Annotated in this window: 41 protein-coding genes and 1 pseudogene; 12 read left to right on the forward strand and 30 right to left on the reverse strand. The window is 63.2% G+C overall.

Translation table 11 applies throughout. From position 1 onward, the window contains the following. Nucleotides 1-332: 332 nt before the first annotated feature. On the reverse strand, nt 333-1361 hold the full coding sequence (locus U1763_RS20140; RefSeq protein ID WP_332756712.1) for a hypothetical protein: 1029 nt from the start codon (nt 1359-1361) through the stop codon (nt 333-335). Nucleotides 1362-1428: 67 nt separating this feature from the next. Here U1763_RS20140 and U1763_RS21165 point away from each other — a divergent pair, with 67 nt between their 5' ends. Continuing rightward, nucleotides 1429-1641: a CHC2 zinc finger domain-containing protein gene (locus U1763_RS21165; RefSeq protein WP_443026951.1), complete on the forward strand. Its 213-nt coding sequence runs from the start codon at nt 1429-1431 to the stop codon at nt 1639-1641. A gap of 734 nt (nt 1642-2375) precedes the next feature. Here U1763_RS21165 and U1763_RS20145 read toward each other — a convergent pair. From U1763_RS20145 to U1763_RS20190, 10 genes are all read right to left on the reverse strand, one after another. Continuing rightward, nucleotides 2376-4640: a glycosyltransferase family 4 protein gene (locus U1763_RS20145; RefSeq protein ID WP_332756713.1), complete on the reverse strand. Its 2265-nt coding sequence runs from the start codon at nt 4638-4640 to the stop codon at nt 2376-2378. Beyond that, nucleotides 4637-5737: a zinc-dependent alcohol dehydrogenase gene (locus tag U1763_RS20150; protein ID WP_332756714.1), complete on the reverse strand. Its 1101-nt coding sequence runs from the start codon at nt 5735-5737 to the stop codon at nt 4637-4639. Before U1763_RS20150 ends, U1763_RS20145 begins: the two co-directional genes overlap by 4 nt. Beyond that, nucleotides 5730-7802, reverse strand: a complete 2073-nt coding sequence (locus U1763_RS20155; protein WP_332756715.1) for a glycosyltransferase — start codon at nt 7800-7802, stop codon at nt 5730-5732. Before U1763_RS20155 ends, U1763_RS20150 begins: the two co-directional genes overlap by 8 nt. Beyond that, nucleotides 7799-9997, reverse strand: a complete 2199-nt coding sequence (gene glf / locus U1763_RS20160) for a UDP-galactopyranose mutase (protein ID WP_443026952.1) — start codon at nt 9995-9997, stop codon at nt 7799-7801. Before glf ends, U1763_RS20155 begins: the two co-directional genes overlap by 4 nt. 177 nt (nt 9998-10174) lie before the next feature. Next, on the reverse strand, nt 10175-11356 hold the full coding sequence (locus U1763_RS20165) for a glycosyltransferase family 4 protein (RefSeq protein ID WP_332756717.1): 1182 nt from the start codon (nt 11354-11356) through the stop codon (nt 10175-10177). A gap of 88 nt (nt 11357-11444) precedes the next feature. Beyond that, on the reverse strand, nt 11445-12230 hold the full coding sequence (locus tag U1763_RS20170; RefSeq protein WP_332756718.1) for an SDR family NAD(P)-dependent oxidoreductase: 786 nt from the start codon (nt 12228-12230) through the stop codon (nt 11445-11447). A gap of 14 nt (nt 12231-12244) precedes the next feature. Further along, nucleotides 12245-13423, reverse strand: coding sequence for a zinc-dependent alcohol dehydrogenase (locus U1763_RS20175; RefSeq protein WP_332756719.1), 1179 nt, complete (start codon nt 13421-13423; stop codon nt 12245-12247). After that, complete coding sequence (locus tag U1763_RS20180; protein ID WP_332756720.1) at nt 13423-14001, reverse strand: SRPBCC family protein; 579 nt, start codon at nt 13999-14001, stop codon at nt 13423-13425. Before U1763_RS20180 ends, U1763_RS20175 begins: the two co-directional genes overlap by 1 nt. 88 nt (nt 14002-14089) lie before the next feature. Then, nucleotides 14090-14572 carry a DUF4142 domain-containing protein gene (locus U1763_RS20185; protein ID WP_332756721.1) on the reverse strand — a complete coding sequence of 161 codons (483 nt, stop codon included), beginning with the start codon at nt 14570-14572 and terminating at the stop codon, nt 14090-14092. Nucleotides 14573-14875: 303 nt separating this feature from the next. Continuing rightward, nucleotides 14876-15763, reverse strand: coding sequence for an oxygenase MpaB family protein (locus U1763_RS20190; protein WP_332756722.1), 888 nt, complete (start codon nt 15761-15763; stop codon nt 14876-14878). Nucleotides 15764-16209: 446 nt separating this feature from the next. Here U1763_RS20190 and U1763_RS20195 point away from each other — a divergent pair, with 446 nt between their 5' ends. After that, nucleotides 16210-17397 (forward strand): glycosyltransferase, encoded by a 1188-nt coding sequence (locus U1763_RS20195; RefSeq protein ID WP_332756723.1) that lies wholly within the window; start codon nt 16210-16212, stop codon nt 17395-17397. Here the strand turns inward: U1763_RS20195 and U1763_RS20200 are convergent. After that, complete coding sequence (locus tag U1763_RS20200; protein ID WP_332756724.1) at nt 17345-18202, reverse strand: phosphatase PAP2 family protein; 858 nt, start codon at nt 18200-18202, stop codon at nt 17345-17347. The genes U1763_RS20195 and U1763_RS20200 overlap by 53 nt on opposite strands. A 309-nt stretch (nt 18203-18511) precedes the next feature. On the opposite strand from U1763_RS20200, the gene U1763_RS20205 reads away from it, so the two are divergent. The 3 genes from U1763_RS20205 to U1763_RS20215 are packed head-to-tail and all read left to right on the forward strand — an operon-like array spanning nt 18512 to nt 20576. Next, nucleotides 18512-19039 carry a sterol desaturase family protein gene (locus tag U1763_RS20205; protein ID WP_187504142.1) on the forward strand — a complete coding sequence of 176 codons (528 nt, stop codon included), beginning with the start codon at nt 18512-18514 and terminating at the stop codon, nt 19037-19039. Beyond that, a complete protein-coding gene (locus U1763_RS20210) occupies nt 19036-19818 on the forward strand; it encodes a fatty acid desaturase (protein WP_332756725.1) in 783 nt (260 codons plus the stop codon). The genes U1763_RS20205 and U1763_RS20210 overlap by 4 nt, the downstream gene beginning before the upstream one ends. Continuing rightward, the gene (locus U1763_RS20215; RefSeq protein WP_332756726.1) at nt 19815-20576 is read left to right on the forward strand and encodes a sterol desaturase family protein; all 762 of its coding nucleotides are present in this window, start codon (nt 19815-19817) and stop codon (nt 20574-20576) included. The genes U1763_RS20210 and U1763_RS20215 overlap by 4 nt, the downstream gene beginning before the upstream one ends. A gap of 39 nt (nt 20577-20615) precedes the next feature. On the opposite strand, the gene U1763_RS20220 is transcribed toward U1763_RS20215, so the two are convergent. From U1763_RS20220 to U1763_RS20245, 6 genes are all read right to left on the reverse strand, one after another. Next, nucleotides 20616-21491 carry an SDR family oxidoreductase gene (locus tag U1763_RS20220; RefSeq protein ID WP_332756727.1) on the reverse strand — a complete coding sequence of 292 codons (876 nt, stop codon included), beginning with the start codon at nt 21489-21491 and terminating at the stop codon, nt 20616-20618. 109 nt (nt 21492-21600) lie between these two features. After that, on the reverse strand, nt 21601-21738 hold the full coding sequence (locus U1763_RS20225; protein ID WP_277982691.1) for a hypothetical protein: 138 nt from the start codon (nt 21736-21738) through the stop codon (nt 21601-21603). Between the two features lie 159 nt (nt 21739-21897). Then, a complete protein-coding gene (locus tag U1763_RS20230) occupies nt 21898-25119 on the reverse strand; it encodes an efflux RND transporter permease subunit (RefSeq protein ID WP_332756728.1) in 3222 nt (1073 codons plus the stop codon). A gap of 3 nt (nt 25120-25122) precedes the next feature. Further along, the gene (locus tag U1763_RS20235) at nt 25123-26286 is read right to left on the reverse strand and encodes an efflux RND transporter periplasmic adaptor subunit (RefSeq protein WP_332756729.1); all 1164 of its coding nucleotides are present in this window, start codon (nt 26284-26286) and stop codon (nt 25123-25125) included. Next, the gene (locus U1763_RS20240) at nt 26283-27545 is read right to left on the reverse strand and encodes a TolC family protein (RefSeq protein ID WP_332756730.1); all 1263 of its coding nucleotides are present in this window, start codon (nt 27543-27545) and stop codon (nt 26283-26285) included. Before U1763_RS20240 ends, U1763_RS20235 begins: the two co-directional genes overlap by 4 nt. Nucleotides 27546-27600: 55 nt before the next feature. Then, nucleotides 27601-27900: a hypothetical protein gene (locus U1763_RS20245; protein ID WP_332756731.1), complete on the reverse strand. Its 300-nt coding sequence runs from the start codon at nt 27898-27900 to the stop codon at nt 27601-27603. 379 nt (nt 27901-28279) lie between these two features. On the opposite strand from U1763_RS20245, the gene U1763_RS20250 reads away from it, so the two are divergent. Together U1763_RS20250 and U1763_RS20255 are read left to right on the forward strand one after the other, a co-directional pair. Beyond that, nucleotides 28280-28501, forward strand: a complete 222-nt coding sequence (locus U1763_RS20250; protein ID WP_332756732.1) for a hypothetical protein — start codon at nt 28280-28282, stop codon at nt 28499-28501. A gap of 67 nt (nt 28502-28568) precedes the next feature. Next, nucleotides 28569-28790, forward strand: coding sequence for a hypothetical protein (locus U1763_RS20255; protein ID WP_332756733.1), 222 nt, complete (start codon nt 28569-28571; stop codon nt 28788-28790). 772 nt (nt 28791-29562) lie between these two features. Here the strand turns inward: U1763_RS20255 and U1763_RS20260 are convergent. Together U1763_RS20260 and U1763_RS20265 are read right to left on the reverse strand one after the other, a co-directional pair. Continuing rightward, a pseudogene (locus U1763_RS20260) lies at nt 29563-30450 on the reverse strand (IS110 family RNA-guided transposase). Between the two features lie 118 nt (nt 30451-30568). Beyond that, complete coding sequence (locus tag U1763_RS20265) at nt 30569-31177, reverse strand: TetR/AcrR family transcriptional regulator (RefSeq protein WP_332756734.1); 609 nt, start codon at nt 31175-31177, stop codon at nt 30569-30571. Between the two features lie 105 nt (nt 31178-31282). Here U1763_RS20265 and U1763_RS20270 point away from each other — a divergent pair, with 105 nt between their 5' ends. Beyond that, the gene (locus U1763_RS20270; RefSeq protein WP_332756735.1) at nt 31283-32443 is read left to right on the forward strand and encodes an FAD-dependent monooxygenase; all 1161 of its coding nucleotides are present in this window, start codon (nt 31283-31285) and stop codon (nt 32441-32443) included. Between the two features lie 83 nt (nt 32444-32526). Here the strand turns inward: U1763_RS20270 and U1763_RS20275 are convergent, their stop codons facing one another. The 6 genes from U1763_RS20275 to U1763_RS20300 all read right to left on the reverse strand — a co-directional run bounded on the left by U1763_RS20275 (nt 32527) and on the right by U1763_RS20300 (nt 39168). Further along, on the reverse strand, nt 32527-32985 hold the full coding sequence (locus U1763_RS20275) for an ATP-binding cassette domain-containing protein (protein WP_332756748.1): 459 nt from the start codon (nt 32983-32985) through the stop codon (nt 32527-32529). Nucleotides 32986-33334: 349 nt separating this feature from the next. Further along, nucleotides 33335-33652, reverse strand: coding sequence for a M13-type metalloendopeptidase (locus tag U1763_RS20280; protein ID WP_332756736.1), 318 nt, complete (start codon nt 33650-33652; stop codon nt 33335-33337). Between the two features lie 139 nt (nt 33653-33791). Continuing rightward, entirely contained in the window at nt 33792-34061 is a 270-nt protein-coding gene (locus U1763_RS20285) for a hypothetical protein (protein WP_332756737.1), read from the reverse strand. A gap of 182 nt (nt 34062-34243) precedes the next feature. Further along, on the reverse strand, nt 34244-35800 hold the full coding sequence (locus U1763_RS20290; protein WP_332756738.1) for a L,D-transpeptidase family protein: 1557 nt from the start codon (nt 35798-35800) through the stop codon (nt 34244-34246). Between the two features lie 483 nt (nt 35801-36283). Continuing rightward, complete coding sequence (locus U1763_RS20295) at nt 36284-36562, reverse strand: hypothetical protein (RefSeq protein ID WP_332756739.1); 279 nt, start codon at nt 36560-36562, stop codon at nt 36284-36286. Between the two features lie 185 nt (nt 36563-36747). Further along, on the reverse strand, nt 36748-39168 hold the full coding sequence (locus U1763_RS20300) for a TonB-dependent receptor (protein WP_332756740.1): 2421 nt from the start codon (nt 39166-39168) through the stop codon (nt 36748-36750). Between the two features lie 82 nt (nt 39169-39250). On the opposite strand from U1763_RS20300, the gene U1763_RS20305 reads away from it, so the two are divergent. Beyond that, complete coding sequence (locus U1763_RS20305) at nt 39251-39787, forward strand: homogentisate 1,2-dioxygenase (protein WP_332756741.1); 537 nt, start codon at nt 39251-39253, stop codon at nt 39785-39787. 579 nt (nt 39788-40366) lie between these two features. Here the strand turns inward: U1763_RS20305 and U1763_RS20310 are convergent. The 4 genes from U1763_RS20310 to U1763_RS20325 form a co-directional block, all read right to left on the reverse strand. Further along, entirely contained in the window at nt 40367-40729 is a 363-nt protein-coding gene (locus U1763_RS20310) for a winged helix-turn-helix domain-containing protein (protein WP_332756742.1), read from the reverse strand. A gap of 57 nt (nt 40730-40786) precedes the next feature. Beyond that, on the reverse strand, nt 40787-40993 hold the full coding sequence (locus U1763_RS20315; RefSeq protein WP_332756743.1) for a TOBE domain-containing protein: 207 nt from the start codon (nt 40991-40993) through the stop codon (nt 40787-40789). A 472-nt stretch (nt 40994-41465) separates the two neighbouring features. After that, nucleotides 41466-41945, reverse strand: coding sequence for a cupin domain-containing protein (locus tag U1763_RS20320; RefSeq protein ID WP_332756744.1), 480 nt, complete (start codon nt 41943-41945; stop codon nt 41466-41468). Nucleotides 41946-41974: 29 nt separating this feature from the next. Then, the gene (locus U1763_RS20325; RefSeq protein WP_332756745.1) at nt 41975-42895 is read right to left on the reverse strand and encodes an alpha/beta fold hydrolase; all 921 of its coding nucleotides are present in this window, start codon (nt 42893-42895) and stop codon (nt 41975-41977) included. Between the two features lie 558 nt (nt 42896-43453). On the opposite strand from U1763_RS20325, the gene U1763_RS20330 reads away from it, so the two are divergent. From U1763_RS20330 to U1763_RS20340, 3 genes are all read left to right on the forward strand, one after another. Then, the gene (locus U1763_RS20330; protein ID WP_332756746.1) at nt 43454-43876 is read left to right on the forward strand and encodes a hypothetical protein; all 423 of its coding nucleotides are present in this window, start codon (nt 43454-43456) and stop codon (nt 43874-43876) included. Nucleotides 43877-44010: 134 nt separating this feature from the next. Next, complete coding sequence (locus U1763_RS20335; RefSeq protein WP_132898538.1) at nt 44011-44430, forward strand: hypothetical protein; 420 nt, start codon at nt 44011-44013, stop codon at nt 44428-44430. A 159-nt stretch (nt 44431-44589) separates the two neighbouring features. Beyond that, nucleotides 44590-44895, forward strand: a complete 306-nt coding sequence (locus tag U1763_RS20340) for an NUDIX hydrolase (RefSeq protein ID WP_332756747.1) — start codon at nt 44590-44592, stop codon at nt 44893-44895. Nucleotides 44896-45201 lie beyond the last annotated feature (306 nt).

A 45201-nucleotide genomic window follows, 5' to 3' on the forward strand; every position in this document is an offset into this window, starting at 1 on the left:
CGAAAACCATACGTACCGCGCGTTCGCGAACTTCCGGCGCAAACTTGTTCGTTGTCTTGCTCATACAGGCTCCACCTTCTCAGGAGTTGGAGCCTCCGACAAACCCGGTGCGGTTCATTTAGCATCAACCATGTAAAATGACCTCGAGCAGATCGAAGGGCGCTCAGCCGATTCGAGCCCGCAGAATCAGCCTAAGTGCTCTCGCTGGTCAGGCGGTCGAGCGTTCCGCTATTTGGTTGATTTCAACGCCGTTCGGGCTCGCTTAATTTCATCTATCATCGGCTGATGCGCTATATCTGAGAGTCGACGATCTACGCGTCGGCGGTCTAGGGTCAGAACCCCGAGCTGCAGTCCTGGCAGACCACGTTCGATATCTGATCGGCGACCGTCAGGTGATAGGTCATCTGAAGCCCGTTCTTGTGAATGGTCGTCCCACAGCTGTAACAGTGCGTCTGCATCGTTCCTGCACCGCATTCCGAGCACTTAAAATACCATTTCCGGTTACCCGCTTCGGTCTTCGCAGGGTTCACGTCGGACGATTCGTGAACGTGGCCGCAGCTGACGCAGAAACTGGCAGTGGACGTGCAGACCTCTACCGGCCCGGACGGAAGATTCACCTCTTCGGCCAGCGGCTCCGGAAACACGTCCTGAAGCTCAAGCGCGATCAGCCGTCGCAGGTTGGTCAGCGAGGCGCCGTTCGCCAGCGGATCCGCCGCGAGCTGGATGCTGCCACGGGCATGCTTCACCGGGGATGCCTGGCCATAGTCGCAGTCTCTTCCCCAAGCGAGCGGGGAGGTGATGTGATCGATGGCCTCTCTGGCCGGCTGCAGGATGAAGACCCGATCGCCGTCCTGTCCGTACTTCTTCGTCTCGACCAGCAGCCTGAGCATATCGGCATGCTCGTCCTTCTTCCACCGCGTGCGGAACTTGGCATCCATGACCAGCCCAGCGTGTCGTCGTGTTATATCCTTAAAGATCGACCGGGAGCGTTCCCAAATTGGTGTTCGTTCGGAACTAGGCGCAGGTGTAGCGTCGTCGACGGAGAAGCGTAGGCGGAAGTCGGGCCGGCGGCCATTTGCCAGCACAGGCTCGACGTCTAGGATCGCCGACATGTTCGGCTGACGCCGCCTGAAGCGGAGCGAAAACCCGCTGACGTCCGGCCTGCCGGACCGACATGCCGACGCCACCACATGCTCAACCCAGTCGGGTTGGGCGACGAAGTTAAAATCTTGCATCAGCACGGCGATGATCTTGATCAGGCACCAGCGTTCGTAGAGGGCGCTGGCATGGAGCGTGTTGATGACACCCAGCCGGTCGAGCGCGTCGGCGATCTGGACGAGGCAGGCGAATATGGAGAACAATACGTTCTCATCGCGCGACGGATCAACGCGCGATGCGGTGGTCGGGCTGATTAGCCAGACCGTTTAGCTGCAACCATTCGTCGATGGAGATGACCGGCTCCGTGGCGCCTGTCCGTGGCATCCCGATGCAACCCGCAGCCTCCACGCGACTGACACGGCATGGCAATGCTTTGCCTGCCGCGCTGGTGGTGATGCCGTCGATTGGAACATGAGGCGGGACGCGGTGGACAAGAGACAAGCGGAGGAAAGATTTCAGGAATTTCGCCGTTCAAAGCAATGAAGTCGGTCGTGGCGGCGCATCGTCCAAGAGCATCAACGCGCACGGGGCCTTGTCTGATCGATCGGGCGTGCGGATATCAATTGTGTGGCGGATCGCCGTGACGAAACACGACCGTCCGCATTCAAAACTGGTGGAAAGCGGACCGGCTGCTTACGGAAGGCGATGATCGTAAGCAAACGTTCGTTCAGGCTTTGGGGCATGGTCCCAACAGGCTGCTGTTAGTAGAAAGCCCCGTCCGCTGTTAGACTTTAAGCGTTCAAAGACAAATAGGCGTTTGTTTACGCGTCGTTTGGTGCCTTGAACGCTCGTCCCACTGGGTTGCGAATCGGTCGCTTTGGAGTGGGGTAAGTGAGAGAAGGCTTCCGCTTGCAAGGCAGCCGAAGCCGCTCGAGTAATACCTATTACGAAAAAGGAATTGAAACCCGATTCGAAAGGTGGCGTGCTACTGGAATTACGATCTGCCGTCCTCAGAACATCGCAGGTGTCGATGCGACCCATCTCGACGTTCGAGTTCAAAATCCAGCTTAAGTGAAATTTCGCAAAATATAGGAATTACCTCTTGATCTGAAGCATGAGCAGTTGTGCTGAGCTATCCCAGCGTCGACTTAGATAATATTGTATATTTGAAATACTTTTAAGAGAGCTGCCGGCAGTCTGCTGCACAAGACTCGAATTTTTGCTGAAAAACCTAAACATGCTGAAGGTCTGCCTTGAAGATACGAGCGTACTTTAGTTCAGGCACTCTCTGGATCTACTAAAAGTGGCCGAGTCCGAATGACGTCTGCGAGTGCGGCATGTGGGATACGGTTGCTTACGATCGGCGAGCAGGCGAGGAGGCCGTTGGGACAGTAGCGGTCGTCGTCCCAGCCGGGGTGGTCGAGGATCGGGTAGAGGCATGTTCCCTCGACCGGCACGCCGAGTGATTGGGCGATCCTCACCTCGCGCAGGATCATGCGAAGCCACGCGGGGCGGGCGCTGCCCTCGATCCCGGTTTCGGCAATGAAGATCGGGCGGCCGTAGCGGGCATAGGCGTCGGCGAGGATCGCGTGGAGGGGGCGGCTGAGTGGGTGGTCGTAGGCGAGTGGGGGGCCGCCGTGGATCCACTGGTTGTTGTGGTAGAAATTAACGCCGACGATATCGAGCAATGCCGGGCGGCCGCCGATCTGCGGCCACGCCTTTCCGGCGATCATGTCCCAGGCCTGGTATTGCGCGAGGCGGTGGCCTTCGGCGGCGGGGGCATCGTTCGGGCGGGCAGGGTCGGTAATGACGTTGATGACTGGGTCGGCGTGGACGAACCTCGCGGCGGGGTCGACCGCGAGGATCGCCTCCATCGCGGCGATCGATGCGCGGGCGAGTTGCACCTTGAGTTCGTAGCCGCGGCCTCGGGCGAACGGGTTGAGATAGGCTGCGTCGCCGCCGCCCCACGCGAAGAACGAGATCTCGTTGACGGGGGCGTAGAAGCGGGTTTCGCCGGGGGCGGCTGGGCCGATGTGGCGCGCGGCTGCGGCGGCGAAGGCGGCGAAGCGGGTGACGAAGGCGGGCGTCCAGATGTCGATGTCGTCGGGCCAGCCGTAATGGAGCAGGTCCCAGATGACTTCGGTGCCGATTGCCTTGGCGGCTTCCAGCTGGCGGTCGAGGCTGGACCAGTCGTAGCGGCCGGGTTCGCCTTCGATCAGATGCCAGCGCAGGCCGTCGCGGACCGTCAGGATGCCGAGCTTGGCGAGTTCATTGTAATCATGCGCGGCGAGGGTGTCGTGATGGCTGGCGGCGATGACGTCGACGCGCTTGCGGTCGTGCGCGCGGCGGTGCGTGGAGGATTCGAAGCCGCCTTGCAGGAAGCTGCGGAAGAGGCCGGTCGGGCGAGGTAGGGGCGGTCGGTCGGACAGGACTTCGGCGAACAGGGCTTCCCAGCGGGGACCGACGGCGGAGACGGCGTACTCGCCGTCGACCTTGGCGCGGAGCGCGGTGCCGAGGCGGGTTCGGAGTGCCGGGTCTTCGAGGAGTTTCGTGATCGCAGCAGCGACTGCGGGGGGATCCTCGTGGGGCACGAACAGGCCGCTCACTCCATCGACGATCTGTTGTTCGGAGCCGTTGTCTTGCGTTGCTATGACGGGGAGGCGGGCGGCGCCGGCTTCGGCAATGACGTGCGGCATGCCTTCGCCGCGCGAGAGCCAGACGAAGATGTCGAGCGCGGCGAGCAGGTCGGGCACGTCGTCGCGGTCGCCGAGGAAGGTCAGGGCGGTATCCAAGCCGAGCGCGTGCGCGCGGTTGCGGAGGGCGACGGCGTATTCGGGGATGAAGGCGTCCGGTCCGCCGATCACGACGAAGCGCGCGCGGGGGTGGCGGGCATGGACGAGCGCGGCGGCTTCGATGAAATCCTCGACGCGTTTTTTCGGGTCGAGCCGGCCTAGCCAGCCGATCAGTGGTACGTCTTCGGCGATGCCGAGTGCCGCCCGCACGGGGGTGCGACGCGCAGGAGCGAAGGCGCGCGTGTCGACCATCGACGGGATCTCGATCGCGTGGTGGTCGCGGCCGGGCATGCGGCCGGCGGCGGCGTCGCGGATCGAGGCGCAGACGCCGACATAGCGCGCGGTGAAATGCTTGGGACCGGCAAGCGCTTCGGAGACGAGGCCGCCATGCTCGATCAACGGCGGGCGGAGGTGCATCCGTTCGAGCGCGGGATAGATGTCCGCGACGTTCTGGCACGAGACGACGACGTCGTACGCGGGCAGCTTGCTCGCGAGGTAGGCGACGGTCTCGTCGAAGCCGAGCGCGTAGGGCGTGCGATCGACGGGCACGCCGATCGCTTCCAACTGCGCGTGTGTCTGCTCGGGCATGCCGTCTTTTCGGAAGCAGGCGACGACTTCGATTCGGTAGCGGGTCGGGTCGAGCGCCTGGGCGAGCAGGCGCACTTCCGTCTCCTCGCCGCCGACGACGAGCCACGCGAAGACGAACAGGATGCGGATCGGGCGGGCGTCGGCAGTGAGTGCGGTACTCAATCGCCGACCTTGAAGACGATCTGGAGGAATTCGGGCCGCTCGCCGACCAGCCGCGCTATGAAGGCGGGGGCGTCGTCATAGGGCACGACGTGCGTGATGAGTTGCGCGCGGATCTCGGGGCCGCGGGCGAGCAACAGCTTCACCGTTTCGTTCGCGAGGCGGCGGCGGTCCCATTGGAAGCCTAGCCCGCGCGGGACGCGGTTGATCTGCGCGCAACGGAGGTTGAGGCCGTTGTGGTGGAACTCCTCGCCGAGCCGGAGCCGGTCCGCGCCGCCCTGGTAGAAAGCGAGGTCGATAATCGTGCCTTGTGGTCTCAGCGCGCGCATCGCGGCGTGGAGGCTGGCGGCGTCGGCGCGGGTCTGGAACACGACGTCCGCGCCGCGATCGTCGCCGCCGTGGAGCCAGCGTGCCTTGGCATAGGCCCAGGCCTGGTCCTCGGTCATCGCGGTGATGCCGAGGCATTCGGCGCGCAGGCGGCGGAAGGGGGACGGGTCGGCGATCACGACTTCGCTCGCGCCGGCGGCTTGGGCGAACAGGGCCGTCAGCATGCCGACGATGCCTGCGCCGATCACCAAAGCGGGGCGGCCGCGGATGCCGTCGCCGAGGTTGACGACATTGGGGCCTAGTAGTTCGGCGTCCGCGTGGAGAATGCCGTTGGCGGCGATCGGACCCATCTGGCCGATATAGATGCCGAGGATCGGATCGAGCTCGGGCGGGAGCTTGGTCAGCAGGTCGTTGAACGGGTCTGCGGTGTGGCCGGTCTTGTGCCCGAACACGGTGCCGACGACGTCGCCGTTCGCGAAATCGTCGACCCGGCTGTCGCTGACGCGCGCGCATTCCATGTAGCCGAGGAACGGCACCGGATAGTGCGCACTCGGTTCGCCGGGGACGAACACGCCGCGGCCTGCGTCCCAGCGCGAGTGGAGATACGGGTTGCTGTTCTTGACGAAGGTGAGTTCGGTGCCGGCGGAGAACCCGGTGTAGAGCAGGTCGAGGCGGACCTGGCCGTCACCCGGAGGCGCTTCGTCATAGCCGAAGAAATAAGCCTGGCCGGGGCGTTCGACGCCGAGCGAGCGGACGTGGCGCCACTCAGACATGGATCACCTCCCGCTCGCGGACGTCGATCGCGCGGCCTTCGACGGCGGAGCGTTCGATCGCCAGCGCGAGGCGGAGCGTTTCGAGCGCGGCGGGATAGGGGCAGCGGATGCGGTTCTCGCCACCGCGGACCGCGTCGATGAAGTCGCGATCCTCGAGCACGACCGGATCGCTGCCGGTGCCGCGGACCGGGCGGCCGCGGCCGATGTCGATCATCACGTCGCGGTCGGTGAGTTCGATCGCGAGGCCTTCGCCGAACAGGTGCAGGCCGACGCGGTGGTTCCAGTTGAGCAGGCACGTGGACGCGAAATTGGCGATCGCGCCGCTGGCGAAGGTGAGCATCGCGGTGCTGGTCGTCGCGACGTCGAGGCCGGGGAAGGCGGCGCGGTCGATGTGGCCCGACTGGCCGTAGACGCGGACGACGTCGCCGACGAGATAACGCGCAAGATCGACGAGATGCGTCGTCTGTTCGAGCATCTGGCCGCCGGATGCGTCCTTCTTCCACCACCAACGCGGCGGCGGCGTGGAGTCCAGCCAATAGCCGGAGAGGAGGCGGGCGGGGGTCGCCGACAGCAGCGCCTTCACCTCGTCCACGGTATCGAGATAGCGCCAGTGATAGCCGACCGCGGTGACGAGCCCGAGCCGGTCGACCGCGGCTGCCACGTCCTCCGCGGTGCCGAGATCGAGCGCGACGGGCTTCTCGACGAAGAACGGCAGTTTGTGCTCGATCGCCAGGCGTTCGGGTTCGCCGTGCGCGAAGGGGGGCACGCAGATGTAGAGCGCGTCGAGCTCGACCGCGGCCAGCATCGCCGCGGCATCGTCGAATGCGCGAGCGCCGAAGCGGGCGGCGGCTTCGGTCGCGCGGGCCATGTCGACATCGGCGACCGCGACGATCGCGACGTCGTCGAACTGCTCCAGCACGCCGAAATGGCGGTTGGCGATGCCGCCCGCGCCGATGAACCCGATCCGTGTCCGCTCCACGCCGTCTCCCTTATGTTTGGTGTCTGTCTGGTCGTGCACGGCGACGTAGACCGCGCGCGTGTCGGCGATCATGCGATCGGCCGAGAAGAGGTCTTGTTGGCGTTCGATCGCGGCACCGGCCATTGTCTTGAGGCGGTCGCGGTCGGCTAGCAACGTGACGATCGCATCGGCGAAGCTGGCCGGGTCCGCGGCGGCGAGGCGACCGGTGACGCCGTCCTCTATCGCTTCGGCATTGCCGGGTGCGACGGTGGCGACGACGGGGAGACCCGCGGACATCGCTTCAAGCGCGACCAGCGGCAGGCCTTCGAATGCGGACGGCAGGACGAGCAGGTCGGCGAGCGTCATCAGGTCGGCGACGTCGCTGCGGGTGCCGAGCATGCGGACGGTACCGGCCAGCCCCTTGGCGGCAACGGCGCGTGCGGTCTGCGTCAGGAGGGGGCCTTCGCCGGCGAGCAGCACGATCACGTCCGGGTGCGCAGCGCGAATTGCCGGCAGCGCGTCGAGCAGGAGCGCGTGGCCCTTTTGCTCGGCGAAGCGCGCGACCATCAGCAGGACAGGGGCATTGCCGACGCCCCATTCGCTGCGGAGGGCTTCTCGCGAGCGAGAGGGTTTGTGCGCGCCGACGCCGTTGTGGATCGTTGCGACGAGAGCCGGATCGACGCCGGCTGCGCGGTGGCTGTCGCCGACGGCGTCCGACACGCAGATCAGGCATGCGAGCGCGGCCGAGGTTTCGCGGTGTTCGTCGCACTGCGCGGTGTCGGTGAGGAGGTAGGGGAGGTGTTCGGTCCGGATCACCGGCACGCCGGCGGCATGCGCGGCGCGGACGGCGGCGTGGCCTTCCCAGCCGATACCGGCATGGACGTGGACGATATCGGGCGCCGCGCGGTCGAGCCAGCGTGCGAGGTTTGCATCATCGTCGAGCGCTTTCACCGCATAACCCTTGGCGGCGGCGTGTTCGAGCAGGCCCGTGCCGGGCCGCGCGGCGACGACGATCTCGTCTCCGTCCAGTCCTTCGGCGAGCGTCATCATGTGTGCGCCGACGCCGGACGGGGCGAGGCTGTCGGTCAGCAGGCAGATGCGGGTCATTCGGCGGCCATCACGGGGGTTTCGAGGACGGCGGACTTGGCGACCATGCGGCGATACGTCGCGAGCGCCTGCCCGACGACCTGATCCATATTGTAGTAGCGATACGTCGCGAGGCGGCCGACGAAGGTCACGCCTTCCTCCGCATCGGCGAGCGCCTCGTAGCGTTTAAACAGCGCCTGGTTCTCGGGGCGGGGGATCGGGTAATACGGGTCGCCCTCCGCGCTCGGGAATTCGTAGCTGATGCTGGTCTTCGCGTGGAGCTGGCCGGTCAAATGCTTGTATTCGGTGATGCGCGTCTGCGGCACGGTTTCGTCGGGATAGTTGACGACCGCGACCGGCTGGAACTGCGCGACGTCGTGCGTCTCGTGGCGGAACTGGAGGCTGCGATAGGGCAGCTTGCCGAAGCGGGAGTCGAAATACTCGTCGATCGGGCCGGTGAAGACGATGTGGTCGACGTCGATGCGGTCGATCACGTCGCGATATTCGACGCCGAGATCGAGCGTGATGCCGGGGTGGTCGAGCATCGCCTCGAACATCCGGGTGTAGCCGTTCGCCGGCATCGCCTGGAATGTATCGGTGAAATAGCGATCGTCCGTCGAGGTGCGCGTCGGCACGCGCGCGGTGACGGCGCGGTCGAGTTCGGACGGGTCAAGGCCCCATTGTTTCCGCGTGTAGCCGCGGAAGAACGTCTCGTAGAGATCGCGGCCGACCGCTGCGACGACGACGTCTTCCGATGTGCGGATGTCCGCGACCGATTCCGCGCGGCTGGCGAGGAAGGCGGCGGCTTCCGCGTCGTCCTTGAGCGACAGGCCGTAGAGTGCGTTGAGCGTGGTGCGGTTGATCGGCATCGGCACGAGCTTGTCGTCGACGCTGGCGAGGACGCGGTGTTCGTACGGGCGCCACTCGGTGAAGCGCGACAGATACTCGAACACGTCGGCGGAGTTGGTATGGAAGATGTGCGGGCCGTAGCGGTGGATCAGCACGCCGGCCGCGTCGTGTTCGTCATAGGCGTTGCCGCCGATGTGCGGGCGGCGGTCGACGACCAGCACGCGCTGGCCGCTGTCGCTGGCAAGCCGCTCGGCGAGGACCGCGCCGGCGAACCCTGCGCCGACGATCAGCGTGTCGTAGCGTTCGCGCTTCGGGGCGGGAGCGTATTTTTTCCCGTTTAAGACGCGGTCGATCTCGGTTGCCATGGCGGTTTGCGTGCGGTCCCAGGATTGCGTGGCGAGCAGGCGGTCGGCTTCGTCTCGCCATGCGCCTTCGCGGGGGAGGGCGAGGGCTGCCTCGCAGGCGGCGACGAACGCGGGCGCGTCGGCGGCGATCGAGACGGCCGCTGCGTCACCATAGTGGCGGATCACATCGACGATCGGCGTCGAGACGACGGGCAGGCCGCCGGCGAGATATTCGGGCGTCTTGGTCGGGCTGATAAAGCGCGTCGCGGCGTTGATCGCGAACGGCATCAGCGCAACGTCCCAGCCCGAGAGATAGGCAGGGAGTTCGTCGTAGCAGCGTCCGCCGAGCCAGTGGAGGTTGGCGCGGCGTGGCAGGTGCGCGGGGTCGATCTTCACCACCGGGCCGATCATCACGAACGACCAGTCGGGTCGCTGAACGGCGACCGCGTCGAGCAACGCTAAGTCGATGCGCTCGTCGATGACGCCGAAAAAGCCGAGCTTCGGGCCGGGGATGTGGCGCTGGTCCTCTGGTTCGACATTGCCGGTGCGGGCTTGTGCAAAATGCGCGACGTCGACGGCCGAGGGGAAAGCATGGACGTCGGGGTGGCGGCCGCGCTTGGCTTCGTAGAGGCTGTAGCCGCCGGTGAAGACGAGGTCGGCGCGCGCGAGCAACCGGGCTTCGCGGTCGAGCAGGGCGGGGTCGGCGAAGCGAAACGCTGACAGTTCGTCCATGCAGTCGTAGACGATCGCAGCGACTTCGAGATGCTCGGCGAACGGGAACATCATCGGCGTGTAGAACCAGAGGACAGGCTTGGCGCGAATGCTCGTCGCGACCAGCATGTCGAGGAGTTGCCGCAAGCCCGCCTCGACCTGCTCGGCATTCCACCAATGCGGCAGGCGCGGGCGTAGCGCGATCACGTTGTCGGCGGGGAACGGGTGGTGTTCCAAGAACGGCAGCGGATGGTCACAGGGGATGTGTTCTTCCCAGACGAACACGCTCTGGGCTTGCGCAAACCGCTTCATCAGATGCTGGGGGCGCTGCGTGACGAAATCCCAGCGCAGGTGCGAGAAGCAGATCAGCGGCGGCGGGGCGGCATCGTCGGACTTCGAGGGCATGAGAATAGGTCCGGTACCGTGCACGCTCTTCCAATCCACAAATCCGCGGTTATCCGCGTTGTCGATCGAACCTAAGCCCACGCCTCAGACCTGACTATGCAAATGTAATTGCTTTGCATCATGTATTTGCTGGATAATCGCACCCAAACGCACAACGCTATGCTGCCAAGTCCAACGTTCCAATACGGCCTGGCGGGGCCGATATTCTTCGTAGGTTTCGCGCATTGTAAGGATCGCATCGGCAAACCCGTTCGTCGAAGCCGTCATGCCGGTCTCGGGCAGGATGAACTGCAATCCGCAGCGTAATTCCGCATTGGCGAGTACGGGCAGGCCGGCGAGCATGTATTCGGTGAGGATCGCGGGCGCGCCGTCGTCGATGCCGCAGACGACGCCGAACTTGGCGCGGTTCATCAGGCGATTGACCTCTTCGATAGGCACGCCCGGCGGTCCGACGAACTCGATCGAAAGGTTCTGATCGCAGGCGCGTTGGCGGAGTGCGTCGGCATCCTCGCCATAGCCGAATACGCAGAGCGCGCGGACGTCGCGCGGAAGTTGCGCGAGGGCGTCGAACAGGATGTCGTGGCGCTTGTACGGCTGCGCTGCGGCGACGTAGATCAGGTCGAAATCCTTGGGCGTGCCGAGCGGACGGAACTGGTCAATCGCGGCGAACTCAGGCCCGACCGGCAGGATCGCGGTGCGCATGCCGGGGTGGCGCGCCTCGACTTCGTCCGACTGCCACTGTGCGCCGGTGATGACGAGATCGAAATGCTCGCTGACCTCGGGCGGTACGCGCAGCGATGGCGCGTCGATCGAGTTGTAGAGAATTATGCTGTTCGCGCAGAGTTCGAGCAGGTCGGGCGCAACGCCCAAACCGAACACGACGAGGACATGCGGCGCGCCGAACGCCTCGACGAACGCATGCATTTGCGACGAAGCAAAAGGGGCATGCTCGCCGTCGATCCGGAAAGCGCGGCGCGCCAGAACCGCGTTATCCCTGCGGAATGGAGGCTCGTCTTCGCCGCGCCAGTGATGCCAGACTTCGGCCTGTTCGACGATGCCGGCGGCGATCAACGCGAGCGGCAGCCGTTCCAGATATCCCCCCATCACCTCCGCGGGGGCAAGATCGTCGGTCCACGGCTGACTGACCGGGGCGGCTGCGTGTGCCGGCAGCAGGGAGGATGACGGCCGGTCGTGCTCGGGATGCGGGCCATCGACCCAGTCGCTGATGACGACGACCGATCGCCGAATCGTCAACGGTGCCGCCATCTGTAACTTCCCCCTCATCGACGTGGTGCCCAGTCCTATCGAGGCTGGGCACCACCGAGCATTGCAAGGCAGTCCGGCAACCCGCCGATCAGTCCTTGGCGCTGCCGGGTTCAGCCATCTTCCGGTGCTGTTCGGCGAGTACCGACCCCGGGATGACGTTGGCGAGTACGCCCTGGACCTTCGTCATGAAGCCCGAGAAGACCGACGCCTTCCCGCTCATCAGCGCATCCCAGCCGTCCTTGGCGACATCGGCCGGATCCCGCTTGTTCGGATCTGTGCCCACTGACGTGTCGTTCATGTCGGCACGGTCAAAGAATTCGGTATCGACCGGCCCCGGCATCAGCGTCGTCAGCGTGACGCCATCCGCGTCCTTGATCTCGTTGCGCAGTGCCTCGGTGAAGCTGTCGATGAACGCCTTCGAGCCATTGTAGACCGCCTGGAACGCGCCGGGGATGTAGCCTGCGACCGACCCGGTCACGAGCACCTTGCCGTCATTACGCGCGACCATCGCCGGCATCACCTTCTGAAGAAGGTACAGCGTGCCGGTGATGTTGGTATCGATCACGTTGCGCCAGTCGTCGACTGTCTGGTCAAGGAATCCGTGGCCGAGACCGTGTCCGGCATTGGCGCACAGCACGTCGACCTTCCGCCCGTTGGTCGCGGCCAGCAGCGCATCGACGCCCTCGATCGTCGACAGATCCGCCTCGACCGCCGTCACGTCGGTGCCGAACTGCTTGAAGTCGGCGGCAGCGGACTGGATCAGCGCTTCGTTGGCGACGACCAGGATGTCGTAGCCGTCCTTCGCCGCGAGCGTGGCGAGTTCGAAACCGATGCCCGTCGAGGCCCCGGTGATGATCGCGAATTTATCGGCCATGTCGTCAGATCCCCTCAGTTGAAGCCGGGCTTGAGCACGACCTTGGTCACTTCGTTCTGGTTGTTCTTGAACATGTCGTAGCCCTTGGGCGCGTCCTCCAGGTCCATCCGGTGCGAGATCAGGAAGGTCGTGTCGATCTTGCCCTCCATGATCGCGTTGAGCAGTGCGGGCATGTAGTGCTGGACGTGCGTCTGGCCGGTCTTGAGCGTCAGCCCCTTCTCCATCAGCGCACCGAGCGGGAACTTGTCGATGAACCCGCCATAGACCGCCGGCATCGACACGCGTCCGCCCTTGCGACACGCGATGATCGCCTGGCGGATCGAGTGCGCACGATCGGTACCGAGGAAGGTCGACGCCTTGATCTGGTCGATCACGTTGTCGACGAAGAAGCCGTGTGCCTCCAGCCCGACGCTGTCGATCACCGCATCGGGACCGATCCCGCCGGTCATCACCATCAATGCCTCGTAGACAGCGCTTTCCTCGTAATTGATCGTCTCTGCGCCGAACTTCTTCGCCAATTCAAGACGATGCGGGAAATGGTCGATGGCAATGACGCGCTCGGCGCCCATCAGGAACGCCGACTGCACCGCGAACAGCCCGACCGGACCGCAGCCCCAGACCGCAACCGTATCGCCCGGCTCGATCTGCGCATTCTCCGCCGCCATCCAGCCGGTCGGCAGGATGTCCGACAGGAACAGCACCTTCTCGTCCTCGACGCCGTCGGGAATGACGATCGGACCGACATCGCTGAACGGCACGCGGACATATTCCGCCTGGCCGCCCGCATAGCCGCCGGTCATGTGGCTGTAGCCGAACAAACCCGACATCGGCTGACCGTACAGCTCCTGTGCAATGTCCTGGTTGTCGGCGGGCAGGCCGTTGTCGCACGCCGAATATTGATGCTTGCCGCAATAATAGCAGCTGCCGCACGCGATCGTGAACGGCACGACGACCTTCTGCCCCTTCTTCAGCGTCGACTTGGCGCCGACCTCGACGACTTCGCCCATGAATTCGTGGCCGAGAATGTCGCCCGCCTGCATCGTCGGGATGTACCCGTCGTACAGATGCAAGTCGGAGCCGCAGATCGCGGTTGCGGTGACCTTGATGATGCAATCACGCGGATTGACGATTTCGGGATCGTCGACGGTATCGACGCGCACGTCGTGTTTACCGTGCCAGGCCAAAGCGCGCATCAGGCGAGTTCCTCTTCATGCTGCTTGCGGTTCATCGCGGCGGTCGCGATCTCGCCGGTTTCCATCAATTGCTTGAAACGGCGCAGGTCGCGGCGTGCCTGGATCGCCGGTTCGCGCTGAAACATCTTGGCGATCAGCTTGCCGACGATTCCGCCGGGCGGATCATAGGCAATGGTCGCGGTGACGACCGTACCCCGCGCGCCGGCATCACGAAACTCCACCCGGCCGCTGTTCGCGACATCGGCACCAGGCTCGGACGTCCAGGCGACCAATCTGTCCTGTGCCTCTTCGGTCACGACCGCGTCCCATTCGACTGTCTTGCCGGCGGGTGCCTTCACGACCCAGTGCGACCGCGTGTCGCTCAGAATGTCGATCCGTTCGACGTTCTCCATGAACGTCGGCAGATTGGCAAAATCGCGAAAATAGGCGAACACCTCGGCAACGGGCCGGTTGATAGTAACCGCACGCGCGACGATCGCATCGCCCTTGCGCGCTGAAATAGCAGCCGCCCCGAGAGAATCGCCGCGTTTCCAAGTGGTTGGCGGCGCGTCGTCGCTATGTGGGTTGGTATCGTTCATGTCTGATCTCCTGTCGATGCGCGCGGCGCCAGGTCCTGGTGCAGCGATGGCCGGCGCGCAGGTGCAATCGCCGGCCATCGCGCGTCGGTCACATCGTGGACAGCTCGGTTATGTGGGTCTGCACGACCGGCGCAATCGAGGCCGCGACCGTCTTGAGCGGCGCCGCCGTTCCGGATTGTGCATAGGTCTGGTGCAGTGTCAGCGCGCGCTGATGCGCAGACTTCTGCTGTTCGACATACAACCGGTCGCGCGCAGTCCCGGTGGCTGCGCGCAAGGCCGCGACGTTCTTCGTGCCCATAGCATCGAGCTTGGGCGGCGCAGGGTGCAGGCCAGCGCGCATTGCAGCCGCCTTCACATCCGCGGTCGACTTGGTGTGATCGGTGACCATCATCGATGCGAACGAACGCAGCTTGGCGTTCTTGGTCGAGGTGAGCAGCAAACGGCTGGACTGGATTTCATACTGATCGCCGGCACCCGCCTTCGTTACATAGGTCGAGGCGGCGGGGGCCTGCGCGACCGCCGCGACGGCAGGCAGTGCGATCATTGCTGCGAGCGTAAGAAGCTTTGTCATGACATTCTCCTGGGGCCTGCGGCGCGTTCAACCCACCGCTACAAACCGAACCGGCACGGATGGGCAATGTTCCAGCGATCCTGGCCATCTCAATCTGGATCAATGAGTTTGCTATCTCGGCTGACATACTGCACGAATATCGTTATCTGGTAGCTCGGTCAGGATTGGGAGGGGCAGGTCGGCCGCCGTAGGTCCGCCAGGCCATTGCAATACTTCGATGCGCGGCTCGCGATAATCCGGCTCGCCCAGACCTTGCCCTTCGCCCGCGGGCCAATGACCCCAACCGCACGACCACCATGCGCTTTAGAAGCGTCCACATCCGGGTATTCGGATTGAAGTCCCGTCGAAGGCCCAGCGCAACGTTTTCGCCATTTGTCGTGCACCGGACCGGACGACCGGTTTCATAAATATCGGCGAAGTCTTCAGACAATGCATCCGACGTGCCCAGTTCGGGAGAAGGTCCACCGCCGCCTGCGCGACGATCCGTTGCAGCGGTATCGCCAGAGGGTTGCTCGGTGTCTGACCAAGGACCAACTGCGCCACCTCGCGCGTGCGACCGTCTGCGACCAGCACCGGCTGCATGGTGCGAAGGGCCTGATGTGTGCTTGCACGGTTCCGCGGGAGAGCGTCGGCACCCAGTGCGGCGCCTATGGTGGCAAACTGGGCATAATAAAGATCCTCCTGCGCGGGTGTGAGGGGACGATCCCCATAGTGTTGCCAGGCAGCCAGGAAGGACCACGCCTCGGATATGTGGACCCACGCCAGTAAGTTTGGGTCGTCGGCCCGGTAGGACGTACCGTCAGGAAGCGTGCCGCCGATGTGCGCGTGCACCGCGCGGACTCGCGCTATCGCTGCCTCGGCCTCGGTCCGCTCACCATAGGTGGTCGCAGCGATGAACCGGGCAGTGCGCCGCAGCCGGCCGAGCATGTCGGTTCGGAAGTTCGAATGGTCCCAGACGCCTGCCAGAACTGCAGGATGCAGCATCTGAAGCAGCAGCGCGGTGACGCCGCCTACCATCATGCTGACAACATCGCCGTGCACGCGCCAGATCATCGACTCGGGCGGAAACAGCGCATCGTCGCTGCGCGTCACCGGCTCCTCGCCGCGTGCCCGATCATTAAACAGGGTCCGTACCTGCCTTACGATGCTACTCTTGGTCTGGTCTCGGATCGATAGCGGGTTGGCGTTCATGCGGTTACGAACGCCCGAGCCCGTATTTTAGCAACGGCCGATAGTTCATCGGTATGCTCGGGTGATTTACCGCGTATCGCTAACGGAAGCGAAGCTATATCGATCGTTTTGGTGCTTCGGACCGATCCTTAACTAGCTCCGGGCCCGTTACACGCTTGGAAGTCAAGGCGCCGGTCGGCTTCGCTCGCATCAAACCTCCCTTTTAGAATTCGCCGGTCGCGGTCATTGGTGAGGCGGTACTACCTCCGAATTATTGCGCTATCGCTCTTCCCTCGCATGCTGATAGTAACCGACCGAATACGACGGCGACGGAAAGCTCCACGGCATTGACGGTCAAAAGGCGGCATATTGCCATCATCGCGCCGCCAACGGCGGGCCACATCAATCCGCTAGCAGCATTGGGAACGTCGCTTGTTGAAGCGGGGCATAGAGTCACGATACTCCACTTGGCCGAGGTCGCGTCGCTGGTGCCCGCCTGCGGTGTTGGGTTTGCGGCGCTCGATCATCCCGCCGACGGCCAGGGCTTGCTGGCGGAGTATTACCGCAAGCTGGCGCAGCCATCGGGGCCTATCGGACTACCGCGGATGATCCGCGGCACCGCATCGATGACGGAGCTGCTTCTGAGGGCTCTCCCGACGGCGCTGTCGAGGCTGGGAGTCAATGCGATCGTCGCCGACTCGGTCGAGCCAGCCGGAGCACTGGTGGCACGACATCTCCGGCTGCCGTTCGTGACCGCCGTTACCGGATTGCCCTTGCTCAGGGAGCCGACGGTACCACCACCCTTTCTCGGGTGGGCGTATCGTCCCGATGCGGTGGGGCGGAATCGCAACAATGGGGGGTACGCAGTCAGCGACCTGTTGATGCGGCCGATCACAACGATGGTGGCGACCTATGCACGGCGTTGGGAGCTCGATCCCGACCCCCGATATCAATGGTCCGAACGATTGCAGATCGCGCAATGCCCGCAAGGACTGGACTTTCCGCGCTTGGCCTTGCCGGAGAGCTTTCGATACGGCGGGCCTTGGCGGCGAGACGAGCCCGAGGAAAACCTGCCGGACGACGACGGTCGACCGCTCATATTCTGTTCGCTGGGGTCGTTGCAGGGGGCGCGCCGATCGCTGTTCGCGGCGATGACGGCGGCCTGTTCCGCGATGGGTGCCCGTGCAGTGGTGGCGCACGGCGGCGGGCTGAGCGACCGCGAAGCCCACTCGCTACCGGGAAACCCGTTGGTGAAGGCATTCTGGTCGCAGACCCGCATCCTGCCCCTATGTTCTGCCGCGATCCTGCATGGCGGGTTCAATACGGTGCTGGACGCGCTGGCGGCCGGTGTTCCGATCGTTGCCGTGCCGCTGGCATTCGAACAACCGGCGACGGCGGCGCGTCTGAAGCGGATCGGAGCTGCCCGCGTCGTCTCCGCTGCCGACGCGGGCAAGGGAGGCCTCGAACCGGCGTTGCGGCTGGTGTTGCGCGATCCGGAATACCGTCGTGCGGCACGCAAGATGGCGACGGATATGGCGGCGGCAGGCGGCGCAGCCGAGGCGGCGGCGATGGTCGACGCGGCGCTCGGCCGTGAGACCGACGTCAGGCCGGCAGAGCTGAGTCCAGCCGATGGAACAACTGCCTTTGCCGCGTGAGGTGGCGGGCTGCAAGGAGGGCAGGCGGTGCGAGGACAAGCCCCATGATGACGTCCACCCCATAGTGACCGCCGAAGACCGGCGTCGCGACGATCGTCAGTATGGCCCATGTCCGGCCCGGCAGGGCAACCCGCGGCATCGCGCCGAATGCCCATATGAAGATGGCGGCGAGCGTCGCGTGGAAACTGGGAAAGCTGACGATCCCCATGAGCATGGAGAGGTCGAGCACGCGTCGGGATCCGTCGCGAAGCCCGGATATCAGCCCCTGTTCCAGCCAGGCTATCGATGGCCAGAGATGCACATAGCGGGAGGGATCGAACAGGTTGCCCATCGCCGGGGTAAGGCCTGAAATCAATATGGTGACGAAACCGGACAGGATCGCCGCGCAGACCATTATCCTCAGCGTGTCGAATTTCCCCATGCCGCTCAACGCGACGATGACGACGATCATCTGCAAGGTGAGGCTGTGATACGCTAATCCGAGTAGCCAGATCACGGGAGGGCATGTGTCCAGCAAGGCGAGCACAACCGGCCAGTCGAAGCCGATTGCACGGTCGGCGGCGGCCAGCCGCGCGTCCCACAATTGTCCGGCATTCGCCGCCAACGCATACGCCAGCACGACGCCGAGCAGCGTAAACAGCGTCATCTGAAGAAACGCGGTCGCGCCGGCCGCGAGCCGGGGTCGCGCGGTGTACCTGCCGATCGCCAGCGCGCTGGCGAGTGCCATCAATGATGCGATCGCGGGGGCCGCGCGGATCGGATCCACCGAGAAGCGGTGATGATATTGGGCCGCGAGAAAACTCATCAGCATGGCTGCGATCAACAGCCAGGAGGGAGTGTCCCGGTGGTCGGCGTGTAAGACTCGGGCGATCATGGCGGTCGAACGCGGCTCGTCACCCTCCGGTGCCAGGGTGATGGGATTTTACCGGCACGCCTCGTCGCGAAGGCCCATGACAGCGTTCTGCAAACGGCGACGACAAAAGGCCGGCCGCAGCCGTCACCGACCCGAGATTTTGTGGCGGCGCGCCCTCGCATCGAACGCCGGTAACCGTTATGTAGGCATCATGTTGAATTCGTTGCACCCGGCCATCGTCATTTCGTGCGATCGAGCACAGTGACCTGGTTCGAGAAACTCGCGATCGTCGTCTTCATGGTGTTGTTCATGGAGTGCTTCGCGTGGGCAGCGCATCGCTACGTCATGCACGGCTGGGGCTGGGGCTGGCACAAGTCGCATCACGAAGATCATGACGGCTGGTTCGAAAAGAACGACCTCTACGCAATCGTGTTCGCAATCGTGCCGATCGTATTGTTCGTCGTCGGGCTCTGGTGGGAACCGCTGTGGTGGGCAGCGCTCGGCATCACGGTGTACGGCGGCATCTATGCCTTCGTACACGACATGCTCGTGCATCAGCGCGGCGGCTTTCGCTGGGTACCCAAGCAGGGGTATTTCAAGCGTCTGCTGCAAGCGCACCGCCTGCACCACGCGGTCGAGGGCAAGGACGGTACCGTCAGCCACGGCTTCCTGTTCGCGCGCAAGCCGTCGGTGCTGAAGGCGCAGTTGCGCGCGAACGCCGATCCGCAGCGGCGTGCGGTACGTCCCGACAAAGCCGGAAACCTCGTCTCGGCAGACGCGAAGAAGTGAGCGGTACGGTTCGCCAAGCGGAGGCCCTGAGGCACCAGACGCGTGTCGGCGTGTCGTTGTCCGCCGCGATCGTCGTGGCGTGGCTGGCGATCCACGTAACCGGCATCTTCTTCTGGCGGTGGAGCGCGGATACAATTCCCTTGGCCATCGGGATGGTCATCGTACAGACTTGGCTGAGTACCGGACTGTTCATCGTCGCGCATGATTCGATGCACGGTGCGCTGGCACCCGATCGGCCGCGCCTGAACCGCGCGATCGGTGCTACCTGCCTGTCGCTCTATGCCTGCCTGTCCTATGCATCACTGTTGCCGCAGCATCATCTGCATCACAAGGAAACGGGGAGGGCGGGGGATCCCGATTTTCACGGTGGCGATGCAAGTCTCGGCGGCTGGTTCCTCCAGTTTTTCAAGACCTATTATTCGCACGGGCAGATCATCCGGATCACTGTGGTCGCGCTGATCTATACGCTGCTGCTCGGGGCACCGCTCGGCAACATCGTCATCTTCTGGGCTCTGCCGGCGCTGGGTGCGGTCGCACAGCTGTTCGTGTTCGGGACGTGGTTGCCGCACCGGGAGCGCGAGACTCCCTTTGCCGATTCGCACCGCGCGCACAGCATCGATGTGGGCCCGGTCCTGTCGCTGCTGACCTGCTTCCACTTCGGCGGGTATCATCACGAGCATCATCTCTCGCCGGGAACGCCGTGGTGGGGGCTTCCGTCGCGTCGTCGTGCGCTTGCCGTGCGAGCCGCCGATCGCAGAGTCGTCGAGGATCAAGCATGACGCTCGCCATCATCCTCTCCGCCGTCGCGATGACCGTCATCGTCGGCGTCCGCTATCTCCTCGTGTCGGGCGCGTTCGCGTGGATAACGGTCCGCAAGCATCCGGGGCTGTACCTCGGACTGGACCCGCAGGTCCGCCGCGAAATCATCTGGAGCCTGGCGTCCGCAGCGCTTTACGGAATCCCGGCTGGCGTGGTCGCGTGGGGATGGCAGCATCATGGCTGGACGCAGGTGTACGCCGACATCCACGCCTATCCGCTCTGGTACCTGCCGGTCTCGGTTTTCCTGTATCTGCTGCTGCACGATGCTTGGTTCTACTGGACGCACCGCTGGATGCATCGTCCCAAACCGTTCAAGCTGGCGCACGCGCTGCATCATGCCAGCCGCCCGCCGACGGCCTGGGCCGCGATGGCGTTTCACCCGATCGAGGCGTTGACCGGCGCGGTGGTCATTCCGTTGCTGGTGTTCTTGGTTCCGATCCATATCGCCGGTCTCGGTATCGTGCTTACGATCATGACGGTAATGGGGGTCACGAACCACATGGGATGGGAAATATTCCCGCGTTTCATGTGGTCGGGCCCGCTGGGAGGATGGCTGATCACGGCCAGCCATCATCAGCGGCACCACGAACTCTATGGCTGCAACTACGGCCTGTATTTCCGCCATTGGGACAGGCTGTGCAACACCGACCGCGGCGTCGGCGATTTCACGAAAGAGCATGCGCGGGCGGCGCGTCGCGTTGAAGTGGCGAACTCCTAGGCGGGCCGATGAACGAGCGCCGAAGTGCCCGTTCTTCCGTCAGTTGATCGGCACACCACCGGTGACCGCGATCACTGCACCGGTCATGTAGCTTCCCTCCGACGACGCGAGAAGGACATACGCCGGAGCAAGCTCGGCCGGCTGTCCTGCGCGACCGATCGGGGTATCCTGACCGAGTTTTTCCAGTTCCTCCGGCGACTTCGCGATCGGCTGGATCGGCGTCCAGATCGGGCCCGGCGCCACGGCGTTGACGCGAATGCCGTTCGCTACGAGCAGGTTCGAAAGCCCGACGGTGAGGCTGGAGATCGCGCCTTTGGTTGCGGCGTAGACGATCATACTCTTGGTCGCGACCTTGGCCTGTTCGCTCGTGGTGTTCACGATCGCCGACCCCGGCTTCATGTGCGGCGCCGCGGCCTTCGCCAGACGGATCATCGCGAACACATTGGCGGAGAACGCACCCTGCATCTCGTCGTCGTCGATGCTGTCCAGATCCTCGTTCATCGTCTGGGCGGCGGCGTTGTTGACCAGTATATCGATCCCGCCAAGGTCACTGACGGTGCGCTCCACCAGCGTGACGCAGTGATCGCGGTCGCGAATGTCGCCCGGCAGCAATACGCATCGCCGTCCTGCCTTTTCGACCCAGGCGCGTGTATCTTCGGCATCCTCTTGCTCGACGGCGAGGTACGAGATTGCGATGTCCGCGCCTTCACGCGCGTAAGCGATGGCGATGGCCTTGCCGATGCCGGAATCACCACCGGTGATCAGCGCGACCTTCCCTCGCAGCAAGCCCTTGCCGACATAGCTTTCTTCGCCGTGGTCGGGTTTGGTCGTCATGTTGGCGACAAGCCCGGGGCGCGGCTGCTGCGGTTCGCCGGGAAAGCTGGTCGGGTGGCTGGTGCGCGGATCATCGGTCATGGAAAGCGTCCTGCTATTCGGGTCGCTGGAGGAACGGTCATCCGATCGTTAAGTGCCGCCGCCATAAAAGTCCGTTGACGATGACGATCCATCGTCGAGGCCGATGCAATCAGCGGATCTCGGCACGGCGAGTGGGGGCGTGAAGATCCGCAGTCTTGTCGGCAATCCAGCGCAGGAAGCGACTGATATCCGGATGTGCTTTCAAGACATCGAAATCCGCAAACGTCGTCGCAAGGTCCTGATTCAAATCGGCATATCCCTAAACTCTTGGCTCTGAAAAAAATATGATGTGACTAGGGCTTGAAGAGCTGATTTCGGCTTTGCAGCAAAGATGAACAAATGGCCGAAGTTGGGGGAACGGAAAACGGGTTGTGAATGTCCGAGCATGGGTCGTCGTGGTCTTCGCTTAACTAGGTTGTCCCCGATCGCGCACGTCGCCGAAGATCATATTCTCCGAGCCCCTCCATCCGCCGAACCGAGCGTAGAGTGTCGGCAGGACGAAGAGCGTCAGCAGCGTCGCCGAGATCAGGCCGCCGATGACGACGGTCGCCAGCGGCTTCTGCACCTCGGCGCCGGCGCCGTGACCGAGCGCCATCGGCACGAAGCCTAGGCTGGCGACGAACGCGGTCATCGCGACGGGGCGCAATCGGGCGAGCGCGCCGTCGTGCGCGGCCCGGACCCGGTCCATGCCGCGGGCCATCAGGTCGTGGATCGACGACACCATGACCAGACCGTTGAGCACGGCGATCCCCGACAGCGCGATGAAGCCGACCGCGGCCGACACCGAGAACGGCATGCCGCGCAGCACGAGCGCGAGCACGCCGCCAACCAGCGCGAGCGGTACGCCTGTAAAGACAATCACCGCATCGCGGACCGAGCCGAGCGCGCCGTACAGCAGCAGCATGATGACCGCGAAGCAGACCGGCACGACGAGGAGCAGCCGATCGCGTGCGGACGCGAGGTTCTCGAACTGCCCGCCCCATTCGACATAGGTTCCCGGCGGCATCTTCACCTGCGCATCGATCGCGGTGCGCGCATCGGCGACGACGCTGGCGACGTCGCGGTCGCGCACGTTGGCCTGGACGACCACGCGGCGCTTGCCGTTCTCGCGGCTGATCTGGTTGGGGCCGTCGACGACCGCAATGTCGGCGACCGTCGATAGCGGCACGAAACCGCCGGCGGACGTCGGCACGGGCACCTGCGCCACTTGGGTCAGGTCGGAGCGCGACGCTTCGGACAGGCGGATCACGACGGGGAAGCGGCGGTCGCCCTCGAAGATCAGGCCAGCCTCGCGCCCGCCAATCGCGGCGGCCACCGTATCCTGCACATCGCCCGCGGTCACGCCGATCCGCGACATCGCCATCCGGTTCGGACGGATGTCGAGCATCGGCAGCCCCTCGGTCTGCTCGACGCGGACGTCGACGGCGCCCTCAGTCTTGCGCAGGATCTTGGCGATGCGGTCGGCGGCGGCGTTCATGCCGCCGAAGTCGTCGCCGAAGATCTTGACCGCGATGTCGCCGCGCACGCCGGCGATCAGCTCGTTGAAGCGCATCTGGATCGGCTGGGTGATCTCGTACGCATTGCCGGGCAGCGTCGAGAGCCGCTTTTCGATCCGTCCGACCAGCGCTTCCTTGGCTAGGCTCGGGTTGGGCCATTCGGCCCTGGGCTTCAGGATGACGAAGGTGTCGGTGGCGTTCGGCGGCATCGGATCGCTCGCGATCTCGGACGTGCCGGTGCGCGAGAAGGCGAACCGGACCTCGGGCTGGCGTGCGAGCATCTTCTCGACCTGGAACTGCATCGCCTGGCTCTGGTCGACCGAGGTACCGGGGATGCGCACCGCCTGGACGAGGATGTTGCCCTCGTCGAGCTGCGGCAGGAACTCCTGGCCGAGCGTGGTGAAGGCGACACCCGCGATCGCGAGCGCGCCGACCGCGATCCCGAGCGTCATGCTCGGTCGGCCCATCGCCTTGCCAAGCCCTGGCTCGTAGCGGCGACGCAGCCAGCCGATGATGCGGCTTTCCTTCTCGTCGACCGGCCTGCTCAATCCTATCGCGATGGCCGCGGGGACGAACGTCATCGACAGAACGAAGGCGAAGACGAGCGCGATGATGACGGTCAGCGCCATCGGTTCGAACATCTTGCCCTCGACGCCGGTGAAGGTCAGCAGCGGGGCGTAGACGAGGATGATGATCGCCTGGCCGTAGACCGATGGTCGGATCATCTCGCGCGCCGATGCGGCGACCAGTTCCAGCCTGTCCCGAAGCGGCAGCGGTCCGTCCCTGCCATGCTGCGCCTCGCCCAGACGACGCAGCGCGTTCTCGACGATGATGACGGCACCGTCGACGATCAGCCCGAAATCGAGCGCGCCGAGACTCATCAGGTTCGCGGACACGCCTGCCTTCAGCATGCCGATGCTGGTCAGCAGCATCGTGACAGGGATCACCAGTGCCGCGATAAGTGCGGCGCGGAAGTTGCCGAGCAGCACGAACAGCACGACAATGACCAGTACGGCTCCTTCAGCGAGGTTGCGGGCGACGGTCGCGATGGTCGAATTGACTAGTTCGGTGCGGTTGAGCACCGGCTTCACCACGACGTCGACGGGCAGGGCGCGGCCGATCTCCTCCAGCCGCCTGCCCACGCCCGTCGACACGGTGCGGCTGTTCTCGCCGATCCGCATGACCGCGGTGCCGACCACGACTTCGTGGCCGTTCTCCGAGGCCGACCCCATGCGCAGCGCCTGGCCGGTACGGACCGTGGCGATCTGGCTGAGCAGGATCGGCACGCTTTCGCGCGTCGCGACGACGGTGCGCGCGAGTTCGTCGGCGTTGCGAACGCGGCCATCGGCGCGAACCGCGAGACCTTCGCCGTTGCGATCGACGATGCCCGCGCCGGCGCTCGTGTTGTTGCGCTCGAGCGCAGTGGCGAGGTCGTTCAGCGTGATCTTCATCGCCGCCATCCGCTGGATGTCGGGGACGACGAGATATTGCTTGGTGTAGCCGCCGAGGCTGTCGACGCCGGCTAGACCCGCACTGCTCTTCAGCTGCGGCGTGACGATCCAGTCCTGTACGGTGCGCAGATAGGTCGCCTTGTCGGGTTCGCTGACGAGATGGTCGCCCTCGGGCGTGATGTAGCTGCCGTCCTTCTGCAGGCCGGGCTCGCCGTTCCGGTGGTTGACCTGATCGAGCTCGCGATATTCCACCGTCCACATGAAGATGTCGCCCAAGCCGGTGGCGATGGGACCCATCTCGGGTTTCACGCCTTCCGGCAGATCGCTTTCGGCGGTCCGCAATCGTTCCGCCACCTGCGATCGCGCGAAATAGATGTCGGTCTTCTCGTTGAAGACGGCGGTAACCTGCGCGAACCCGTTGCGGCTGAGCGAGCGGCTGTATTCGAGACCGGGGATGCCGGCGAGCGCAGTCTCGACCGTGAAGGCGACCTGCTTCTCGATCTGGTCGGGCGAGAGTGCGGGCGCGACGACGTTGATCTGGACCTGGTTGTTGGTGATATCGGGGACGGCGTCGATCGGGAGCCGCTGGATCGCGAAGACCCCGGCGAGTGCCGCCGCGAGCGTCAGCAGCAGGACGAGCCAGCGCTCCTCGACGGCAAAGGTTACGATGCGGGAAAGCATGGTCTAGTCCTCGTCCTTCGCGGCGCTTTTGCCGAGTTCGGCCTTGAGCGTGAACGAGTTGGTGGAGGCGATGCGCTCCTCGCCCGTGAGGCCCGCGGTCACGCTGACCGCACCGCCGTTGGTGCGGCCGAGCGTCACCGGCGTGGCGCGGAAGCCGGTCGCGGTGCGGACTAATACGTGCGGCTTGTCGTCGATCATCTGCACGGCGGCGGAGGGCACGGCGACGCTGCGGTCGCCACTGGCGGGCAGCAGGACCGAGACGCCGACGTTTTCGCCGACACGCCATGTGCCGGTCGCGTTGTCGATCGTGGCGATCACGGGGACCAGGCGCGTGGTCTCGTCGAGGATCGGCGATACGAAGGTGACGCGGCCGTCCTGACGGCGGCCGGCGGATGTCACCTCGACGCGCGCGCCGGGCTTCACGCGTCCGGCGTCAGCGGGGACGAGCGACATCGTGACCGATACCTTGGCGAGGTTGGCGACGCGGAAAAGCTCGACGTCGGCGGCGACCTGCTGGCCGAGCGTGGCGGAGCGGGCGATCACCTGCCCGGTTATGGGCGAGTGCACCGCGATGCGATTGAGCGCTCCACCGCCGCCGCCGCCGCCGCCGGTGGCCGACAGCTGCTGCCGCGCGAGACGCAACGCGATGCTGGCTTCGGTCGCGGCGGTTCGGGCGGCGACGAGATCCTGCTCGGGCGACACGCGCTCGGCGAACAGTCGCTGCTCCCGCCGGAGGTTCGACTGGGCAAGCGCGGACCGTGCACCCGCCGCCTCCACCTCGGCATTGAGCGACGCCGCCTCGCGGCTTTCGATGATCGCCAGCGTCTGGCCGTGGCCGATCGACTGACCGAGATTTCTGGTGAGCGAAACCAGCCTGCCGCCGATCGGGGCGGAGATGACCTGGACGCCCTGCGGATCGCCCTCGATCGTCGCCGGAAGCTCGATCGCGCCGGCTACGCCGCCCACCGTCGGACGGGTTACCTCGATGCCGGCGTCCGCGATCTGCTGGACCGACAGAGTGGCGACCGCAGGATCGCCCGCGCTATTGCCCGTTTCGTCACGCGCTTCGGCGCTGGCATTGGTCGCCTGTTCGGGCATTTGTCCGCAGCCGGCGATGGCCAAGGCGATGACGACGGGCGCGATCGCCCGTATGATGAGGCTGTTCATCGATCTGTATCCTTGGGCGTAGGCGCGGCGGTGGTGAGCCGCTCGAGACGGGCCTGAGCGTCGTGATAGGCGGCCAGCGCGTCGATCGCGGCCGTCCGGGTGTCGAGAAGCGTCCGCTCGGCGTCGAGCAGGTCGAGCTGGCCGAACTTGCCTTCGCGGTAGCCGATGCGTGCGATCCGCGCGGCCTCCTTTGCGGCGTCGAGCGCGGGGCCGGCCGCGTTGCGCGCCGTCGTGGCGGCGTTCGCTGCATCCGCCTGCGCGTCGGCGATGCCCTGTTCGGCGTCGAGCAGCGCCACGCGGCGCAATGCATCCGACTGGTCGCGTTGGGCGTCCGCCACGGCGACGGCGGAACGGCCGCCGTTGAACACGGTGAGTGGGATCGAGACGCCGAAGACCGCCGCGACATCGTTGGTCTGCTCGAGTCTGCGGGCACTGGCGCTAAGCGTCAGGTCCGGCACGCGCTGACTCTGCGCGAGGCGGACCTGGGCCGTGGTGGTGTCCAAATCGGCACGCGCGGCGGCCGCGGTCAACGTACTCGCGGTACCGGAAGCATCCGACTGGCGAATCGCATCCACGCGCTGGAACCAGGCCTCGTCGAGCATGCCAACGGGTATGCCGAGAAGCCGGGCGAGGTTCGTCGAGGCGACGGCGGCCGAACGCTCCGCGCGCTCCACCGCGCCATCGGCGGCCACGCGCGCGACGTCGGCGCGCTGCTCCTCGAGCGGCGACGCCCGACCAGCCCGCACCCGTACGCTGGCGGCACGCAGGACCTCGGTGGCGATGCCAAGCTGATCGCGGGCGACCCCGATGCGACGCTGCGCAGCGACCGCGACGATATAGGTCTGCGTGACACGCAGACGCAGGTCGGCGCGCGCAATGTCGGCCTGGAGACTGGCGCGACCGATCTGCGCTTCGGCGAGCGCGATCCGGGCGCCGCGCTTGCCCCCGCGTTCGAGCGGCAGGGCGACGCCGACGGTCGTCTCGGACGAGCGCAGCCCCCGATAGATACCGGTGCCGGCAACGTTCTCGGCCTCGGCGATGATCGACGGGTTCGGACGCAGCGCGGCAACGCGGCGCTGCGCTTCGGCAGCGCGGACTCCGGCGGATGCTGCATCCTGAAAGGGCGAGAATGCGCCGGCACGGGCCAGCGCCTCGGCGAGCGTGAGGACCGGTTCCGCCAAAACTGGCGGACTGGTCTGAGCCTGCAACGACGATGCGCAGGCCCCTGCGACCATGGCGGCCGCGATGATGCGATGCATTGGAATGCTCCTGACGACGAGGACGCGGGCGCGCACGGCGCACCCGATCGACGCGTCAGTCCTGCGGCGGTCTCAAAGCGGTGTCGGCATCGCTCCCGACGAGCGTAGCGTCGTTGAAGGACGCGAGCTTGCCTATGGCCGGGCCGCTCGTGCAGGAAAGCGTGTCGGCGTCAGGCGCGCTCATATGGTGGGCATGGCAGCTGCCATGATGGTGCGGGTACCCTTTGTCGGTATCGGCAGCGACCTGATCGCCGTCGCCATCGACGTGCGACGCGGCTTCGTACTGACTAGTCTCGATGCACCCGCCGATCTCTGCCGCATGCACCACCCCGACCCAGGCGGTCAGGACGAGCATCAGACAGGCAAGGAAGGGTAAGAGCCTACGCATAGAACCGTGCGGTAGCAGAGAAAGATATTGCTGTAACTGGGCAAGGGGACTCGATCCAATCACGTCGGGTTTGAGAATGAACGAGTGACTGGAGTTGGGGAGCAGAGAGGAGTCTCCCAGCGTCCGATTAGACCGGAACTGGGAGCCGAGAAAGTATCCGTGAGTGTCAGCTTCTGGGTTTGCCGGAAGCTGTAGGGCAGGGCGCCTTCGCCCAGTTGTTGCCGTTCCGAACCGTGAGGCGCTTGCTCGAATGCGGTCATTCGTTCAGCATTGCTCGATGACGGATCGAGAGCCCTTCTATGCCTTAATGACAGAGGTTTGCGTAGAACGCGGTTGGTGCGGATCGGTGGTCGATGACCGCCCGATGCTCGTCACCGATTTCTTGCCTGATAAAGGAATGGTTACGGTCGATCAGTTCGTCGGGTGGCTGTTCGAAGCCGATGGCGTCGATCCGAGCGAAGATCTCCCAAAATGGCAAAAGCACATCGACGGGCTTCGCGACGCGTTCATACGCCACATGGGCAGCAGTTCGGTCGATGTCGAACGTTTGGCGTGGTTCGACAACTAGCGCCCAATTGCGGACATTGGGAAATTGCTTGTAGGATGCCAAGTAGCGGCGAGGGAGCGACGACCGAATGAAAGCGTTAGCTAATCTTGCCGTCCATGGATTAGGCGAATTTGCCCGGTATTTTATTTACGTCGGGTATCCGCTTTATGCTTTCAGTGTATTGAAAAGTCTGGGAAAATCCGCAGCATTGGTTGATATTGTCATCTTGATTATTCTGACTGGAATAGGCTCGTTCTTTCTTGCCAATCAGCTTGGGCGTGCCGCCGCTGCGATAGAGAAGAAGCGCTAGATTACAGCCGTCGCTTGGTGTCCGCTTTCGCTCCCCTTCCGGCCGTTCCGCTCACGCCCAATTCCGGTCATTCCGCGCCTTTACGCGGATACCCAAAAGCAGACAAAGTTTAGTCAAGGCCAAGCCCTTGCCTTGGAGGCAATTGCTTGATTGCGTATACTCAGTGCTTCCCCGTCGTTATCAATAATTCGGCACCCTGCCTTTCGCGCTTGAGCGATCCACGCATCATAAGCGCGGTAGTCGTCCGGGGGAGACTCTCGGCATATCTCCGGCGACGACGGCACCGAGTCGGTGCTGCTACACGCGGATAGCAGAAGCAACGTCGCGAGCGCGAAAGATGGAGCGGCCTTCATTCATCGAAACTGCCCACGTTGGAGCAATATGGCAACTGTGTCCGCTTTTAACCCTGACCGCCGCAAAGCCGCCAGTCCGCTTTCCTCCCCAATCACGACATTCGCGAGTGGATAGCCGGGCTTCAAAATCGGTCATTCGCAAAGAAGAACCAGCGTCCATGTGTGGACGCCCCGCTGGATACAAGGGGGTTTTTGAGAGATTTGTTCGCGCAGGTTCAGGTGCTGCCGTGTGTCCGGCCTGTTGATGCAGCATCATCACCGCTGCTGGCCTGTATGGAGATCGCGGATCGGGTCCAGACCGAAGTTGCGCGCTCGAGGCGCTCGGACACATCCCTGGTTTTCCCAATCCCGTTTCTGACCGTTGCGCCATACCTCTCTACTGACCTTCCTTGCGTCCCTGACGCCTCAAGCCTTGGCGGTTACACCGCCGCGGCCGGAGCTCTGTAGGACCCTCCATGCGCCATCAGCGCCCAGACGGTCCTCGCCATCTTGTTGGCCAACGCCACCGTGATCAGCATGCGCGGCTTGCGGGCCAGCATGCCGGCCAGCCATGCGCCGGCTTTATCGGGGTCACGCGCCGCAACCTTCGTAACCGAACTTGCGCCGACAATAAGAAGCCTCCGCAAGCTACGCTCGCCCATCTTTGTTGTGCGCCCCAGCCGCTCCTTGCCGCCGCTAGAGTGCTGTCGGGGTACGAGGCCAAGCCAGGCTGCAAAATCACGCCCGCGTCGGAACGTGTTGGCAGCAGGCGCTAGCGCCACAAGCGCAGTCGCGATCACCGGCCCGACCCCCGGAATGGTCATCAGCCGCTTCGCCACACGGGGTCAGTCTTGGCCCGGTGCGCGATTTCGCGATCCAGAAGAGCGATCTGCGACTATTCGGTGAGGTGTCCTCGTAGGGCGTTGCTGCGTGCGCTGGCGCACGAGCAGATCGCGCGTACGGAAGATTACTCCGGAGGCCTGTGCTTCGGCGCTCTTACCCTGCACGAACCGCATCGTCGGGCGCTGCGCCGCCTCGCAAATCGCTTCGGCATCGGCCATGTCGTTCTTCTGCCGCTTCACGAACGGTTTTACGTAGGCCGGTGGAATGAGCCGCGTGTCGTGACCTACTGCGGCGATCTCGCGAGCCCAGTAATGGGCGCTCGCACAGGCCTCCATTGCCACTACGCATCGTGGCAAAGTCGAGAAGAACAGAACCTGATCACGCCGAAGCTTTTTGCGAAAGATGACAGCACCGGTCGGATCCGAGCCGTGAACCTGGAAAACCGACTTGGCCAGATCGATGCCAACTGTGCTAACCTCACCCATGGACGCCTCCTCCGTGGTGTTTTCAACACCTCCACTATGGCACATCAATGCCGTCAGGGGGCGTCCACCCCAACGAAGTCGGGAAGCGAAGGAAGGGGCGTGAGCGTCCGATTGTGGGTCAAGAACCTGCGGCGTAAGGTGTATCATACAGGGCAGCATGCGTACCGCGCACGCCTCGGTCGACCAAGGCCAGGAAAGTGCCCTTCGCTGCATCAAGGTCGCCCGTTTCGCTCATTTCGGCATGCGACTGTACGAATGCAGTGCTCCACGCCGATGTAATGAGCGCGGCAGCGAGGTAGGCATCGGCATCATTGCTGGGGCGATCTACAGCTTCCGCCAAAACAACGGCCAGAGCGCGGATAAAGTCGTCCCGCATCTGCCGTGCGCGAGCTTTCAGCGCCTCGCTTGCCTGTGCCGTCTCAACAAAGGCCTGGGTATCCGCAAACAGTGGGAAGGCCGGTTCACGCTGGTCGGCCATGCGATGGGCAAGCTCGCCAAGGGCCCCGATTGGCGACGTGCCCGGTGAGCGCGATCTGATGGCCTCGAAAGCGACATCATGGGCCTCCTGCTCGCGGTCGAAGAACATGTCTTCCTTTCGCGGGAAATGATTGAAGACCGTCATGCGTCCGACATCGGCCGCCTCCGCGATCTCGTCGATCGTCACCCGGTCAAAGCCACGCTCCATGAACAGGCGCGTGGCAGCATCGGATATCGCCTGTCGGGTCACGAGCCTCTTGCGCGTTCGACGGTCTGGGTTCGGTCCATTCATGGCTTGAACATCAATATATACTCGGTATAGATATGTAGCGTATCCAATTCTGAGGATGTTCCTATGCCTTCGTCAACCGTCATGCCAGCAGCGATCAAAGCAGGCCACAAATCGGCGCTCGTCAGTGGCGCGAGCTTTGCCGGCCTCGCTACCGCCTACTGGCTGAACCGGCTTGGACACAGTGTCACGATTGTCGAAACGGCATCTGAACTGCGGCGGGGCGGCACGCCGGTGGATATCGAAGGAGAGACGATCGAAATCCTGGGTCGCATGGGACTTGCAGATGCGGTGCGCGCCAAAGCGCTGCCCCCGCGTGGCTTCGAGTTCAAGGACGCGGATGACGCCACCTTGGGATCGATCGGTATCGGCAACGAACCAGAGGCGCACGAACGATACGAGATTCACCGTGATGATCTGCTGGATATCCTTTCTGCCGCGGTGGAGGACAAGGTCGAAATCCTGTTCGGCCAATCGATCGTCGAGCTGGATGAGGGCAGAGACGGCGTGTCGGTGAGCTTGAGCAACGGCGACCGGCGCGACTATGCTTTGGTCTTCGGGTGCGACGGCAACCGGTCCAACACGCGCAAGCTCGTTTTTGGCGAGGGCGAGCAATTCGCCTACTTCATGGGCGGCTATTTCTTTCTGAAGGTGGTGCCGCAGATCGGGTTGCTTCCCGCCAACATGTCACAAGTTTTCAGCGTGCCTGGGCGTATGGCGATGCTGAACGGCTATGAGGATCGAACCGACATCGGCTTCGGTTTTCGGACGATCGGCGAGATCGACTATAACTACCGCGATCGCGCTCAACAACGCCGCCTGATCCACGACCAGTTTGACGGTTTGGGATGGAAAGTGCCGGCGATGCTCGACAGCATGGACGGGGACGACGACTTCTATTTCGACAGGATCAATCAGATCAGGATGACCTGCTGGTCGCGCGGTCGTGTGACCCTGGTCGGCGACGCGGGCTACTGCGTCTCGCCGCTTGCAGGGTTCGGCGGCTCGATGGCGATCATCGGTGCAGGCCGGCTGGCGGACGCGCTCGAGCGGTATCCCGACGATCACGGTGCGGCCTTTCGCCACTACGAAAACGAACTGCGGCCATTCGTCGAAGAGGTTCAGGAGCGCGCCGCGACTAACGGCTTGGCGATGATGTTTCCGGCCGACGAGACCGAGCTTGCGGAGCGCGATCGCAAGCTCTTGGCGGGTGAGATGGACATGTAGGCGTTGCCGCACGTCGATCGGCCCTACAAGCCCATGCGTCTCTCTCTCTCTCTCTCGTGAGGACGACATTGGGCGCCCGCGGATCATCGATAGCCCGCGGCCTGAAGCTCGAACAGTTCGGCATAGCGGCCCCCGGCAACAAGCAGGTCGTCATGGGTACCTGATGCCTCCACCTTGCCATCGCTGAGCACCAAGATGCGGTCCGCCATGCGCACGCTGGAGAATCGGTGCGAGATCAGCACTGCCGAGCGTCCCGCGCTCAGTTCACGGAAGCGCTGGAACACCTCGTACTCGGCGCGCGCATCCAGCGCTGCAGTGGGTTCGTCGAGGATCAACACCTGGGCATCGCGCATGTAGGCGCGAGCGATCGCCATCTTCTGCCATTCGCCACCGGACAGGTCGACGCCGTTCCGGAACCGCTTGCCGATCATCTGGTCGTAGCCGTCGGGCAGTTTGGCAACAACGCTGTCGGCGAGCGCGGCGGACGCTGCTGCCTCGATCCGCTCGCGATCGCCGCGCGCCTCGATGCGACCGACCGCGATGTTGTCCGCGGCAGGTAGGTTGTCGGTACGGCAGAGACCGGCGGTCGACGGACCGTCGACGTCGCCCGGCTACAAGCGATCTGGACTGTCAGTCCTCGCCTGTCGCTGACCGGACGGTTGGAACACGCTTTCGCCAAAAGTGGGCTGGAGACTGCGGGTTACCGGGACTCGTCTTACGCAGCTCTATGGGCAAGTTTTCGATTTTGAGAGGCCTGGGACGCGCGTCTCAAACCGCTTCAAAGCACATTAACGAACGGCCGACGTTGGGGGCCGGAAAGGGCGATCTGAATGTCCACAAGTGGGTTTTCGCGCGGATGAGTAGCGCTGGCGGACGAATAGGGGCAGCAAGTCACCTCAATCCTGAACTCCCCATTTGCCGCCCGGCGTAGATATCTGGCGGATGACACTGTAGCCAGATCCGTACGCGGTCGGCCGGCGCGAGATACTGCCTCTGGCTAGCATCGATCCTCCACCCGGCGTACCTAGCATCCACGTTGCGTAGCGGGTTCACCGCGTGGATCTGGCCCCGCGAGTGCGGGGAGCTGACCAGTTGCTGTCGGAGCGACTCGTTCCGCAACAGCGTCAGCCAAACCTGTCCCCAACCAAGGAAGAAGCGCCAAGCGCCGGTGAAGTCGCCACGTTCGGGGGCAGCCTTTCGATCATGCATGGTGCATCGGAGGACTACAGCTGCCAACAGCCCTGGCGCTTACTCCAAGACGTAAGAAGGGCATCCGAGTCGCCTCGAATGCCCTAATTTTGCAAGCCGCTTGGGAGCAACCTGCCTGCAACTCTAAGCGCTCAGTCGCTTAGATGCCATTCGAAAGATTGGTATCCGGATCGTTGGTGCGCATGTCTTCTGCCTGATTCTGGCCTGTGGCGCGCACTGCGTCGGCCTTGTTCTCCAGGCTCGCTTCAGCTGCTTCGTTGCCCGTGGCGTCGGCCGCGTCTTCGAGGTTATCGGCGACGGCTTCAGTGTTCGACTCGATCTTATCGGCCGCCTGCTCGCGCGGGCTGGAATTGCAGGCTGCGAGCGAGAGCAGACCGGTAACGACGGCGACAGAAAAAACTTTCTTCATGATCAACCCTTATTGTGGTGGGGTACGGATACACGACGGCGGTTGGAATTCAACGCCGATCCGCTTGGTGGGGCATGGCTGCCCAGCGGCCAGCAATGCTTTGTCTAAGCGATCCCTCAATAGGCAGAAACCAGTGGCCAAACCCATGCGCTCGCGTTCGCGGGCAAGGGGAAGGGTTGTGACTAAGGGCCGATGTCGATCGCCTGCGCTTCCGCCCGGCGCGCCGACGACTTGGCAAAACCGAGTTGCTCGGCGATTGGATCGTTCCATCCGTACGGGTCGGTGCGAAAGGCTATCGCCCCGTCGGCACCGACATAGACATTGTGATAGAGCAGCCGGACCGGAATACGACGCGGCAAGGGCACGAAGGTCATCTCGCCCGTCGCCTGCGCGGCCTGCCAGGCGTCCGCGACGCCCTCGTCCTCGGCGAGCATCTGCGCGAAGCCGAGCGCGTCCTGGACGCGGACGCAGCCATGGCTGAGATGGCGCTGGCTGCGCTCGAACAGGGCCGGCGCCGAGGTGTCGTGCAGGTAGATCGCCTGGTTGTTGGCCATGTCGAACTTGACGAGGCCGAGCGCATTGTCGGGTCCCGGCTGCTGGACGATCCAGCCGTCACGCAGCACCATGTTGTGCGCCTGCAGATACGCGTCGTCGACATTCGCCATCTCGCCGTTCTGGATCGATTTCGGCACGGTCCAGGTCGGGTTGGCGACCAACCTGAAGATCGGCGATGCAAGCGCCGGGGTCTCGTGCCCGGGTTCTCCGACCACGACCTTTCGCTCGTCCGCCACCGTACCGTCGCGGTAATAGCGCAACTGTGACGCCGCGGTGTTGACGTCGATCCGCGTGGCCGGTGGCATGCGTTCGAGCCAGCGCCGGCGCTCCAGCGCAACGCCCAACGCCCGGGCACGGTCGCCGGCGCCAAGGTTGAGCACCTTCAGCGTCTCGGGCCCGACGACGCCGTCGGCGGCAATCCCGTAATCGGTTTGCAACCCTTTCAGCGCGTCCGCCAGCGCTTGCGTGTAGAGCGCCGACATGGGGGAAGGCGCGAGTTGCAACGGCTCGGTCGCTAAACCGGAGGGTGCCAGATAGCCGCTTTGCGTCAGCTGATCGGCGATGGCCGCTACCCGCGGGTCTCGATCGCCGGCGCGGATCAGGCCACCGGTGATCGGCTGGGCTGGTCCGGCCGCGGCCGCAGCCTGACTGAAGCGGAGATAGGCGTCGGACAAAGCCCGGTATTCTGCGTCCTGCGGTGCCAGCGACGCCAGCCACTCGGTGAGTTTACCGGTCGCAAGGGCGACGCCGAGGCCGGCCGTTACGTCGGTTTTCGGGCGGGGCAGGGTATAGACTTCGTGCAACGCGACAGGATCGATGTGTCCTCTTGCCAACGCTTCGGCATAGGAGAGGGCGGCGCGCGACCGCGCTACGTCGGCGACGGCGGGGCTTGCATCCATTGCGTCCGCGGCGGCGAAGGCCAGGTGGTCGAGACCGTGCCGGCCGCGGTCGGCGAGCGCGGACTGGAATGCCGTGATGCTCTGCTTGGACCACAAAGCTCGCCATTTCGACTTGGCGTACAACGTCCGAAGTCTGGGGTCCGTCACTTCGGCCTTGTCGATCGCAATCGCGATGGGGTCTGGACGGGTTACGGCGTCGATCGGAACGATCTGAGCGTGCGCCGCTCCGTGGGTAAGCAGGATCAGCAGCGGGACCGTGGATCGGTACAATGTCTTATAGCGCATCCCGATCTAACGAGCCAGTCGGCAATGTGGACCAGAACGACGACCGGTGGCAGCATAAATGTGCCGTTCGGCTTGCTATCGCTGGTCTAAATCGATCGCCGTCGCTACTCTTGAACGCGTCGGCCCGGCCTGTTTCACTCGCAAATCGCGCCGTGGCGTCAGCCATGCGCAACGCCCGTCAATCACCCTCGAAAGTCAGCGCCTGGTCGGTGCGCGCCGCGGCGTATTTCATCTGACGGTGCGCAATTGCGCCGACCATAGCGGGGGTACGCATCGCCAGGCTCTCGAGGGTCGTCCCAATTCCCGCCATCAATACGGCCCCGTCGGCCACGGTTTGCCTACATGAACAAACGGGCGAAGTTGGGGAACGACAAGCCGACCCCAGCGTCCGACTATGGGTCGGCGCGAACGTCGACTGACCCGGTAATCATAGGATCCGCCTACCGCTATGGCGAAGCCGTGCGATACCCCCAAAATGGGCAATCACCGTTCGGTACTCTTGATGTCTGTAATTTCGTTGTTCGAAAGACCCGCGCCTTCCTCGTGCAGGAAGTGCAAGAGTTCGCCAACTTCTTTCGGTCCAAACGTTATGGCAAGGCCATCCATACGAATGGATATGGCTTTCTGTGTATCTGTGGACAGACCGGCGATAATTTCAACGCAGTCTTCCAGCGTTCCTTGTCCGAGCGCGTCTGAGGTCACGTCACCAGACGCATCGACCGAATAAATCGTCGCCGGCTCACTCAAGGGGTATGTCGTCATCGCGTTTCCTGACCAGTCGGTGTCGATAGGAGAACGCGCTGGGGTTCATATCGGGCGCACTGACACTCGCCGTCACAGCCTTCTGATACCTGACAGTCGTCTAGTGGCAAAGCCGCAAGCGAACCTGAACAAGTGTCGGGTCTTGGGGCGTGACTCGGGGGGCTTCAATGTCGCTTTATGGGTCTTTACTGATGTGCGCGGAACGTCACTCCGATCGTGCGCGGGTCGCTTGGCGTAGCGAGAATCAGGCCTGAGTTTCCGGCCTGGATCGTGACGTTCTGAATATAGTCCCGATCGAACAGGTTGCGTGCGAACACTGCCAGCTCCCAGCCCTTACTGCTGCGATAGCCGACGCTGCCGTTGACGACTGTGTAGCTGCCGATCGTCGTGAAGCGCGAACCGGTCGGATCGCCGAACTGCTTGCTGCGGTAGTTGGCATCGGCATGTGCGAACACGCTTCCACCCAGGGCTTCCACAGGAACAAGGTAGTCGCCGCCCACGGTCGAGGACCATTTCGGAAGGCCGGGTAGTCCCGTGCCGCTCAGATTGCAGGTTGCGGCTGTGTTGCCGATCAGCTCGATGGGGCACGGCCCGGCCGGGTAGCTGTCATACTTGCCGTCGGCGTAAGCGACCGACGCGCGGAGCGACAGGTCGCGTGTGACGGCCGCAACGGCGTCGGCCTCCACGCCCTTCGACGTCACCTTTGGAATGTTGGAGAGATACGTGCGCAGCGCTGCTGCGGCGCGGGTGTCGCTGACGTTGGTCTGGAAGTCGGTGACGCGGGTATAAAAGGCATCGATGTTGAAGGTCAGGCGATTGTCGAACAGCAGCGTCTTGAGGCCTACCTCATAAGCCGTGTTCTTTTCGGGTCGCACGACGGCCGTACCGACTGCCGGCAAGTTCTGATCGTTGAGCGGTAGCCCCGACATATTGATGCCGCCCGACTTCTCGCCGCGGGCATAGCTCGCGTAGCCGAGTACGTTGTCGGTCGCCTGCCAGGCGATGTTGGCGCGACCGGTCAGCGCACCGTCATTGACCTTTGCGGCGTAGGTCTGGCCGCGCAGGATGCCGAGCCGTGCGTTGATCAGCGCAGTGCTGGTAGTGGCCGGACCGCCAAAGACGAACGTGTCGTAGGTGCCGGTCTTGTGCTCGTAGGTGTAGCGCAGACCACCGGTCAGGGTCAGGCGATCAACCGGCCGCCAGTTGACCTCGCCTAACGCGGCATAGCTGTTCGACTGGAAATCGGTGCGACCATCGGTGCCGTAGCCGTCGAGAAGGTTCGCAGGAACCGGCGTGACGACCTGATTGGGCGCAGTGCCGGTGGTGACGGAGGTGCCGATCAAATAGCGCGCGGCTGCCGGGCCGTAGATCGAGATCGGCCGTCCCTCGATGCGCTGGCGGAAGAAATACAGCCCGCCGACGTAGCTTAGGGCGTGATCGCCGTTCGAGGCGAGGCGCAGTTCCTGGCTGTACTGATCCTGGCGCGACGGGATGTGCTGTTCGATCTGGATCGGAATGCCGGTATAGTCGCGGTCGTTGGCCGCATCCCAGTTCCAGAAACGCCACGCACTGACCGACGTCAGCGTCGCGCCGCCAATGTTCCAGTCGGCGATCGCGGCGACACCCCCCTCGTTGGTATCGACCCCGAGTTGCGCGTCAATGTCGGTCACGCGGTCATAGGGGTTGGTGCTGGGCGGGGTGTAGTTGAACTGCGCGGCAAGGCCGGTCGGCCCGGCAAACTGCCGCGTTGCCGTGCGCGGCACGTCACGCGTGGCGACGCGGTAATAGACCTGCGTGCAGCAGTTGCTCTGGAAACTGGTGAAGTCGGCGCTGAGCTTCACCTGTAACATCTCGGACGGCTTGAACAGCAACTGGGCGCGCACGGCCTGGTTGCCGATCTGGTTCTGATCCCGGCCGGTGCGGATATTGTCGATCACCCCGTCACGGCGTGTGGAGACGCCTGATATACGGAAGGCGAGCGTATCGGTGATGGGACCCGATGCAGAAGCCTTGGCCTGGACGAAGTTGAAGCTGCCGACGGTGATTTCCTCGGTCGCCTCAGGTGTGAAGGTTGGTGCGCGCGTCGTGATATTGATCGCGCCCGCCGTGCTGTTCTTGCCGAACAACGTCCCCTGCGGACCGCGCAGGATCTCGACCTGACCGATATCGCTAAAATCGAACGCGGCGGTTGCCGGCCGCGCGTGATAGACCTGATCGACGTAAAAGCCGACGCCCGGTTCCAGGCCGTCATTGGCCTGGCTGACCGCGACGACACTGCTGCCCAAGCCCCGGATCGTGAAGGCGGTGTTGCGAGGGTTCGCCGAGCTGTAATTGAGCGACGGCACTAGCTGCGACAGTTGCTGCGTATTCACCGTGTAGGACCGGTCCAGCAGTTCGCCACCAACGACCGACAGCGAACCGGGAATGCGCTGCGCATCCTCGGCACGGCGACGTGCCGTTACCGTGATCTCGGGCAGGGCGACTTGACCTCCATCGTCACTGGCACTGGTCGCAGTAGCCGCATCTGCAGGCGGGACCGCGCGGTCCTGCGCATAGGCAGAAGTCGTAAGCGCAATGAGGCTGGCAGCGCAAAGCAGGTGACGCATCGGAAGTTCCCCTTGTCGTCCAACACCCCGCTATTGCGGGCTATGCCGGATCTATATCCGGCCATATACAGACCTATCTCGATTGGAGAAGACCTTGCCGGCTATAATCCTGATCCCGCTGCTCTTTCTTGCCGCCAGCCCGCAGGCGATGCCGGAGATGGATCACGCGCCCGACGCCTGCCCGGCGAAGGCGGTGCCGCTACCGGCGGAGTTTGAGGGTTGGACTCGCAGGCGGCCTGTTCGCGCCGGAGCGAGGGTCAAGGCGGCTACTACACTTCCGCTCGGCGCCGGCATTACGGCCATGCTATTGCCGATGCCGGCCGTTACCTATGCTGTCCGACCCGAGAAGCCCGGCACACCCGCCAACAGCGGCGGGATGTTCGCCTTCAACGTGCCTGCCTCCGGGCGCTACCGCGTCGCGCTGGGAGCTGCCGCGTGGATCGACGTCCTAAGTGGCTCATCGCCAGCGACATCCGTGGCACACAGCCACGGGCCTGATTGCACGGGCATTCGCAAGATGGTCGACTTCGATCTGAAGCCTGGGCGTTACCTTTTGCAGGTGACTGGTAACGCTTCTCCGACACTTTCGCTGATGATCGTGCGCGTGCCCTCCACCTGACGTCGGTGCCTCGACCGGCTTGCAGAATGAACTTTAGCCTTGTGCCGATAACTATATCCGTCTGAATATAGATGTGCACTGCAGAACGGACGTGGTCATGAAAATCAGGATCGACATGACGGGCATGCGCTTTGGTCGGCTCATTGGCATCTGCTTCGCGCACAAAAGCCGGAGCGGGCACGCGCATTGGCTGTTCCAGTGCGATTGCGGGACTGAGCTTGTAGCAGCGGGAGGTAACGTCCGATCAGGACGCACGGCGAGCTGTGGTTGCCTGCACCGCGAAATCTGCGCCGCCCGCCTCACTCAACATGGGTACCGTGCACAACACCGCCATGATGCCACGTATCGCGCCTGGCAGCGCAGGAAGACGGAGAATGAAGCAGGCGTAATTTCGCCGGCATGGTCCGATGATTATGCCCGCTTCCTCGCCGATATGAGAGAGCGTCCTGCCGACACGATGCTATCGAGAACCGACGTATCGAAACCGTTTGGTCCCGCCAATTGTCGATGGATGCCGGTGGCTTCTCGTTCAGCCCGGGCAACGCATGGGTGGACGACACGCCGTGACGCGCCGCGGGCTCAACTTTCCGGCTTGAGCGCGTCGACTAGCCAGTCGAAGTCTGCTCCCTTGGCAGCGGCGACCATGCGCGCTTCAATGTCGCGGTAGCTGGCAAGCACCTGCTCACCAAACGCTGTCAGGTGCGCGCCGCCAGCCTTTCCTCCCCCAACGCGGGTTTCGACGACCGGCTGGGTCCAGGCATGGTTGAGACTGTCGACGAGCAGCCAGATACGTCGGTAGCTCATCTTTAAATCGCGTCCCGCGGCTGAAATAGAGCCGGTACGACCGATGGCATCAAGAACGAGCGCCTTGCCCGGTCCTATCGCCGGCTCCGTGCCTCTGAGAAACTGAACGTTGACCTTCAATGGTCCATCAATAGCCAAGCTGGCATCTCCTGCGAAGACCGCGACAATGGTCCAGCGTCAGTTCTGAGGGCAACGTCATTTTCCTATCAGGACGTCGCTTGCCTTGATGAGCACCGTCACTTGATCGCCTTCGCTGAGCGCCAGGTCGGAGATGGCCTCCTCGGTGATATTCGCGGTGATGATCATACCGTTGCCGATATCGACCTTGACTGAGCCATTGACGGCACCGGGCTGGATGCTGGCGATGCGGCCTGAGAGTTGATTGCGGGCGCTGATCTTCATGGGATATCCTCAACAGTGATGGGGTTGAGCGGTAGCTTTACGACTACGACCCAAATCCAGCCATTCCCATTTCTCGATCCTTTTTTGAGAAGGTTATGGGTGCCGGCATCACCGCCAGCTTCGACATGAATGAATGACCGAAGTTAGGTTGCCGAAGACGGGTCGCGAGTGTCCGCCACTGGGTCTGGCCGGAAGCTGTAGGCAGGGTGTCTTCGCCCGCACACGGACGTTCAGGCTGGCGATCCGGGCTTCCAAGACTGGCCATTCGTTAAGCGCGATCTTTCCCGTTTCTCCGTCTCCGAAAGGCCATTTCGGGAAAGAGCAATCGGGAACAGATTTTGGGAAACGGGGTGCCTTGGACGGCTCTCGCCGTGATCGCTACGGCGACTGTCTCGCTATGGGTTCGCTATCGGGAAAGCCTGGCTGGCATTGACGCTGTCCGCAGTGAGATGCGTCAGGCGCGGTATTAGTTTCAATTGGCGATGGGGCGGCCAGCGGCCGACGTTCTTGGATCGGACGCCACCTCGATATAATGTGTGTCGGTCGGACCAATCCCGCTGATATAAACGACGGCTGGCTCATTACGGGTCAGCGCAAAATGCGGTGCGCCCGCCGGTTCGGTATAGAAGCTACCAGAGCCGAGAGGCTTGACGGCCGCTTCTTCGGCCATGATGCCATACCCGAAATACCAAGTTCCCGAGACGACTACGGCAGATCGCTGATCGCGGTGGAAGTGTGCAGCGATCCGCGTGTTGGCTGGAACACGCAGCGCGATCGTATAGGGGCCGGTAACGGCCGGGTCGCCGTACAGGGTGGTCGTCTGTATACCGGTGACGCCCGACGTACCTACGCCAGCGCCGCCTTTTGCCATCGCCGCGATTTGCAGTGGCGTCAGGCGGATTTCGCTGACCTGTGGTGCAGCGAATGCGGAAGAGGTCGCTGTCAGTGCCAAGCTTAGGCCGAGCATAGGCTTCCGGGCGCTCACTTGCCTTGCTCAAGGAAAGCGCGGACGATCGAGCTGGTCGCCTTGGGGTTTTCTTCCATGATCCAATGCCCTGACCCTGGAATGATCCCCTCCTGCACATTGCTTGCGGCGAAGCGCATGACCGTTGCCATCATCGGCCCGAACGATTTTTCGCCACCAATGGCCAGTACCGGCATGGCCAGCTTGCCGTTGGCGGCAAGGAACGCCTTGTTGTCGATTGCGTCCTGATCAAACGCGGCAAACTGCATGAAGCCCGAGTGCATCGCACCCGGCATGGCGTACAGCTTGGCATAATGCGCGCGCGACCTTTCCGTGAAAGCCGCAGGGGTTGCCGAGAACTCGTTCCAGAATCGATCCAGATAGATGCGCTCGCGTCCTGCTACCAACCGCTCCATATCCGGTCCACCGAAGCGGAAATGCCAGAGCAAAGGGTTTTTGAGAACCTCCTCCCAAGGGCCGACGCCCGGAAGCGGCGCGTCTATCAGTACGAATCTTGTCACGCGCTGGGGGTGCTGAACGGCGAACGCGTAGCCGACCATATTTCCGATATCGTGGGTGACAAGATCGGCCTTCGGGACCTTCAAAGCGTCCATCACCCCTGCAACGTCGCCTGCCTGCGTCTTCTTGTCGAAGCCACCGGCGGGCTTTGACGAAAGGCCAAGACCGCGAAGATCTGGAACAATGACGGTGTGATCGCGTGCGAGCTCTGCAGCCATGGGGGCCCACATGTCACCAGTTTCACCGTAACCATGAAGCAATACGATGGCGGGTCCCTTACCGCCTACGCGCACGTGGATCGTGGCGCCATTTGTTGCGATTTCCTGGGTTCGGAAGGCCGACGGGAACGGCGTAACCTGCGCCAACACTGGAAAGCTAAGCATGAAGACAGTCAACGTGGCAACGATTAATCGAACCATGGCTTATCTCCAAATATTTGGTATCGATCTGCAAAAACTCGTGAGCACACGCTTTTTAGTAAATTTGATAAATAGAATGTAAAATTGGAATCGAGATAAATCGATTAACACATAACATGAAGAGGGCGTTCAACTAATATGTCGAGATCCGGGATATATTAAAGCCGGCCATAGACGCATATCGATATAAATCTGATTTGTTCCCTTGAAAACCATGCAGGCGCAGAAGGCTGCACCTTATATGTTGGATCCGATTTCGGTAACCTCTGCGATCCGTTTGAGAGCAATCGATCCATCATTAGACACGCTACACAGATATATGCGCCACTTCGCCAAAGGCCGTTGTGGGCTTTCCGAATTGACCATCCTTTTAGAAAAAGCAGCAGCCCGCAATTTCGGCTATTGCTACCCGCCGTCCCGAAAGCAGTCCGTCCGCTTTCCTCTCAACCCAGACATTCCCGAAGTTCGATCGGTCGCGAGAACTTCCTCCCCATCGGAAATAGCAATGGCCGGTAGCGCTTGGTTGCGTAAGAGAAGGCGGGGCAGGATATGAGAGCGATGATCGACCTCGTAAACGCCCAGGGGGCAGGGCTATCCCCCGACCGCTTAGTAAACGCCACGGGGCTATCCGACAAATCTTTGCGATCTTACCCCATCGGCATGATCCTACCGGTGCCCGGCATCGGGCGTCTGATCCTTTTCGATGCGCATCCGTCGAGGGATGTCCTTCACCAAGAGATCTGGGGGCGGGAGGTGTTCCTGTTCGACGACGGTAACCGACTGGTGTGGCAGATCGCGCCTGAACCAGGCACCACGGACGACATGCACCGAAATTTCGATACGGCCCGCCCCGCGACCGAAAGCTTCTCCGGCATTAGCAATATCGACGGAAGGTTTTATGCGAGCCGGATCGGCGGTGACACTTTCGTGATTGATATGACGACCGGCGCTGCCTCGTATGGCGGCTGGGCACGAACCTAGCCCGTTCGAGCCAGCCAGATCGTGCAAACGTCGATCGCCGCGCTGGCTTTCCCATATCCTGATCGTTTGCGAGACAGTCGGTGTGCTCATAATGCAATAATCAAGATTTTTGCATATCTCAGAGGATCAGTAGCGTGCGCGTGATATTTAACGACTCAATCGACCTCGGCTTCGCAGTCGCCGCTTTGATAAATGACACAGTCGATAGGAGCGAAATTGCCGATTGGGCTGCACGCGTAATTGACGAAGTGGAAGATCCACCAACCTATATTTACGTGATGCTGGACATGGAGCGCTACCACGGACGTGGTCTTCATGACGAGATTGGATTTACACCAACCACCGGATTAGATTCTGAAGACGAATTTCAGTACCTCCGTGAGATCGCAGTGCGTCGCGGCAAAGAAGACTCTGACTATCTCGGGGGTAAGAGTCCTGTCAGCCTGGGTGCGGTCCGTAAGGCTTATATAGACAATCTACTCAAGATGAATTTCGGATTCGATGTTCAATCATTGCCGCCATTGTACCTAGGGGATGCTTCGCGCACCCCATAACTTTCGAGAAGCAGGCTCATGTAGCCTAACTTGGTGTCCATGGGACCGGCAGCAGCTTACCACCTCGACAGTATACGAGGTCCGTCGCCAGCGATTCCCGAAAGTCGATCCTACCAGGAAGCTGGTTGAGCGATAGATCACGGCTGCTAGCATGGCGGCATGAGCAACAAGTCCTCTCGCACGATCTGGATCGCAGCCGCGCTGATCGACGATGGTGCGGGCCGTTTGCTGCTCGTTCGCAAGGCAGGAACAGAGTGGTTCATGCAGGCAGGCGGAAAGATCGAGGACGGCGAAACCCCCGTCAGCGCGCTTCGCGGCGAGCTGGACGAGGAGATTGGGCTGACGCTGGTTGACGGCGATGCACGCCATCTTGGCTGCTACTCCTCGCCGGCTGCGAACGAACCCGATCATACCGTCGAAGCCGAAATCTTTCATGTGCGGATGCGGTACACCCCTGCCACGTGATCGGAGATCGAGGAAGCTGTCTGGGTCGATCACGTTACGGCAGCCGGGATGCCTTTGGCGCCCTCGACCCGCGATTACATTCTGCCGCTGTCTCGCACGCTCTGATCCGGCTTTCCCGCTCGACCATCCTTTTGGGGAAAGGGCGGCTGCGTCAGGGACGTCCGATAACGCCGTTTGCCTTCCCAATAGCGGCCGGTCCGCTTTCCTGAAGAGTTTCGGATGCCGGCAGGCGTACGAAAGTCTTGGAAGCCCGAACCCGCGGGCCGCAGGCGATGCGCTATGGGGTTTTCGGTTTCCGGCCGGTCT

It is taken from the genome of Sphingomonas sorbitolis, from assembly GCF_036663875.1.
GTDB lineage: Bacteria > Pseudomonadota > Alphaproteobacteria > Sphingomonadales > Sphingomonadaceae > Sphingomonas.

Coding starts and splice junctions, on each gene's coding strand:
- U1763_RS20230 (WP_332756728.1), bottom strand. CDS start 25,119: ATGCTTTCCCGCATCGTAACCTTTGCCGTCGAGGAGCGCTGGCTCGTC.
- U1763_RS20325 (WP_332756745.1), bottom strand. CDS start 42,895: ATGGTTCGATTAATCGTTGCCACGTTGACTGTCTTCATGCTTAGCTTT.
- glf (WP_443026952.1), bottom strand. CDS start 9,997: ATGAAGCGGTTTGCGCAAGCCCAGAGCGTGTTCGTCTGGGAAGAACAC.
- U1763_RS20150 (WP_332756714.1), bottom strand. CDS start 5,737: ATGTCTGAGTGGCGCCACGTCCGCTCGCTCGGCGTCGAACGCCCCGGC.
- U1763_RS20280 (WP_332756736.1), bottom strand. CDS start 33,652: ATGCATGATCGAAAGGCTGCCCCCGAACGTGGCGACTTCACCGGCGCT.
- U1763_RS20180 (WP_332756720.1), bottom strand. CDS start 14,001: ATGAACGATACCAACCCACATAGCGACGACGCGCCGCCAACCACTTGG.
- U1763_RS20240 (WP_332756730.1), bottom strand. CDS start 27,545: ATGCATCGCATCATCGCGGCCGCCATGGTCGCAGGGGCCTGCGCATCG.
- U1763_RS20270 (WP_332756735.1), top strand. CDS start 31,283: ATGCCTTCGTCAACCGTCATGCCAGCAGCGATCAAAGCAGGCCACAAA.
- U1763_RS20155 (WP_332756715.1), bottom strand. CDS start 7,802: ATGACCCGCATCTGCCTGCTGACCGACAGCCTCGCCCCGTCCGGCGTC.
- U1763_RS20220 (WP_332756727.1), bottom strand. CDS start 21,491: ATGACCGATGATCCGCGCACCAGCCACCCGACCAGCTTTCCCGGCGAA.
- U1763_RS20215 (WP_332756726.1), top strand. CDS start 19,815: ATGACGCTCGCCATCATCCTCTCCGCCGTCGCGATGACCGTCATCGTC.
- U1763_RS20290 (WP_332756738.1), bottom strand. CDS start 35,800: ATGCGCTATAAGACATTGTACCGATCCACGGTCCCGCTGCTGATCCTG.
- U1763_RS20170 (WP_332756718.1), bottom strand. CDS start 12,230: ATGGCCGATAAATTCGCGATCATCACCGGGGCCTCGACGGGCATCGGT.
- U1763_RS20255 (WP_332756733.1), top strand. CDS start 28,569: ATGAAAGCGTTAGCTAATCTTGCCGTCCATGGATTAGGCGAATTTGCC.
- U1763_RS20185 (WP_332756721.1), bottom strand. CDS start 14,572: ATGACAAAGCTTCTTACGCTCGCAGCAATGATCGCACTGCCTGCCGTC.
- U1763_RS20190 (WP_332756722.1), bottom strand. CDS start 15,763: ATGAACGCCAACCCGCTATCGATCCGAGACCAGACCAAGAGTAGCATC.
- U1763_RS20340 (WP_332756747.1), top strand. CDS start 44,590: ATGAGCAACAAGTCCTCTCGCACGATCTGGATCGCAGCCGCGCTGATC.
- U1763_RS20200 (WP_332756724.1), bottom strand. CDS start 18,202: ATGAGTTTTCTCGCGGCCCAATATCATCACCGCTTCTCGGTGGATCCG.
- U1763_RS20245 (WP_332756731.1), bottom strand. CDS start 27,900: ATGCTCGTCCTGACCGCCTGGGTCGGGGTGGTGCATGCGGCAGAGATC.
- U1763_RS20295 (WP_332756739.1), bottom strand. CDS start 36,562: ATGACGACATACCCCTTGAGTGAGCCGGCGACGATTTATTCGGTCGAT.
- U1763_RS20175 (WP_332756719.1), bottom strand. CDS start 13,423: ATGCGCGCTTTGGCCTGGCACGGTAAACACGACGTGCGCGTCGATACC.
- U1763_RS20315 (WP_332756743.1), bottom strand. CDS start 40,993: ATGAAGATCAGCGCCCGCAATCAACTCTCAGGCCGCATCGCCAGCATC.
- U1763_RS20165 (WP_332756717.1), bottom strand. CDS start 11,356: ATGGCGGCACCGTTGACGATTCGGCGATCGGTCGTCGTCATCAGCGAC.
- U1763_RS20300 (WP_332756740.1), bottom strand. CDS start 39,168: ATGCGTCACCTGCTTTGCGCTGCCAGCCTCATTGCGCTTACGACTTCT.
- U1763_RS20330 (WP_332756746.1), top strand. CDS start 43,454: ATGATCGACCTCGTAAACGCCCAGGGGGCAGGGCTATCCCCCGACCGC.
- U1763_RS20235 (WP_332756729.1), bottom strand. CDS start 26,286: ATGAACAGCCTCATCATACGGGCGATCGCGCCCGTCGTCATCGCCTTG.
- U1763_RS20285 (WP_332756737.1), bottom strand. CDS start 34,061: ATGAAGAAAGTTTTTTCTGTCGCCGTCGTTACCGGTCTGCTCTCGCTC.